Here is a 56,911-nt window from a genome sequence, read left to right as displayed (position 1 = left end):
GCCCTGACCGCCCACCTCCGGGCCGCCGGCCTGATGACGCAGAAGCTGCCGGAGCAACTGGAGCTCACGGACGAGCTGCCGCGCGGCGGGCCGCTCAACAAGGTCCTCAAGACGGCACTGCGGGAACGCTATGCGGGGCCGGGGCGGGAGGTTCCCCCCATGTAGTGAGCAGCGCGAATCTCGACACGACGCCGCCCAGCGGTGTGGCGATGACTTCCGATGGCCGTTGGAGTCTTCACTGGAGGAGGGGATACCCCCCGACAGTTCGAGGACCACAGGACGGCAGTACGGAAGGACCGGGCACATGACCGAGACGATCGACTTCGCGGCGCAGGCCCAGCTGGTGGGGCGGCTGGCCGAGCACACCACCGAGGAGCAGCTGGACGCTCCCACGCCGTGCGAGGAATACGCCGTACGCCATCTGCTGGGCCATCTCGTCGGGCTGACCGGCGCCTTCCGGGACGTGGCGCGCAAGCACCTCGGGCCGGCGACCAGCACGCCGCCGGGTGACGCGGTGCCGGATGTGACGGCCGGCTGGCGCGAGGACCTGGCCCGGAACCTGGACGAGATGGCGGCGGCCTGGCGTGAGCCGGACGCCTGGACCGGCGAGACACAGGCGGGTGGGGTCACCCTGCCCGGCGCCGTCGCGGGGCGGATCGCGCTCAATGAGCTCGTCCTGCACGGCTGGGACCTGGCGCGCGCCACGGGGCAGGACTACGCGCCCGATCCGGCCGGCCTGGGGGTCTCGTACGCGCTGCTCACCTCCTGGACCGAGGAGTCGGGTGGCGCTCCCGGGCCCGCTTTCGCCGCCCCCGCCCCGGTGGCGGCGGACGCTCCGCTGCTCGACCGGGTGGTGGCGCTCAGCGGGCGGCGGCCGGACTGGACGCCCCCGGAGCAGCCCGCCGGGTGACCGAGTCCCTCACCCGGCGGCCACCCCGCCCCCCTCCCCCAGCCGCCGCTTGACCACCTTCCCGCTCGCGTTGCGCGGCAGTTCCGTGACGAACTCGACCTCGCGCGGCACCTTGTAGTTGGCCATCTCGCGGCGGGACCAGGCGATCAGGTCGTCGGCGGTGAGGGACGAGCCGGGGCGGCGGACCGCGTACGCCTTGCCGACCTCGCCCAGGCGGGGATCGGGGATGCCGATGACGGCGATATCGACGATGTCCGGGTGGCGGCCGAGGAGTTGCTCTATTTCGGCGGGGTAGGCGTTGAAGCCGCCGACGATGAACATGTCCTTGATGCGGTCGGTGATCCGGAGGTTGCCGTCGGCGTCGAGGATGCCGACGTCGCCGGTGCGCAGCCAGCCGTCGGGGGTGAGGGCGCGGGCCGTGCCGGCCGGGTCCTCGAAGTAGCCGGACATGATGTGGTAGCCGCGGACCAGGACCTCCCCGGGGTCGCCGGGGGCCGCCGGGCGGCCCGCGGCGTCGACGACCCGGACCTCGGTGCCGGGTATCGCGCGGCCGGAGGTCGCGGCGATGACGTCGGGCGGGTCGCCGCGGCGGCACATGGTGACGATGCCGGAGCTCTCCGAAAGGCCGTATGCCGTCAGGACGGTGGAGATCTTCAGCTCGCTGCGCAGCCGCTCGACCAGCTCCAGCGGGACGACCGCAGCGCCGGTGACGACGAGGCGGAGCGCGGAGAGGTCGTGCAGCGCGCGGGCGGGGTGGTCGAGGATCTGCTGGTGGAGGGTGGGCGGTCCGGGGAGTACGGAGATCCGCTCGGCGGCGATGTTGGCGAGCGCGGTCTCCACGCCGAAGACCGGCTGGGGGATCATCGTGGCGCCGCGGAGCAGGCAGGCGATGATCCCGGCCTTGTAGCCGAAGGTGTGGAAGAAGGGATTGACGATCAGGTAGCGGTCGCCCTGCCGGAGGCCGGCCAGGTCGCTCCAGACGGCGTAGGCGCGCAGGGTCTGGGCGTGGGTGATCACCGCGCCCTTGGGGTGGCCGGTGGTGCCGGAGGTGAAGACGATGTCGGAGGGGGCGTCGGAGCGGATGGTGTCGGCCCGGGTGGCTACCGCTGCGGCGGGGACGGAGGCACCGGCGGCCAGGAAGTCCTTCCAGGTGGTGAAGTCGGCGGGGGCGTCGTCGGACAGGACCACGATCCGTTCCAGGTGCGGCAGCCCGGGGAGCGGGCCGGGGCCGGTGCCGTCCTCGGCGGCGCGGCGGAGCGAGGCGACGTAGGAGGTGCCGAGGAAGGTGCCGGTGACGAAGAGCAGTCTGGCGCGGGTGCGGCGCAGGACGTAGGCGGTCTCGGCGCCCTTGAAGCGGGTGTTGACGGGGACGAGAACGGCGCCGGCGGTCACCGCGCCGAGGGCGGAGACGATCCAGTCGAGGGTGTTGGGCGCCCAGACGGCGACGCGGTCACCGGGCGCGACACCGGAGGCGATACAGGCGGCGGCCGCCCGCGTCACCCGCTCGCCCAGCTCGGCGTAGGAGATCCGGGTACGGCCCTCGACCACGGCCTCATGGGGGCCGTACCGCTCCGCGGCCGCGCGCACCAGGCGGGGAAGGGAGCCGTACTCCAGGTCCGCCCGCAGATCCAGGTCATCGCGCATCGACTGCCTCCCGCGAAAGAGCCGAACGATCGATCCCCGACAGCTGACTGTCCGTCAGATTAGCGGTAGCCTCCACGCCTGTCAGTACTGACGGCCGACCACGGAGGTGGCGATGGGGGCGACCCTCAAGGACGCTACGGCGATAGCCGGCATCGGACAGACTCCCTTTGCCAGACAACTCCCGGAATCAGAACGGACCTTGGCGTGCCGGGCGATCGTCGCGGCGCTGGACGACGCCGGGATCGCGCCGTCGGAGGTGGACGCGTTCGCCTCGTACACCATGGAGGAGACGGACGAGGTCGAGATAGCCAAGGCGATCGGTGCCGGGGACGTCACCCACTTCTCCAAGGTCGGGTACGGCGGCGGGGGATCGTGCGCAACGGTGGCCCACCTGGCCGCCGCCATCGCCACCGGACAGGCGCACGTCGGCGTCGCCTGGCGCTCGCGCAAACGCGGTTCGGGACCGCGGCCCTGGAAGAACACCCGGGTCCAGCTGCCGACCTCGGGGCAGTGGACCCGCCCCTTCGGACTGCTGCGCCCCGCCGACGAGATCGGCATGCTGGCCCGCCGCTATATGCACGAATACGGCGCCACCCGCGACCACTTCTTCAACGTCGCCCTCGCCTGCCGCAACCGGGCCAACCAGAACCCGGCCGCGATCATGTACGACCGCCCGCTGACCCGCGAGATGTATATGACCGCGCGCTGGATCAGCGACCCGCTCTGCCTCTTCGACAACTGCCTGGAGACGGACGGGGCGCTGGCCTGTGTCGTGGTCTCCGCCGAGCGCGCCCGCGACTGCCGGCAGCGGCCCGTCTATGTGCACTCCGCCGCTCAGGGCCTGCCCGCCCAGCACCACGGCATGGTCAACTACTGGAACGACGACCCGCTCACCGGGCCCGCCTGGACCGCCGCCCGCCATCTGTGGAAGGGCGCCGACCTCGGACCGCAGGACGTCGACGTGGCGCAGATCTATGACGCGTTCACCCCCCTGATTCCCCTCTCCCTCGAGGGCTACGGCTTCTGCGGGCGCGGCGAGGGCGCGGCCTTCACGGAGGGCGGCGCGCTGGAGATCGGCGGCCGGCTCCCCCTCAACACCGGCGGCGGGGGCCTGTCCGAGGCGTACGTCCACGGTTTCAACCTGATCACCGAAGGCGTCAGGCAGCTGCGCGGCACCAGCACCGCCCAGGTCCCCGACGCCGCCACCTGTCTGGTCACCGCGGGCGAGGGGGTCCCCACCTCGGCCCTGCTGCTGAGGAGTTGACGGCCGATGAGCTCTCGCGACAATCCCCCCGACACCGCCGCTGACCTGCTGCTTCCCGTGCCCGACGACGACGGCGCACCCTTTTGGGAGTACGCCGCCCGAGGCGAACTCCGCGTCCAGGCCTGCGCCGACTGCGACGAGCCGCGCTTCCCGCCCCGCCCCTGCTGCCCGCACTGCCAGTCCTTCGCCGCCCGCTGGCAGCGGATGAGCGGCCGCGGCCGTATCTGGTCCTATGTGCTGCCCCATCCGCCGCTGCTGCCCGCGTACGCCGCGCAGCCCGGCTACAACGCGATCGTCGTGGAGCTGGCCGAGGCCCCCCGTATCCGCCTCGTCGGCAACCTGGTCAGCGCCGCCGACGCACCCCTGAACTCCGTCGACCCGGCGCGGCTGCGCATCGGCGCCCCGGTGAAGGTCGCCTTCCACGCCATGCCCGGAGGCGTGACCGTACCCCGCTGGATCCTGGAGCGGCCATGACGGTCCGTACGGAGATCACCGACGGGGTCGCGCTGGTCACCCTCGACCGGCCCGAACGGCACAACGCCATCGACCTGGAGACGGCCGCCGCACTGGCCGCCACCTGGCGGGCGATCCGCAGCGACGACGGGGTGCGCGCCGTGGTCCTCACCGGAGCCGGCGGGAGCGCCTTCTGCACCGGCATCGACCGGTCCGTCAGCGTGCCGCAGCCGTCCTCCCCGTACGCGATCGACGACCCGCTGCTGACCGTCGGACCGAAAGCGAACGACCTGTGGAAGCCGGTCATCGCGGCCGTGAACGGTATGGCCTGCGGCGGCGCGTTCTATCTGCTGGGCGAGTGCGAGTTCCTCATCAGCGCCGAGTCCGCCACCTTCTTCGACCCGCATACGACCTATGGCATGGTCAGCGCCTACGAGGCGATCGGGATGGCGCAGCGGATGCCGTTCGGCGAGGTGGCGCGGATGTCGCTGATGGGGACGGCGGAGCGGCTCTCGGCGGCGCGCGCGTACGAGACCGGCCTGGTGTCGGAGGTCGTACCGGACGGCGAGGCGGCCGGGGCGGCGCTGCGGGCGGCCGCGGTGATCGCCGGATACCCGACGGCGGCCGTCCAGGGGACCGTGCGGGCGGTGTGGTCGGCGCGCGAGGCGGTCCGTGCGCAGGCGCTGGCGGGCGCCCCGCAGCTGATCGCGCTCGGCAACGCGGCGCCGGAGCTCCAGGAGCAGCTGTTCGCGGCGCGGAGAACCGGTGACACCGCCAGGAGGGGCCACCGGGTGCGGTGAGCCACTACAGCTTGGTCTTCTCCGCCCGGGTGACCTGGCAGGTGTACCAGAACTGCCCGTAGTTGTTGCCCCAGTTGACGGAGTACTTGGCGGTGTACGTCTCGGTGTCACCGGGACCGACGGTGATGCTGCGCTGGTGCAGGCCCCACGCCTTGCCGTCGGCCGGCTTCGCCTTCATCCAGTTGATCGCGATGTCGTAGCTGAAGGTGCTCTCGCTGGACGGGTTGGTGACCGAGACCGTGTACGTGAACTGGCCCAGCGAGCGCGAGAAGTCACAGTTCCTGCCGGTGACGTCGTTGCGGCCGTCCGGGTCGAAGGTCTCCTCGGTCTCCTGGGGCTCGGGCGAGTAGGTGTCCTCGGACGTCGGGTCCGAGGACGGCGTCGGGTCGTTCGGGTTGTAGCCGGTATCCGTGGGGCTCGGGGAGCCGGTCAGCCTGACCTTGGGGGCGCCGAAGGCGCAGCCGCCGACCGTTGCGAGGGTGGTCAGGGTGAGCGCGGCCGCGACGACCGCCCGAGTGCCCCTGCCTATCTGTGTCCGCGTGCCCTGCTTCATGCCCTTTGCCCATCCCCCGGAAGACGTCTGTGCCGCGCCATGCGTTGCTGACGCGTGCACGGCACCCTAGCAAGCGGGGGTGACACCCCGGGCCGGGCCCGGAAGCCCGGGAGAAATAGCGGGCGCGGGCGGTCAGGCGTAGCGTCGGTGACGGAGGACCTCAGGACGACTCGAAACGAGGCGACGCCAGTGGTGCGCAACGTCATCGGATCCCTGATCGCCCTCATCGGAGCGACGGCCGCCGTCTGGAGCCCCTTCCGTCCCTGGTACGACGGCCGTCACGGTAGCGACTTCCGTATCGAGGACCTCTTCACCCACATCACCGACGGCCGTGCCTCGCTCTACGGCTCCCTCTTTCTGCCGCTGGCCTTCGCGGGCCTGGTCACCCTGATCGGCGTCGCGCTGCGCTCGCGGCTGCTCGTCGCGTGCGCGGGCGTGGTCGTGCTGGGCTTCACCGTCCTGTGGATGGTCCGCCAGGGACAGGCGGCGGGCGAACTCACCGCGGGCGCCCACGGCCTCGGGGCGGGTGTGCCCGCCGCCCTCGGTGGCGGCGTACTGCTGCTGGTCGGCGCACTGGTGATGAGCGGCCGTCGCAGCCGGGTGGGCGGCCGCCACGCCGGGCGGCGGTACGACGAGGGGTACGACGAGGGGTACGACGAAGCGTACGGCCGGTACGACGAGCGCCCGGCCCCTCACCCGGTGGCGTCCGAGCCATGGGACCCCGCGCGCCCGGTGACCCATGACCCGGCGGCCCAGGAGTGGACTCCGGAGCAGTACACGAACGATCAGTACGGCGACGAGTACGGCAATGAGGGGGAGCCGGGCGGTGAGCCGCCCTATGAAGGGCCCGTCACCCGTCCCCTGACCCGGCCCGGATTCGGCCCGGGAGGGCCCGGCCCCGAACGGCGCCCGCCGCACGAGCCGGCCACCGAGCCCTGGCCCCGCCCGACGCCGCCACCGCCTCCCCCGGAGCGTCCGGGGCAGCGGCAGCCGCCCACCCCGCCGGTGGAGTGGGGCAGGGAAGAGCGGCAGCGGGGTGTCCAACGGCCTCCGGAGGAGCGGGAATAGGCAGGGCAGCGCCACACCCCCGGGCCACGGCCGCCGGGGGTGCGCCGGTTACGGCCGCCGGGCCTGTCCCGTTCCCTTCGCCGCGTCCAGCGCGTAGACACAGCGGTCCTTGCTGCACGCGTAGACAACGCCGCCGACGGCCACCGGCGATCCGGTGATCTCGCCGCCGGTCGCCAGCTTCCAGCGCAGCTGTCCGCCCATGGCGTCCAGCGTGTACAGGCAGTGGTCGGCGGAGCCGAAGTGCACCCGGCCCTCGGCGACGACCGGCGCGCCGACCACCTCCGCACCGGCCTGGAACCGCCAGCGCGGGGTGCCGGTGACCGCGTCCAGGGTGTAGAGGGCCTTGCCGCTGCCCAGGTGGACCGCGCCGTGCGCGACCAGCACCGGCTCGGTGGACTGGCGCGCTTCGGTGGCGATCCGCCAGCGGTCGCGGCCGTCGGCCGGGTCCAGGGCGTAGACCGTGCCGAGGTAGTCCGCCAGATAGACCCCGCCGCCGGTGACGGCCGGGCCGGGCGCGAAGGCGGGCGGGCTCAGGAACACCGCGGGCGCCTCGAAGTGCCAGCGCACATCGCCGCGCGCGATGTCGATCGCCATCACGCGCGTACCGGCCACGACGTAGACCACGCCGTCCGGCGCGGGCAGCAGGCGCATCGGCACACCGCCGCAGGACGCCGTGTCGCCCACCGGGTACGACCAGCGTTCGACGCCGGTGCGCGCCTCCAGCGCCTTGAGCCGTGCGTCGTCCCAGACGAACACCGTGCCCTCGTGCGCCACGGGCCCGGCCTCGGCCGTCTCGAAATCGGTCTGGACGCGGTCGATCTCCCACAGCAGCTCGCCGTTGGCGGCCTCCCACGCCTGGACGCCGCCGCCGCGCGTACTGGTGATGACGGTGCCGCGGTCGACGGTGAGGGCGTAGACCCAGCCGTTGGTGTTCAGCCGCCAGCGCTCGGTGCCGTCGTCGGCGTCCAGGGCGTACAGGCTCGGGCCGTCCGAGGCATGGATCCGGCCGTCGGCGACGGCCATCGCCCACGCCACGTCGCGGGTCTTGAACTTCCGCCGCCCGCTGGCCACATCGAGGGCGTGCACCTCGAAGGACGTGACGTAGAGCAGGTCGTCCGCGACGACCGGGGTGCCCCAGACGTCGTTCGACATCCGGAAGCGCCAGGGGCGCCAGCGGCCCGGCTCGGCGGGCGGCTGCTCGGGCGGCGGGGGCGGCGCGGCCTCGGCGGCGTTGGCGTTGGCGTTGGCCTGATGCGGCACTCCGGCGGCCGGCCCGCCGCCGGGCGGCCGCACCCAGTTCGTCGCGGCACCGGCCTGCGCGCGGGGCTGCGGTTCGCGTGCCTCGCCGGCCCGCGGCCCCGGACCTATCGGTGCGGGCGAGCCACCCAGGCGTACGGGGCCGGCCTCCGGGGGCGCGGAGACCGGGGCCACCCGGGCCGTCGAGGCGTCCGGGCCCAGTGCCGCGGGCTGCGGCATCGGGCCGGGGCCGCCGGACCGCGGGTCGCCGCCGCGGTGCGCGCCGGGACCCGCGCCGATCCGGCCGGGCCAGCCGGTCGCGTCGGCGGCGCCGCCCACCGGCGCGCTCTCGGGCCGTGGCGGCGCCGGTACGGGCTGCGGGGCGGGCTCGGGCGGGGGCGGCGGGACGGCGGGCGCCTGCCGGGCGGAACCACGGGCGGAGGAGGCCCGCTGGGAGCTCTTGGGGACGGTGGACCGGCCGCCGCGGCGCTGCTCGATGAGCGCCACCGCGCCCGGCGGCAGCCAGGCCGACGCCGTACCGCTGTCGTCGCTGCCGGAGCCGAACAGATGCGGTGCCAGCTGGGACTGCAGATCGGCGGGGGACGGCCGGTGGACCGCCTCCATCTGCATACAGGACTCCATCAGGGGCCGCAGCTCGTCCGGGAGTCCGGTCAGGTCGGGGCCCTCGCGCAGCAGCATGAAGACGGTCTCGACGGGGTTGGCGCCGTGGAAGGGCGCATGCCCGGTGGCGGCGAAGACCAGCGTCGAGCCGAGGGAGAAGACATCGCTGGCGCCCGTCACGCTGCGGGAGTCACGGGCCTGCTCGGGCGACATGTAGGCCGGGGTGCCGACGGCGACGTTGGTCATCGTCAGCCGGGTGTTGGACACCCCGGAGGCGATACCGAAGTCGATCACCCGGGGGCCGTCCTCGACCACCAGGACGTTCGACGGCTTCAGATCGCGGTGCACCAGGCCCGCGCCGTGGATGGACTGCAGCGCCTCGGCGATGCCGGCCGCCAGCCAGCGCACCGCCTGGGCCGGCAGCGGCCCGCACTCATTGACTATTTCCTCGAGGGAGGGCGCGGGGACATAGGCCGTCGCCAGCCACGGCACCGCCGCCCGCGGATCGGCGTCCACCACCGCCGCGGTGTAGAAGCCGCTGACCGCGCGGGCCGCCTCGACCTCGCGTGTGAAGCGGACCCGGAACAGCTGGTCCTCGGCGAGCTCGGTACGCACGGTCTTGATCGCCACGCGCCGGCCGGACGCCGAACGCGCCAGATAGACCAGTCCCATGCCGCCGGCCCCGAGACGGCCGAGCACCTCGAACGGCCCGATCCGCCGGGGATCGTGCTGCGTCAGCTGCGTCAGCTGCTCCACCACTTGCCTGCCACCTCCCCGTGGGGCGTAAAAGAGACTCTCCAAAGCCACGAGTCGCCGAGAGCCACTGCCCCGTGCAGCGTCTCACCGCCTGGCCGAAACGGCCGTACGCGTGGTGATTCTTCCTGGCCGGGCCGATCGGTGCGAACCCGGGGCCATGCGTCGTGTCACGGATCACGCCCCGTCACATAGGGCTCACCCGTTACCCGACGTCCTTCACGCCCGCGCGACGTGCGCCGATACCTCCGGTGACGGGCGGCCGCCGGGAGGGTTACCGACCGGTCACCCGCACGCCGGTCCCGGGTATCCCGCACCGCAGCGGACCGCCGGCGATGCCCGTCCGCCGCCCGGTGGCCGTTCTCCTGCGCACCCGTGCAGCGCCGCACCCGCGCCGCATATTCCCCCGCGCTCCCACCCTTTTCCACCTCCGTGAAACCTCTGCCGCCGGCGACCGCCGGCCACCGGTGCCCCAATTCTGCGTCCCTGAGGGCTACTTCAGCCCTATGACGCCGAAGGTGGCCCCCTGATTGTCGCTGAAGACCGCGAACGGACCGCCGGGGGTCGGCTGCGGCCGGACGACGACGCTGCCGCCCAGGCCGGTCGCGGTGCGCGCCGCGGCATCCATCCCGTCGACGAGGAAGCAGACGAGGAAATGCGCCGGCTGCTCCGGCGGGAAGGTCGCGTCCATGGCGATCCGGCAGCCGATCTCGCGGGTCTGGCCGGGCAGCCGCCAGGGCAGGAAGCCGGGGCGCGCCATCGGACTGCCGGGGACGCCCTGGAAACCGAAGACCTCGGCGTAGAAGGCGTCGGCCGTCTCGGCGTCCCTCGTGTGCAGGACCGTCCAGATGTATCCGCCGGGCTCCGGGCCGGTCTCGAAGCCCTGGTGCTCCCCGGCCTGCCAGGCACCGAACACGGCGCCGGCCGGGTCGACGGCGGTCAGCATCATGCCGAGCGCGCCGGCCTCCGTGGGCGCCGTGAGGATCCGTCCGCCCGCCTCCCGGATCCGGGCTTCGGTGCGTTTGATGTCGCCGGTCGCGAAGTAGAGCCCCCAGGCCGTGGGGGACGCCTCGTCCTGCCGGGGCATCAGCCCCGCGGCTTTTCTGCCGTTGCGGAAGGCCTGGGTGTACCCGCCGGACCCGGTCGCGCCCTCGGAGAACGTCCAGCCCAGGAGGTCGCCGTAGAAGCGCTTGCCCGCTTCGGGATCGGGCAGCATGACGTCCGCCCAGCAGGGAGCGCCGTCCGCGAGTGCAGTCATGCGTCCACGCTAACGGCGGTACGGGCACCCCGCCCGACGAGTACTCGAACGTGTGGACGATTCATTTCCGGGTTGACGCAGGTCATCCGCACGCCACCTCCGGAGCGCCGCACAACGGACCACCCTCCGGCCGCATTTGCCGGCACCGCGCCGTGCACTTGTCCACCAAAGTTGTCCACAGCCTGTTGATAAGACCATTCACCAGTTTGGATCAAGCGCCGCCGCACGGATTCCGAGCCGTGTACGAGGCCGCAACCAGGGCGCCGGCGGGGGCCAGGCACCCCAAACTCCCGCATCCCCATTTGCAGGCAGCCAAATCGCGCTCCGATCACTGCTCGGTAAGCTGACGGCATGACAGGACAAGTGCGAACCGTCGACGGCAGAGTTGCCGGCCGCCGCGGACAGGCGACGCGGCAGAAGCTGCTCGACTGCCTCAGCGAAATGCTCAGTTCGTCCCCCTACCGGGACGTCAAAGTCATCGATGTGGCCCGAAAAGCGGGGACTTCACCCGCAACGTTCTATCAGTACTTCCCGGACGTAGAGGGCGCCGTCCTCGAAATCGCCGAGGAGATGGCCAAAGAAGGCGCAAGTCTGACCGATCTTGTCGCCGGACGCTCCTGGGTGGGCAAATCCGGCTGGCAGGCGGCGGAGGAGCTGGTCGACGGCTTTCTCTCCTTCTGGCGCAGGAACGACGCGATCCTGCGCGTCGTGGACCTGGGCGCGGCCGAGGGCGACAAGCGGTTCTACAAGATCCGCATGAAGATCCTCAACGCCGTCACCAACTCCCTTACGGACTCCATCCAGGAGCTCCAGAGCAAGAACAAGGTCGACAAGGACGTGAGCGCGGCGGCCATGGCCGGCTCGATCGTCGCCATGCTGGCGGCCGTCGCCGGGCACCAGAAGGGCTTCCAGAGCTGGGGCGTCAAGCAGGCCGAGCTCAAGCCCAACCTGGCGCTGCTGGTGCACTTCGGCATCACCGGCAAGAAGCCGACGAAGTAGCCCATGGCGAAGTAGCCGATGACGTAGTCGGCACTGCCGCCGCCGGACCGGTTCGCGACCGGTCCTGCACCGTCCTGCATCCGTCCTGCCATAACAGTGCAGCTGTACACACGCAGTACAGCTGTACACACAGCGGGTGCCGTCCGAGCCCTGAGGGCCGTACGGCACCCGCTGTGTGTACAGCGCCGTGTCCGCGCTCAGCGCCGCTCGAGCCGGAAGAGCCGGATCTCCCGTTCCACCCGCGCCTGATAGACGGCGTACGGCGGCCAGAAGGCGAGCGCCGCCCGCCAGGCCCGCTCCCGCTCCGCCCCGGCGAGCAGCCGGGCCCGTACGGGGATGTCCCGCCCCCGCCAACTGACCTCCGCATCCGGATGCTTGAGCAAATTCCCCGTCCAGGCGGGGTGTTCAGGGCGTCCGAAGTTGCTGCCGACCAGCAGCCAGCTGCCGCCGTCCTCCGGCATGCACGCCAGCGGGGTGCGCCGCGGCAGCCCGCTTCTCGCCCCGGTCGCGGTGAGGATCACACCGGGCAGCATCCGGGCGCTGAGCAGCACCTTTCCGCGGGTCAGCCGGTGTACGGCGCGGTCCAGCGCGGGGATGACGTGCGGGGCGACACGGGCGAACGTACGGGTCGAGGAGGCCTTCTGCAGCAGTCGCTCACCGGGCGGCATCACGCATCGACCGCCTCGCGCACGCCGGATGCCTCCGGCGCCCCGTTGACGTCCGCGAACAGCCCGGCCTCCTCGGCGGCCCTCGCCCGCAACCGGTGCACCGGCCCCAGCAGCAGCTCGTCACAGGCCGCGCGCTTGAAGTAGAGATGCGCGTCGTGCTCCCAGGTGAAGCCGATCCCACCGTGCAGCTGGATCGCCTCGGCGGCCACCTTCCGCAGCGTCTCCAGCGCCTGCGCGAGCGCCAGCGAGGCCGCCCCCGGTTCGGCCGTGCGGCGGCCCCCGGGGCGGGCGCCGCCCGCCGACCAGGCCGCGTAGTACGCCGCCGAGCGCGCCGCCTGCACCGCCACATACAGATCGGCGAGCCGGTGCTGCACGGCCTGGAAGGCGCCGACGGGCCGCCCGAACTGCTCGCGTGCCTGGACGTACTCGACGGTACGGGCGAGCGCGGCATCGGCCGCACCGACCGCCTCGGCGGCCAGCGCCGCTGCCGCCCCGGCCCCGGTGGCGGCCAGCACACCGGCCACCGCACCGTCCCCCCTCTCCCCCTCGCCCTCCCCCAGCAACTCGGCCGCCACATCCCGCAGTTCGATGCGCGCCTGCGGCCGGGTCTCGTCCATCGCGGTCTGCCGGGTCCGCACCAGGCCCGGGGTGTTGGCCCGTACGAGAAAGACCAGGGTGCGGCTGCGCGCGAAGCCACCGGTGTGCGCGGCCACCAGGAGGACGTCCGCGGTATGCCCGTCGAGGACCTGCGCGGCCTCCCCGTACAGCCGCCAGCCTCCGGCCCGCGCCCCCGCCTGGATGCCGCCCGCACGGCCGCCGCCCGCCCAGTCCCCGGCGTTCGGCCCGGTCAGCGCCAGCGCGGTCGCCAGCTGCCCGCCCGGTACGGCGAGGGTCGCGGTCAGCTCCCCGGTGGCGAGCTTCGGCAGCAGCCCCTCGCGCTGCCCCTGCGTGCCCAGGGCCAGGATCAGCGGCGCGGCGAGCGCGGCGGTGGCGATCAGCGGCGACGGCAGCAGAACGCGGCCGGTCTCCTCACAGGCCAGAGCGAGTTCGGTGGGCCCGCAGCCGGCGCCGCCGTATGCCGCGGGCAGGGCCAGTCCCGGCAGTCCGAGCTGTCCGGCGAGCTGCCGCCACAGCGCCCGGTCGTACCCGGGCGGGGTCCGTACCGCCGCCTTGACCTCGTCCGGCCCGCAGCGCTTGTGCAGCAGTTCGCGCAGGGTTCGGCGGATCTCGTCCTGCTCCTCGGTGAACGCGGCGTCCATCGGCGGGCTCCTCCCGGCCGTACGGCAGCGCCCGGGCGCCCGTCCGTTCCAACGGGCCCCGGCCTCTGATCTGACGGCACGTCATGTTAGGTACGGCATCCCGACTTTCCTAGAGCCGCGCACCGGCGCCCGGGGCCCTGCCCGCGCCCCCGAATCTGATGTACCGTCAGATCCATGACGCCAGGGACACCAGGGACCCCCTCCGGGCACCGCCGCCCGCACCGCCCTCGCAAGGCCGTCGTCGCCGGAGTCGCCCTGTCCGACTGCGGGCGCGTGGACGAGGCCACCCCGTACGCCCTGCACGCCCAGGCCGCCCGCCGGGCGCTCGCCGACAGCGGTCTGGACCGGTCGGTGATCGACGGCTTCGCCTCGGCCGGCCTGGGCACCCTCGCACCCGTGGAGGTCGCCGAATACCTGGGCCTGCGCCCCACCTGGGTCGACTCCACCGCCGTCGGCGGCGCCACCTGGGAAGTCCTGGCCGCGCACGCCGCCGACGCGATCGCCGCGGGCCACGCCAACGCCGTACTCCTGGTCTACGGCTCCACGGCCCGCGCCGACATCAAGGCCGGACGCCGTACGTCCAACCTCTCCTTCGGCGCCCGCGGCCCGCTCCAGTTCGAGGTCCCCTACGGACACACCCTGATCGCCAAATACGCCATGGCCGCCCGCCGCCATATGCATCAATACGGCACCACCCTGGAGCAGTTGGCCGAGGTCGCCGTCCAGGCACGGGCCAACGCGGCGGCCAACCCGGACGCCATGTACCGCACCCCGGTCACCGTCGACGAGGTCCTCGCCGGCCCGATGATCGCCGACCCGTTCACCAAACTGCACTGCTGCATCCGTTCCGACGGCGGCTGCGCGGTCCTGCTCGCCGCCGAGGACTACGTCCCCGACCTGGCCAAACCCCCCGTCTGGGTGCTCGGCTGCGGCACCGCGGTCTCCCACACCACGATGTCCGAGTGGGACGACTTCACCGTCTCGCCGGCCGCGGTCTCCGGCCGTCTCGCCTTCGAACGCGCCGGTGTCCGCCCCGCCGACATCGACCTCGCCGAGATCTACGACGCCTTCACCTATATGACCCTCGTGACGCTGGAGGACCTGGGTTTCTGCGCCAAGGGCGAAGGCGGCGCGTTCGTCGGGAAGGGGCGGCTGCTGCGCGACGGCGAACTGCCGGTCAACACCGACGGCGGCGGCCTGGCCGCCTGCCATCCGGGGATGCGCGGCCTGTTCCTGCTGGTCGAGGCCGTACGCCAACTCCGCGGCGAATACGGTCCCGAGCGCCAGGTCCGCAAGCCCGGCGGCCGGCTCCCGCACCTCGCCGTCGCGTCCGGTACGGGTGGCTGGTTCTGCTCGTCGGGGACGGTGGTCCTGGGGCGGGGATAGGGGTCCCTACGAGCCCTGCAAGCCCTGCAAGACCTACGGGCCTTAGGAGCGCCTGGAGCTCTTGGGGAAAGCGGCGCGCAGTCCGGATCCGTTGGTGAGGAAGGCGGCCGGGGCGAGAACGAGGGCGCCGGCGATCTGCATCGCGACGAACCACGGCGGGAGGGCGCCGGGGATGCTGTCGATGGCGACGATCGCGAGCGGCGCGACGACCGACATGATGCGCACCCGCAGATAGGCCGAGCGCGATCCCCGTGCGGCCAGGCCGGTCAGCCAGTAGGCCACCACGGCGCTCGCGAGCACTCCGCCGGTGCGGCCCCACATGAACGACGAGACCTTGTGGCCCTTGACCGAGAGGATGACGTCCACGAGGAGGACCGCGACGCCGAGCGCGCCGTATCCCGCGACGCATTTCTTCACCGCGCCGAAGGCCCGCTGGGTGTGGGGCTGGTGGAGGTGGCCGGCCGCGGCCGTGGTGTGGTCGATCGTTTCCATGTCTCTTCGTCTCTCTTCGGTCGTGCCGTTGTCGTGGTGTCGACGCTAGGGAGCGCAGGGGTGGTGCGGTATGGGCCTGGACGTACGGGTGGGTGGGGCCAGACCCACTACCGGGCCGATCCGGCGGAGATCGGGCTCCTTGCGGCGCACAGTGGGGGTCATGAAGCGAGAAGGACGAGAGGGAATGGCCATGCGACAGCTGGTGTCGTGGGCGGCACGTGTCGGCGTGGGGTTGGTGCGCGCGTGCCTGGTGGCGGTCGTCAGCATGCTGGTCCCGGCCGTGTGGGCCGCTGCGGTGGCGCTGGGGATCTGGTGGGGGCCGGGGAACCCGTGGTCGTGGGTAGCGCCGTTGGTGCTGGTGTGTGTGGGCACGCTCGCCCTGTCCCGCCCGGTCTGCCGGATGGTCCGCCACCTCGTCGCGAGATGGACCGCCACCGTCATCCCCGCCGGATACCGGCAGGCCGGGCCGGTGACGCAGATGTCCACCGGGTACTGGTGGAACGGCTTCAGCTACGAACGCACCAGCCGCGACGCCCTCATGGACCAGAAGTGGCGGATCCGGTGGAGCGACCCGGCGACCTGGCGCGACCTGCGCTTCACGGCCATCGCCCCGTTCACCGTGGGCGTGATCGCGGCCCTCCCGCCGGCCGGGGTCGCGGGAGCGGTCGTCGGGCTGTCCCGGCCGGCGCTCCCCGCGCGCGCCCTCGGGCTGCTCGGACTGGCCGTGGCCGTCGTCTGCGCCCCGTACGCCTGGCGGTCCGTCGAGCGGGTGGCCGTCCACTTCCTGCGCCCCTCGCCTGCGATGGCGCTGGCGGACCGGGTGGACGAGCTGACGGCCCAGCGCGCGGATGCGACGGTCGCACAGGCCGCCGAGATCCGCCGGATCGAGCGGGACCTGCACGACGGGGCACAGGCACGCCTGGTCGCGCTCGGGCTCGCTCTGGCGACTGCGGAGAAGCTGATGGAGACCGATCCCGAGCAGGCCAAGACGCTGATGCAGGAGGCACGCGCCGGCGCCGCCACGTCACTGACCGAACTCCGCGAACTGGTCAGGGGAATCAACCCGCCGGTGCTGAACGAGCGGGGGCTCGTCGATGCCGTCCGCGCCCTTGCCCTGGACAGCCCGCTCGAGACGGAGGTCAGCGCAGGCCTTCGGCTCCGCCTCGACCCGCCGATCGAGTCCGCCGTGTACTTCGGGATCGCCGAACTGCTGACCAACGCGGTCAAGCACGCCCACGCGACCCGGGCGCGGATCTCCCTCACCCGGGACGACACCGGCCTCGTCGTCGACGTGGAGGACGACGGCCGCGGCGGAGCCGGTGTGCGCGCCGGCGGTGGACTTGCGGGGCTGCACCGCCGCCTCGCGGTCTTCGGCGGCACCCTGGAGATCACCAGCCCGGCGGGCGGCCCGACCTGCGCAAGAATGGTGGTGCCATGCGAATCGTTGTAGCCGAAGACCTCTACCTCCTGCGCGACGGGCTGGTGCGCCTCGTCGAGGCGTACGGACACCAGGTGGTGGCGACGGCAGCCACCGGGCCCGAGACGCTCGACGCGCTGCTGACGTGGCGGCCGGATGTCGCCGTCATCGACGTCCGTATGCCGCCGACCCAGTCGGACGAGGGCCTGCGGGCGGCTCTCGCCGCCCGCCGCGAACTGCCCGGACTGCCGGTCCTGATCCTCTCCCAGCACGTCGAACAGCTCTATGCCCGCGAGCTCCTGGCCGACGGCGCGGGCGGCATCGGCTACTTCCTCAAGGAGAGCGTGTTCCACGCCGATCAGTTCATCGACGCCCTGGAACGCGTCGCCGGCGGCGGGACCGCCATGGACCCGGACGTCATCACCAGACTGCTGTCCGCCGGATCCTCGAACCGACGGCTTGAACAGCTCACCGAACGCGAGCACTCCGTGCTCGGCCTCATGGCCGAAGGGCTGTCCAACCAGGCCATCGGCCAGCGGCTCTTCCTCAGCGAAAGCGCCATCAGCAAGTACACCACCTCCATGTTCGGCAAGCTCGGCATCACCGATGACGACAACAGCAACCGCCGCGTCCTCGCCGTCCTCGCCTACCTGAACACGCCATGACGGGCTGACGTAGCCGTGCGGCACACCCAGTGCCTGTCCGGCCCTAGGCGGCAAGCCTCGTGCCGACGCTGAAGCGGGTGCCGAAGGGGTCGGTGATCTCTGCCATCCGGCCGTACGGGGTGTCGGTCGGGTCGTCCACCGCACCGCCCGCGGCGACCGCACGTTCCGCCAGTTCGTCCGTACCCGCCACCTCGAAGAGGGTCTGCCAGCGGGCCGCCGGGGCGTCCGGGTCGCCGAAGATGCCGCCGATCTCGTGGCCGTCCGGGCGGCGGAGGAAGGTGAAGTCGGCGTCCGGGAGGTCCTGGTTGCCGTCGAGGGTGAAGCCGAAGACCGTGCCGTAGAAGCGGCGGGCCGGGGCGGGGGCCGGGCAGACGAGGTCGTTGCGGAGCAGGGCGCCGGGCTCGTTGACGAGCCGGCAGCCGGGCAGTGAACGCCCCTGCCAGAGGCCGAAGCGGCCGCCGGCGGGGTCCTCGACGGCGGCCGTCCGGGCCAGTCCGGCGGCCTCCGCCGGCGGCGCGAGCAGGGTGCCGCCGGCGGCGGTGATCCGCTCGGCCGTGGCATCGCAGTCGTCCGTCGCGAGGTAGACGTGCCACCAGGACTCGCCGTCGAGGTCCGCGACGGAGCGGGGGCGCAGCGCAGCCACCGGGAGCCCGCGCAGCAGACACAGGGTGAAGGGGCCGGTGGCCGCCGACCGCTCCTCGTACTCCCAGCCGAACAGCGCGCGGTAGAAGGCCCGGGCGCGGCCGAGACCCTCGCCGTCCGGGACCCCGAGGTCGATCCAAGTGGGCGTGCCGATCGGCTGGTTGATCGTGACGTGACTCATTGCGGATCCCTGTCCTTCGTCATGGCCGGTTGCGTCATGCCCGGTTGCGTCGTCGCGCTGCGGGCGGGCAGGCGCGGCCAACGCTAGGGAGGGTGCAGGACAGAGGGTGTCCTACACAGCCCCTTCCCCCTCGCCTATACAAACGTCATAGACAATTGTTTAAGACGTTCGTATAGTCGAGGGCGTGAGCGCACAACGCGCCGATCGCCCCACCCCGCACCACAGCCCGAAGGGACCCGCCATGTCCGCCCTGCCCGCCACCGCACCCGCCGCCGGACCGCACCCCCGCCCCGCCCGATCCGTTCTGATCTCCGGCGCGAGCATCGCCGGCCCGGCGCTCGCCCACTGGCTGCACCGCTACGGATTCACCGTGACCGTCGTGGAGCGCGCGCCCGAACTCCGTACCGGCGGCTACAAGGTGGACATCCGGGGCGCCGCGGTCGACGTCGCCGAGCGGATGGGGATCCTGGAAGACATCCAGCGCGCCAGTACGGACATGCAGACCGGCGCCTACGTCAACGGCGAGGGCAAGCGGATCGCCACGCTCCCCGCCGACATCTTCGGCGCCCGGATCGGCCGCGACGACGAGATCATGCGCGGCGACCTGGCGCGCATCCTCTACGACCGCACCCGGTCGGACGTCGAGTACCTCTTCGGCGACTCGATCACCGCCATCGGCCCCGCCACCGCCGAGGGCGTCGAGGTGGCCTTCGAGCGAGGAGCCCCGCGCCGTTTCGACCTCGTCGTCGGCGCCGACGGGGTCCACTCGAACGTACGGCGGCTGGCGTTCGGCCCGGAGGAGCGTTTCGCGCGCCACCTCGGCAGCTATATCTCGGTCTTCTCCCTGCCCAACGAACTCGGCCTGGACCGCGAGGAGTTGTACCACGCCCTACCCAACAGGCTGATCTGTGAGTACAGCTCGGCGGGGGACCCGACGGCCAAGGGCATGATGACGTTCCGCGCCCCCCGGATGACCTACGACCACCGGGACCGGGCACAGCAACTGGACCTGATGGAAGCCGCATTCGAAGGCAGCGGCGGCTGGAACGTACCGCGGCTGCTCCAGGCGGCCCGCCAGGCCCCCGACTTCTACTTCGACGGACTGCAGCTGATCGAGATGGACCGGTGGTCGAGCGGCCGGGTGGTACTGCTCGGCGATGCCGCGCACTGCGCGTCGCCGGCGTCGGGACAGGGCACGGGGATGGCGCTGGTCGGCGCGTACGTCCTGGCCGGGGAGCTGGCGGCCGCGGGCGGCGATCCGGCGGTGGCCTTCGACCGCTACGAGACGGAGATGCGCGGCTATGTCACGGCCAACCACCGGCTGGCGGAGAAGTTCGTGACGGAGATGAACGTGGCGACGCGGGGCCGGATCCGGCTCCGCCATCTGATGCTGCGGATCCTGCCGCACATGCCGTGGAAGAAGCTGGTCGCGAAGAAGATCGCCGAGGATGTGCAGCGGGGCGCGAACGCGATCACGCTCAAGGACTACGCCGAGGCCCCCGGCCGGGGCTCCGCCCGGGACCACGCCGCGGCCCGCCCGGCGCCGGAGGCGGTGCGGTCCGGACCGCACGGGGCCCGGACCTCCGCGGTCGCCTCCCCTCCCCCGTACGCTGCCTGACATGGCCGAATCCGCTGACCACCGGGACACCCCGGGCGCCCCCGGCACCGGGGCCGCCACCGGGGGCGCCCGCCGCCGCACTTCCGACGAGTCCGACGACGCCGCTTCCCGCGCGTTCCGCGAGCTGCTGCGCGGGCTGCGGGTCTGGGACACCGAGCTGCCGACCTTCGATCCCGCACAGGCCCCGGCCGCACCGCTGCCGCTGTTCCGGCAGTGGCTGCGCGAGGCCGCCGAGGCCGGTGTGCCCGAACCGCACACCATGACGCTCGCCACGGCGGACGCGGCCGGCGACCCCTCCGTACGGACCCTGATGCTGCACGACGCCGATGAGCGCGGCTGGCACTTCGCCACGCACCGCGGCAGCCGCAAGGGCCGCGAGCTGGCGGCCCGGCCGCGGGCCGCGCTCGGCTTCTACTGGGCGGCGGTCGGCCGTCAGATCCGTATCCGGGGGTCGGTGACCGCGGCGAGCGCCGAGGAGAGCGCGGCCGATCTGCACCGCCGCTCGCCGGGCGCGCTGGCCGCGGCGCTGGTCGGCCGCCAGAGCGAGGTCCTCGGCTCCACCGACGAACTGGCCCGCGCCTCGGACGCCGCCTGGGAACGGGCCCGGCGCGAGCCGGACGCCCCCGTCCCCAGCTGGACGCTGTACGTCCTGCGGGCCGAGGAGGTCGAGTTCTTCCAAGGGGATGCGAGGCGGCGGCACGTACGGCTCAACTACCGCTTGACGGGCGGCGGTTGGGAGCAGGAGCTGCTCTGGCCGTAACGGTGTTACAGGCCGTCGGGGCGCCCGATCGGTCGGGCGGTCGCGCGGTCGGTCATGCCGCCGGACAGTCAGGCCGCCGGGAGCCGGGCCCCGGGACTCACAACCTCCGGTACATGATGTGGAAGCCCACGAAACCCTTGGCGGGGTGCCGGAAACCCTCGGGAATCGTGGTCATGATCTCGAAGCCGAGGGACTGCCAGAGGGCGACGGCGGCGGTATTGGTCTCGATGACCGAGTTGAACTGGATCCCGCGGTACCCCTCGGCGCGGGCCCAGGCCAGGACGTGTTCACCCAGCGCCCGGCCGACACCGCGCCGGGCGTACCGCGGATCGACCATGAAACTGGCGCTGGCGATATGCGAGCCGCCGCCCGTGGAGTTGGGGTTCATCTTCGCCGAGCCCAGCACCGTACCGTCCGGATCGACGGCGACGACCGTACGGCCCGGTGGCGGCAGCATCCACATCTGCCGGCCGGCCGGTTCCCCGAGGTCGCGCGGATACGGGTAGGTCTCCCCGGCCGCGACGATGACATGGAAGAACGGCCAGATGGCGGGCCAGTCGGCCGCGGTCGCTTCTCGGATCAGCACGGGGCCAGGATGACTCTTAGGAAACGGGCCCGCCACCGGGTTTCGCACGGGAGCCACCGGTCGCGGCGGGGGCCGAGACCAGGTTCCGTACGGAAGTCGCCACCGGTCACGCGGGCCGGAAGACGGGAACAGCGTTCGCTCCCCCGGCCTCACCGCCGTCTCCCTTGCCGCCCCCGGAGGCCGCCGCCTCCCGGAACTCCACCATCAGCGGCATCCCGATCCTCAGCTCCCCCTCCCCGCACCCGACGACCTCGGTCATCATCCGCGGCCCCTCGGCGAGCTCGACCACCGCCGCGACATACGGCGTCCGGCCACCGAACGGCGGGAGGTCATTACGGTGCACGACGGACCAGGTGTACAGAGTGGCGCGCCCGCCGGCCGGCTCCCACACGACGCCCTCACCCCAGCAGTACGGGCAGAACTCCCGCGGATAGTGATGGGCCGCCCCGCACCCGCCGCCTTCGGCCCGGCAGCGCCGCAGCAGCAGCCGCCCCTCCGCGGCCGCCTCCCAGTACGGCCGCGTGAACGCATCCACAGCCGGCACATCAGCACGCCCCGTCGTCACCGGAACACCCCCAGCGCATCGTCAAGCCACCACGTCCGCCATCTGACGGTACGTCAGTTCACCGGGTGAGGGGCGCGCGGCGCAAGAGGCTCCGCCGAAAACACCCGCGAATCTCCACGAGGTCCCACGGGGCCCCGCAAGACCCCGTGGGACCCCGTGAAGCTTTACCAAGCACCCCCATTCCTGACATGCCGTCAGTTCAGTAATCTGACTATGCGTCAGCTGAACGGAACGATGCGCAGGTAATGAGAGCCGTCACACAGGAGCGGGCGTCTGCGATGCTTGGATCGACTCACGGGACCCTCACCACTCACTCCCGGCCGGCCCGCGTCGTGGCCTGCGGGGAGCAACCACCACCCACCGTCCACGGCGTACCCGAGGCCCGCGGGGGCGGTGGCGGGCAGCGTTCCGGCGGGTCGGCCGACCGGGACGTCAGCGGGCGGCCGCTGTACGCACCGGTGCCCGACCTGGACCGCTTCTTCCGGCCCGGGTCGGTGGCCGTGATCGGCGCCTCCGACAGCGAGGGCCGGCCGAACACCGGCATCACCCGTCAGCTGATCGGCTGGGCGGAACGGGTCGGCGCCCGGCTCCATCCCGTCAACCCGGGGCGTGAGCAGGTCTTCGGCCTGCCCTGCCACACCTCCGTCGCCGACCTCCCCGAACCCGTGGATCTCGCCGTCCTCCTGGTCGCCGACCCCGTCCCGGTCATCGAGCAACTGGGTGACGCCAAGGCGAAGTTCGCCGTGGCCTTCGCCTCCGGCTTCGCGGAGACCGGGGCGGACGGCGCGGCGGCGCAGGCCCGGCTGGCCGAGGCCGCCGAACGCTCCGGGCTGCGGCTGCTCGGCCCGAACACCAACCTCAACGCCTTCGAGACGTTCCGCGAGGACCTCGACGGCCCGGCCATCGCCCTCATCACACAGTCGGGTCACCAGGGCCGCCCCGTCTTCACCCTTCAGGAACTCGGCATCCGTCTCTCGCACTGGGCCCCCACCGGCAACGAGGCCGATCTGGAGACCGCCGACTTCCTCTCGTACTTCGCCTCCCGCCCCGAGGTCGGCGCGATCGCGGCGTATGTGGAGGGCCTCAAGGACGGCCGCAGTTTTCTGCTCGCGGCCGACCATGCGGCCCGCAACAAGGTGCCGGTCGTCGCCGTCAAGGTCGGGCGTACCGAGACCGGCGCCCGGATGGCCGCCTCGCACACCGGCAAGCTCACCGGTGCGGACGGGGTCGTGGACGCCGCGATGCGGCAGTTCGGTGTGATCCGGGTGGACGGGCTCGACGAGCTGCAGGACACCGCGGCGCTGCTGGCCCGCGCCAGGAAGCCCGTCGCCGAGGGCATCGCCGTCTATTCGATCTCCGGCGGCACCGGCGCCCACTTCTCCGACCTGGCGACCGCGGCCGGCCTGCAGCTGCCCACCCTCGACGCCGCAAAGCAGGCCGAACTGCACCAGTGGATACCGGAATACCTGAACGTCGCGAACCCCATCGACAACGGCGGGCACCCGGTCGGCGACTGGCGCGGCCCCAAGATCATCGACGCGATCCTCGCCGACCCGTCGGTAGGCGTTCTCATCTGCCCGATCACCGGCCCCTTCCCGCCCATGAGCGACAAGCTCGCCCAGGACCTGGTCGACGCGGCGGAACGGACGGACAAACCGGTGTGCGTGGTGTGGGGCTCCCCACTCGGCACCGAGACCGCCTACCGCCACACCCTCCTCGGCTCCTCACGAGTGGCCACCTTCCGCACCTTCGCCAACTGCATCACCGCCGTACGCGCCTACCTCGACCACCACCGCTTCACCGCCGCCTACCGCTCCCCCTTCGACGACGCCCCGCGCGTGCTCTCCCCCTCCGCCCGCAAGGCGCAGGCCCTGATGCGTCCGGGCCAGCAGCTCAGCGAACACGCGGCCAAACAGCTGCTGCGCGCCTACGGCATCCGCGTACCGCGCGAACAGCTGGTGACCAGCGCCGCGGCGGCCGTACGGGCGGCGAGCCAGGTCGGCTACCCCGTGGTCATGAAGGCCTCCGGGCCCCAGCTGGCCCACAAGACCGAACTCGGCCTGGTGAAGGTCGGGTTGACCTCCGCCAGCCAGGTGCGCGACGCCTACCGCGAACTCACCGACATCGCCCGCTACGAGGACGTCCCGCTGGACGGTGTGCTGGTCTGCCAGATGATCGAACGGGGCGTGGAGATGGTCGTCGGGGTCACCCACGACAGCCTCTTCGGGCCGACGGTGACGGTCGGGCTGGGCGGGGTCCTCGTGGAGGTGCTGCGGGATGTCGCCGTGGGGGTGCCGCCCTTCGGGGAGGACCAGGCGCGCGCGATGCTCGGCGAGCTGCGGGGCCACGCCCTCCTGCACGGCGTACGGGGCGCGCCGCCGGCGGATGTCGATGCGCTGGTGGAGGTGGTCCTGCGGGTGCAGCGGATGGCGCTCGAACTCGGGGACGACCTGGCGGAGTTGGACATCAACCCGCTGGTGGTCCTGCCGCGGGGGGAGGGGGCGGTGGCCCTTGACGCGCTCGCGGTGTGCCATGGGCCCGGCGGGGCGGGGTGAGTCGGCTTCACCGTCACCCGTCAGCCCTCCGCCATCCGTCCCCGATTCCGTCATCCGTCCTCCGTTGGAGCCGCCCCGCATGGCAACCTCCCCTGATTCCCTGGTACTCCACACCACTGACAACGGCGTCTCATGGATCACCCTCAACCGGCCCGCGGCGATGAATGCCCTCACCTGGGACCAGCGCGAACGCATCATCGATCTGCTGGCGGGGGCCTCGGCCGACCCGGGCGTACGGGCCGTGGTGATCACCGCGACCGGCAAGGGGTTCTGTGCGGGGGCCGATCTGCGTGGGGCGCCCTCAGCGGGCGGCGAGCGGGTTGCGGGCGATGTCGCGCGGATGATCCGGCAGGGGGCGCAGCGGTTCATCGGTGCCGTGCTGGACTGCGAGAAGCCGGTGATCGCCGCCGTCAACGGCACGGCCGCCGGGATCGGTGCGCATCTCGCGCTCGCCTGTGATCTGGTGCTGGCCGGTGAATCGGCCCGTTTCATCGAGGTGTTCGTGCGGCGCGGTCTGGTCCCGGACGGCGGCGGCGCGTACCTCCTGCCGCGGCTGATCGGCCCGCAGCGCGCCAAGGAGCTGGTGTTCTTCGGCGACGCCGTGTCGGCCGCCGAGGCCGAGCGGCTGGGACTGGTCAACCGAGTCGTGCCGGACGGCGAGTTGGCCAAGACGGCGCGGGAGTGGGCCGAGCGCCTGGCGGCCGGCCCGACCCGCGCGCTGGCCCTCACCAAACAGCTGGTCAACGCCTCGCTCGACAGCGACCGGGCCGCGGCCTTCGCCGCCGAGGCCACCGCCCAGGAGATCAACATGACCACGGCCGACGCCCAGGAGGGCGTCGCGTCGTTCGTGGAGCGCCGCAGCCCTACGTACCGGGGGCGGTAGCGGGACGGGAGCGGGTACGGGGGCCGCCTTCCGCCGCACCGGCTGGGGGTGGTCGTCCGCGCTGACGTCCGGATCCCGCCCCGCCGCGACGCCCGCCGCGCCCCCGTCACGCCCGGCTCCCGCCGGACCGCCCGTGGCCGTACCCGCCGCGCACAGCAGCCCGGCCGCGAGCAGCCCGGCCCCTACGGCACCGCCGAACCTGCCGAGTCCGCCGAATGCGCCGGGCCCGCCGAGTCTGCTCAGTCCGCCGAGCCGGTCACCTGCCGTGGTCATCGCCGTTGCCACCCGTCGTTGCACGTCATCGCTGTCATCGCTGTCATCGCTGCTGCCTCCGTCATCGCCGGCATTCGACATGTCCCGCTCCGCAGCCCACCGGCACCGGCTCCCCCCTGCCCGTACGGGCGACCGCCACCACACGCGCGGCGGTCCCACAGGCCGGCACGGCGCGAGCGGCCTAGGCCACGTCCCGCGAACACACCGGCACCTCATGCGTGTTACGGGTCCGCACCCCCGGCAGCCACCCCGTCACGCCCCTCTTGCCGGTCACCAGATACCAGCGGGTGGACGTCACGCCCTCTTCGTCGCGGACCAGCTGCCCGTCGGGGACCACACAGTGGGCGGCCAGGACGTCGCCGTGCCAGACACGGCCCGCGAAGTTGTGCCGCGCGGCGTATCTGACGTGCGGGTCCTTGGCCAGGCTCAGCGCGCACTCCAGGGAGCGGAGCCTGCGGCAGGGCGCCTCGCTGTTGTAGACGGTGAGCGGGACCGCCCGGACGCCGGCGGCCGGCGGTGGCCCGCTGCCGCCCGGACGTACCAGCCACCAGGCCCCCCACGTCACGGCGGCCACGGCGGCCGCGACCGCAAGCACGATGGCGTACGCCTTCCGGCGGGAGGCGACGCGCGGTACGCGCACCACGGGCGTTACGGAGGGCGCCCCGGCAGCGGACTCCTTGATGCGGGCCCACAGTCCGGCCGGGACCTCGATCTGCTCGTCCGCGCGCTGCAGCCGCTCGTACGGCAGGGCGTTCAGCGCGCGGGCGCGGTGGCGGGCGGCCGCGCTCCGGTGCGCCTTAATGATCTCGGCGGCCTGGTCGAGGGTGTAGCCGTCGAGGTCGACGAGGAGGACGACACCGGCCTGGCGGGGCGACAACCGCCCCAGCAGGCACACCGCCCCGGTCTCCTCGATGCCCTCCACCCCATCGGCCGGCACCTGCCGCCGGTCCTTGCGGTGTGCGTCGCGGGCGGCGTCGAGCACCGCGGTGAAGGCGTGGGCGTACGGATCCGGATGCGCGAGGAAGCGCTTCGGGCGGGCGGCGAGTGTGCGGTACGCCGCCTGCACCCATTCCTCCGCGGACCGTCGGGGTCCGGCCAGCATCGACGCCCGCCGGTAGAGCCGCGGCAACAGCCCGCGGAAGACCTCGTCGAAGGCGGGTGGCGCGGCGGACGAGGGTGATGACGGCGTGGCATCGGCCATGTGGTGGAACTCCCCCGTGCTGAGATACGGGCGGCGGCCGAGGCGGAAGCCACCCGTGCAGTCCATCGCCGGCCTGTGCGGTCCACAGCCAGTCAGGCGGCACCCCCGGCCTCCCCGGAATACCCCCTGCATCAACCCTGAGCCGCCGCAAATCACCTTTGTGGGTGGTGGCCCCGGGGCTTCCCATCTGACGAGGCATCAGATTCAATGAAGGCATGATGGGACATGCGGGAATGGCGGCGACGGCGGTGCGCTATCTGCGCTCGGTCGGCGCGCCGACCACGGCCTCTCCGGCAATCACAGGCACCGCTGACACCACAGACCCCACAGGCACCGCAGCCCCGGCTCCCGCCCCGCTCCCGCGCCCCGCGCTGCGGGCCGTACGGGAGGACGAGCGCGCTCCTCTGGACCCGGCCGAATTCCGGTCCGTCCTGGGGCACTTCGCCAGCGGCGTCACGGTCGTCACGGCACCTGGCGACGAGGGCCCGGCAGGTTTCGCCTGCCAGTCGTTCGCGTCGCTCTCCCTCGACCCGCCGCTGGTGACCTTCATGGTGGCGCGCACGTCGTCGACCTGGCCGCGGATCGCCCGCGCCGGGGTCTTCTGCGTCAACATCCTCGGCGCCGGACAGGGCGAGCTGTGCCGCAGGTTCGCGGTCAGCGGCGGCGACAAGTTCGCGGGTGATGCGGGCGTTGCAGGTGATGCGGGTGTTGCGGGCGTTTCCTATACGGCGGCTCCGGCAACTGGTTCGCCGCGGCTGGCGGACGTGCCCGCCTGGATCGACTGCACCATCCAGGCCGTGCACACCGGTGGCGACCATCTCATCGTGGTCGGCCGGGTGGAGGCCCTCGCCGCCGATCCGGCCGCCGCCGAGGCCGGCCCGCTGCTGTTCCACCGGGGCGCCTTCGGCCGCTTCAGCGGCTGAGCGCGGCCGGCCGCGACACCTCCGGCCCCTCAGCGCCGGGTCAGCTCGTACCGGATCCCCGTGTCCGGATCGTCCAGGTCGTAGGAGAGCACCGGCTGGTCCTGCGTACCGCCGATGTTCCACTGCCCCGCGCAGTCACCGCTCACCCGCACGGTCTGGCCACTGTCCGGCAGGGGCTCCTGAAGGCTCCAGTGACCGGTGCCGTCACAGCGCTCCCCCGGCTCGCCCACCCGCGACGCACTCGCCGTCCCGTCGCCGCGCAGCCGCAGCGTGCCGCCGGAGCCGTCCTCCCAGACGCCGACGACCGCGGAACGCGTCAGGTTCGGCGGCTCCGCCTCCCCCAGCAGCCCGGTGGCGACGGCGCCCACGACCAGCAGGGCCGCCCCGACGGCGGCCGCGACTCCGCCGCCCACGACGGTGACGGTCAGCAACGCGGAACGCCGGGCACCGGAACCCCGCGCGGCGTGCCCGGCGAGCAGCGCGGCGGGTACGGCGACCGCCGTCAGCGCCAGCCACAGCACGAGGTACGCCATCGGCGGCGCCAATCCGCGGTCGAGGAGCGCGAGGATCGCGCCGTACACAAGGGTCGCGCCGGCCGCCGAGAAGGGCGTGGCGCACACCGTCCACCACCAGGCGTACCGCCCCGGCAGGCCGCCCGCCCTGATGGCCCACCGCGCCAGCCAGAGGGTGGGCAGCACCAGGGTGACCGTCACCACGAACCCGGGTACGACACCCAGCAGAAGCGCGAGGGGCAGCACGACCGCCATCAGGAGGGGGCTGCCGTCCGCCCCCTCCTGCGTGAAGCCGTACATCGTCACCGCGGCCCCCGCGACCAGCGCCTCGCCCAGCAGCGCGGCCATGGAGACCGCCACGGCCGGCCAGCTCCAGAACACACCGCCGGCGGTCCCGCTCCTGGTCATGCTCATCTCGCATCACCCCTCCGACCGGATCATGCACCCGGTGGGAGACCGACCCGACGCCGGGTCCCCTCAAGCGGCGGCGCGCGGGCGGCGGATGACGAGCGCCATCAGCGCCGCGACCGCGCACAGCGCCCCGGACGCGCACCAGACCGGGTCATACGTACCGAAGGCGTCCCGCGCCAGGCCGCCCAGGAAGGCGATCAGTGCGGCGCCCACCTGGTGGGCGGCGAGCACCCAGCCGAAGACGATCGCGCCGTCCTCGCCGTAGTGCTCGCGGCACAGGGCGATGGTGGGCGGGACGGTGGCGACCCAGTCCAGGCCGTAGAAGACGATGAAGAAGACCATCGGCGGGTGGACGGAGTCGGCCAGCAGCAGCGGCAGGAACATCAGGGACACGCCGCGCAGGCCGTAGTAGACGCCGAGCAGGCGGCGGGTGTCGAAGCGGTCGGTGAACCAGCCGGAGGCGATGGTCCCGGCGACGTCGAAGACGCCGATCACCGCGAGGAGCGAAGCGGCGGCGGTCATCGGCATTCCATGATCGTGCGCGGCGGGCACGAAGTGCGTCTTGACCAGGCCGTTCGTCGTGGCGCCGCAGATCGCGAAGGTACCGGAGAGCAGCCAGAACGGACCGGTGCCGGCCGCCGAGCGCAGGGCCCGCAGCGCGCGCCGGGCCGCGCCGCGCTGCGGCGGCGGCTTGGGGACGAACTCCGTTGCCCCGTACGGCGCGAGGCCCACGTCCGCCGGGTGGTCGCGCAGCAGCAGCCACACCAGGGGGACGACGGCGAGCGCGGCAAGTGCCACCGTGACGGCCGCGGGCCGCCATGTGTACCGCTCCACGATCCAGGAGAGCAGCGGCAGGAAGACCAGCTGCCCGGAGGCCCCGGCCGCCGTGAGGATCCCGGTGACCAGCCCGCGCCGGGCGACGAACCAGCGGTTGGTGACCGTGGCGGCGAAGGCCAGCGCCATCGAGCCGCTGCCCAGCCCGACCAGCACGCCCCACAGCAGGACGAGTTGCCAGGCCGCGGTCATGAAGACGGTCAGGCCGGCGCCGACCGCGATCAGGGTGAGGGCGGCCGCCACCACCCGCCGTATCCCGAACCGGTCCATCAGGGCGGCGGCGAACGGAGCCGTCAGCCCGTACAGCGCGAGGTTCACGGACACCGCGAAGCCGATGGTGCCGCGCGACCAGTGGAACGCGGCATGCAGCGGGTCGATGAGCAGACCGGGCAGCGAGGCGAAGCCGGCCGCACCGATGAGGGTGAGGAAGGTGACGGCGGCGACGGACCAGGCCCGGTGGGGGCGCCGCCCACGAGCGGGGGCGGGGGCGGTTCCCCGCGCGGACAGTTCGGTTATCTGACTCACCGGAGCAGCATCGTCGCCCGCCCCTGGCAGGACGAGTGGCCGAAGGGTCAGCAATCGCCAGGATCGGGCCACCCGCGCCGCCGCGCACGCGGTACGCGCCCTCTTCGCCCAACGCACCTGGGCGCCTAGGCGAAGGTCAGAACCCCCCGGGCCACCCGCCCGTGATGGGCGTCATCCGCAGCCTTGGCGAAATCCTCCACCGGATAGGCCCTGCTCACCAATTCGTCCAGCAGCAGCCGCCCTTCGCGATACATCCGCGCGTACCGTGCGATATCCCGCTGCGGCCGGGACGACCCATAACGGCACCCCAGAATCGACTTGTCCAAATACATCGACGACACCAGGAACGACGCCTCCGCACCGGCCGGCGGCACCCCGAGAAGCACCGCCTGACCGTGCCGGTCCAGCAGATCGACCGCCTGCCGGATCAGCCGCGTACTGCCCACACATTCAAAGGCGTGATCGGCCCCGGCCGGCAACACCTCCTTCACCGCCTTGACGCCGTCCGCCACCGCCGACGCGGCAACGAAATGCGTGGCCCCGAACCGCCGCGCCACCGCTTCCTTGGCCGGATTGGCGTCCACCGCGACAATCACCGAGGCACCCGCTATCCGCGCCCCCTGCAGCACATTGAGCCCGATACCGCCGGCCCCGATCACCACCACCGAATCCCCGAAATCCACCTTCGCGCGATTCAGTACGGCACCGACCCCGGTCAGCACCCCGCACCCGATCAATGCGGCCGACGTCATCGGAATGTCCTCGGGAATCTTCACGGCCTGCACCGCTTTGACAACCGTGCGCTCCGCAAAGGCAGAATTCGACGCGAAGTTGAACAGCTCCGTATTCCCCCGCCGGAACGGTTTGCCCGGCATCCCTATCGCCTTACGGCACATCGTCGGCCGCCCCCGGTCGCACTCGGCGCAGGCGCCGCAGTTGGCCAGCGTCGACAGCGCCACATGGTCACCGGGCGCCACATGCTGCACCCCCGCCCCCACGGCCTCGACCACGCCCGCCCCCTCGTGCCCCAGCACCACCGGCACCGGGAACGGAATGGTCCCGTCGACCACCGACAGATCGCTGTGGCACAGCCCGGCGGCCCGGATCCCCACCAGGACCTCGCCCGGCCCCGGGTCCCGCACCTCCAGATCGTCCACGACCCGGGTCTGCTCGCCGTCGAAAATGACGCCTTTCATCGACGCTCCACTCTGGGCAGGCCGAGCACCCGCTCGGCGATGATGTTGCGCTGGATCTCGTCCGAACCGCCGTAGATGGTGTCGGCCCGGGTGAACAGGAACAGCCGCTGCAGCGCGTCGAGTTCGTACGGCGCGTCCGGGGACCAGCCGGCGGGCCCCACCGCGGCCACGGCACCCCGCACCCGCACGGCCAGCTCTCCCAGCCGCTGATGCCACCCGCCCCACAGCAGCTTCGCCACGCTGGGGGCGCCCACGTCCCCCGCCGCCCCCAGGGTCCGCAGCGCGTTCCATCGCATGACCTGCAACTCGGCCCACTGCTGGATGAGTTGATCGCGCAGCACCGGATCACGCACCGTCCCGCAGCGGACCGCGGCCGCGACCACCTCGGCCAGCTCGGCCGCGAACCCGATCTGCTGGACGAGCGTGGACACCCCGCGCTCCCGCGCCAGCAGCCCCATCGCCACCCGCCAGCCGGCGCCTTCACCGCCCACCACATGCCCGGCCCGCGCCACGGCCCCGTCGAAGAACACCTCGTTGAACTCCGCCGTCCCCGACATCTGCCGGATCGGCCGCACCTCGATCCGCCCCGGCTGGTCCATCGGCACCAGCAGAAACGACAGCCCCCGGTGCCGGCGCTCGTCCGGATCGGTCCGGACGAGCGCGAAGCACCAGTCGGCCTCCCGGGCCAGCGAGGTCCAGATCTTCTGCCCGCTGATCCGGTACGTGTCACCGTCCCGGACCGCGGTGGTACGCAGCGCCGCCAGGTCCGACCCCGCCTCCGGTTCGCTGTAGCCCTGGCACCACAGCTCCTCGCCCCGCGCGATGGGCGGCAGAAACCGGGTGCGCTGCGCGTCGTCCCCGTACGCGAGCAGCGTGGGCGCGAGCAGGTTCTCGCCGATGTGCCGCGCGCAGTGGGAGTGGGACGCTCGCCCCCACCGAGCCCCCTCACCCCCACCGTCGGGAGGGGACGGACCGCAGGACGAAGTCCGGAGGGCCGGCACCGCGGCCGACAACCAACCCCCGCCCACCGCCAGGCGCAACGGCGAACAACCCCCACGGCGGGACAGCCGACAACGTACGGCCCAGGCAAAGCGCAGCGGACAGGCCGACAACGTGGGCCTAACCGGCCGCCGCCTTGGCCGCTTCGGCCATAGCCGACAGCTGCGCCAGCATCGGCATAGGGTCGACGCCGACAACCCCCGGCACCACCTCGGCCACCTTCTCCGGCGTCCACCCCCCGTCGGCGTACACGGAGCGAAGCTCCCCCGGCTGGGCCCACACCGCGATCTTCGGGCCGGCCACCGTATAGACCTGCCCCGTGACGTCCCTGGCCCGGTCGCTCAGCAGGTAGACGACGAACGCGGCCACGTCCTCCGGCTCCCCGATTTCCTTGAGTTCCATCGGGACCTTGGCCGACATCCGCGTCCGCGCGACGGGTGCCACCGCGTTGGCGGTCACCCCGTATTTGTGCAGCCCCAGTGCCGCGCTCCGGACCAGCGAAATGACGCCGCCCTTCGCGGACGCGTAATTGGCCTGCGAAACGGAGCCCTGATGATTGCCGCTGGTGAAGCCCACAAGGGTGCCCGTCCCCTGCCGCCGCATCACGGCCGCCGCCGCCCTGAATACGGTGAACGTGCCCTTCAGATGAGTGGCGACCACCGGATCCCACTCCTCCTCGGACATGTTGAAGAGCATCCGCTCGCGCAGGATTCCGGCCACGCAGACGACCCCGTCGATCCGTCCGTAGTGGGCCAGCGCGGTGTCCACGATCCGCTGGCCGCCGGCCATGGTGGACACATCGTCGGCGACCGCGGTGGCGACGCCGCCCGCGGCCTCGATCTCCTTCACCACCGCCTCGGCGACCTCGCTGCTCGGCTCGCCGCCGTCGATCGCCACGCCATAGTCGTTGACCACGACCCGCGCACCGTGCGCGGCGCAGGCGAGCGCGACGGCGCGCCCGATGCCGCGTCCCGCGCCCGTGACGGCCACCACCTTGCCGGCCAAGAACTTCTCCGCGTTCGCCATGCCGCACCCCTTCCCGCATTTTCTGACGGACCGTTAGATTTTTGGGCAGGCGCGAGTCAAACACAAGACCCCGGAGGCCGCCATGCCCCTGCCGCAGGAGTTCCACGACATCGCCAAACGCGTCAACAACTGGGGCCGGTGGGGGGCCGACGACGAGATCGGCACCCTCAACCTGATCACCGACGAGGTGGTGCGGGCGGCCGCCGCCGGCATCCGTACCGGCCGGCGCATTCCCCTGGCCCTCCCGCTCCGGCAGGACGGCGTACAGACCGGCATGATCCCCGGGCGGATCAACCCGCTGCACACGATGACCGCGATCAACCAGGAGATCTTCGGCCCCGGTACGGTCGCCACCTCCGACGACGCGGTGACCATGGGGCTCCAGGCCTCCACCCACTGGGACGGCCTCACCCATGTCTCCCACTCCGGGCGGCTCTACAACAACCGCCCCGCCGACTCCGTCACCGCCCACGGCGGCGCCGCCTTCCTCGGCATCGAGAAGGCCACCCCGGTCGTCTCCCGCGGCGTCCTCCTGGACGTCGCCCGCGCACACGGCACCGGCCGGCTGCCCGGAGGGCACGCCGTCACGCCCGAAGACCTCGACGCCGCCGAGGAGTTGGCGGGGACGAGGGTGCGGCCCGGCGACATCGTCCTCATCCGGACCGGCCAGATCCAGCACTATCTCGCGGGCGACCGCCAGGCGTACGCGTTCCCCTCCCCCGGGCTGTCGCTGCGCACCCCCGAGTGGTTCCACGCCCGCGATGTGGCCGCGGTCGCCAACGACACCCTCACGTTTGAGATCTTCCCGCCGGAGGTCGAGAACCTCTGGCTGCCGGTGCACGCCCTCGACCTGGTGGAGATGGGCATGCTGCAGGGCCAGAACTGGAACCTGGAGGAGCTGGGCGAGGCCTGTGCGGCGGAGGGCCGTCACACGTTCCTGCTGTCGGCGATGGCCGAGCCGTTCGTCGGCGGCAGCGGGACCCCCGTGGCGCCGGTGGCCGTCCTGTGAGGACCGGCCGGCCAGGTGGCGGTGCGCCCATGCGCGCCCCGAGCGCGGCACCGCGGACCGCCACCTTCCCCCGGCTCCCGCCGGAGGCACCCCCAACCGGCCGCGACCCGCACTCGCCAAGGCCCCGGACCGTATGACCGGCTCCCCCACGGCCTCGGCGTCCCCTCGCGGCGAATCGCCCCACCCAAGGGTGATCAACTCGGCACGCCACGTCAACACCTGGTCTGGACTAATTCAGTTGCACCCGACTTACTCGGATCTGATTTACTCGGGTGCGATTTACTGACGCGTGGTGTGCCGGTGCGCGGTTCACCGGCGCGCGGTTCACCGGCGCGCGGTTTACCGGCGTGCGGTTCGGTCAGATGCAGCTCAGTGACGCGCGGTTCGGTCACGTGCAGCTCAGTGACACGCGGTTCAGTGACGCGCAGTTCGGTCACACGCGGTTCAGTGCTACGCGGTTCAGTGCTACGCAGCTCAGCGGTGAGGTCGCGTGGCGGGCGATGCACCTACATCCGGTGCGTGGTCACGGCGCGGCGGGGCTCGTACGCCCCCAGTTCGCCCCCCGCCGCCATCAACAGCGACTGGCCGCGGTCCACCTCGCACCAGATCCGCTTGCCGGCGCCCTCCTGCTGCCAGCCCCAGCGGTCCGCCAGGCCGTCCACCAGCTCCAGGCCGCGGCCGTTGGTGTCCTCGCCGTCGGCGTGCCGCTGGCGCGGCGGGCGGGCGCTGGCGTCCACCACTTCGACCCGTACGGTCCCCACCACCGCACCGGCGCCCGAGAAGCACATCCGCAGCTTGGCGGCCGAGCCGGTGTGCACCACGGCATTGGTGACGAGCTCGGAGATCAACAAGATCAGCGTCTCCGCCAGCGGCTCATCGGCCCCTATACCGGACCCCATCAGCCTCGACCGGGCCCACCGCCTGGCCCGCCCCACTTCTGCGGGGTCGGGCCGTACCTCCAACTGAACCTGAAGCACCTGCACCGCTCACACCATCCGAACCGGCGGAAACATCGCCTCGCGCCTCCACAGAGTCACGGTCCGTGACCCCGGTGAAGCACAGCATGGTTGACGTTCAGTCACCCCAACAAGCGCTTCGGGCATATTCCAGCGCAAGGGAGTATGCGTGCTGCATACTGTGCGACGCACTTTGCGGGGAGTCGAACAAGGGGAATTCTCGGGCCCCCGCCCGAGGCGAGCGGCGCGCAGTCCGTACCCCGGAGCCGTCATTTCGACGGCACCGCGAACGCTGCGCCACAAAACCACTCGCACCCAAGGGAGCGTACCCGAGCGGAACGCCGACTCCCGCCTGTGACGAGTCACGCCTAGGACACAACCCGATATCGACCCTCCGTGACCGCTTGTGCGTGCGGTATCCGACATTTCACACAGGGGGTGCCGGAATCCGGTTTCCCGGTCCGCGGAACGCCTCATCGTCTCCACTCCCGTCAGGCGATCAAGCCCTCGGCCAGCGCTTCCTCCGCCGCACCGGCCCCACCCCAGAACTCGGCACGCAACCAGGCCCGCTTGAGATGCAGATGCACATCGGCCTCCCAGGTGAACCCCATGCCGCCATGAACCTGCAGGCAGTCCCGGGCGTTACGCACCGCAGCCTCGTCGGCGAGCAGTTTCGCGGCCGTCGCATCGAGAACACCCTCCGTGACCGCCGCCGCATACACCGCACTTCGGGCGATTTCGGCTCGTACGAGCATCTGCGCGCACAGGTGCTTGACCGCCTGGAAGGAGCCGATGGGCGCGCCGAACTGCTCCCGTTCGCGCGCATACGTCACCGCCATGTCGACCGTACGGGCCGCACCGCCCAGCTGCTGGGCGGCGGTGAGCAGGGCCGCTTCGCGGCGCACCCGGGCCACGTCGAGAGGGAGGGGTATTTTGCGAGGGATGTCTGTTACGCGGGCGAGCGGGGTCAGGGGGTCGACCGAGGCGAAAGGGGTGCGGACGACATCGGCGGCTGCGCTTCGGTACGCCCCGGCTTCGCGCCCCTCGTGCACCGGATCCGCCCCCTGTGCACCCCCCAGCAAGATCAACGTGTCGCAGTCGGCCGGGTGTTCCCACAGGACGGGGGCGGAGGTGACGGCCGGGTGCGGTGGGCCGTCCGCCGGGGCGGCCGGCGCGTCGGCCAGGGCGACGATCCGCTCGCCGGTGGCGACGCCGTCCACGATTCCGGCCAGCAGCTGGCAGGCGACCAGCGGTCCCGGCAGCAGGGCCCGGCCCGCCTCCTCCAGGACCAGCACCGCCTCCGGAAGGCCGAGGCCCACCCCGCCGTCCGCCTCCGGCAGCCGCAGCGCGAAGAACCCGGCCGCGGCCAGCTCCCGCCACAGCTCCCGGTCCAGCACGGGGCCGTCGACCGCCGCCCGCAGCCGTTCCCGGCCGAACCGCCCCGCCAGCAGCTCCCGCGTTCCGTCCCGCAACGCCCGCTGGTCGTCGGTGAGTTGGAAGTCCACCGCGCCCCTCACCGCCCCTTCGGCAGGCCGAGGATGCGCTCGGCGATGACGTTCTGCTGGATCTGGGAGGTGCCCGCGGCGATGGTGTACGAGAGGGAGGAGAGCCGGTCCGCCACCCACTCCTGGTCCGCGTCCAGCGACCCGGCGCCCAGCACCTCCGCCGCCGCGTCGTACAGCTCCTGGCGGGCATGGGAATAGCGCAGCTTGAAGACCGAGCCGCCGGCCCCCGGGACGCCCCCGCCGCTCTGTGCCTCGCTGACGTTCCACTGGGTCAGCCGCCACAGCGCCGTGAACTCCGCGCTCAGCCGCCCGAGTCTGCGGCGCAGCACGGCGTCGTCCCAGCGGCCGTTGGCGCGGGCCGTCCGGGCGAGCGCGCCGAGGACCCGGCGGCAGGCCACCACCTCGCCGACGAAGGCGGTGCCGCGCTCGAAGGCGAGGGTCACCATGGTCACCCGCCAGCCGTCGTTCTGAGCCCCGACGCGGTTGCCGGCCGGCACCCGTACCTCGTCGAGGAACATCTCGGCGAACTCCGCCGAGCCGGCGAGCGTCCGCAGCGGCCGTACGGTGACGCCCGGCGCGTCCATCGGCAGGGCGAGCCAGCTGATCCCGCGGTGCCTGGGCGCTTCCGGGTCGGTCCGGACGAGCAGCTCGCACCAGTCGGCGACCTCGGCGTGCGAGGTCCAGATCTTGCTGCCGGTGACGACGTACGAGTCGCCGTCGCGTACGGCCTTGGTGCGCAGCGCCGCCAGGTCCGATCCGGCGCCGGGTTCGCTGAAGCCCTGGCACCAGATCTCGTCGCCGCGCAGGATCGGCGGCAGCCAGCGGGCGCGCTGCCCGGGGGTGCCCTCGGCGGCGATGGTGGGCCCGGCGTGCAGCAGCCCGACGAAGTTCGCGCCGACGTAGGGCGCGCCGGCCAGCTCCGTCTCCTCCAGGAAGATCAGGTGCTGGGTGGGCGTGGCGCCCTGTCCGCCGGCGTCCCGCGGCCAGTGCAGTCCCGCGTATCCGGCGTCGTACAGCATCCGCTGCCAGGCCGCGTCGTACGCCCGGCGCGCGGGCCAGTCGGCCGCGGCGGGCTTGGCGGGGAGCCCCGGCAGCACCTTGGCGAGCCACTCGCGCAGCCGCGCCCGGAACGCTTCCTCTTCTTCCGTGTAGGTGAGGTCCACTACCGGCCCCGGCCCTGGTTCGCCTTCGGGTTCCCCATCGCTTCCCCTCGCCGCGCGTCCGGCCGGGCCCCGGTGTCCGACGACCCGATCCGATCCGATCTGATGGTCCGTCAGATAAAGGCTAGCTCCGGACCTCTGGACCGACAAGGCGCAGGCCTCTACCCTCGGCTTTTGATCTGACGGAACGTCAGTAATGGAGATGCCGCATGCCCGAGGACGGCGCCACCCTCTGGGACCTGGTGGCCCGGCGCGCCGCGCGGACGCCCGATGCACCCGCGCTCATCCAGGGCGCCGAGTCCGCGCGGGACGAGCGGCGGATCACCTTCGGGGCGCTGCGGCGGCGGGCGGAACGGGTGGCCGCCGGACTGTACGAGCGGGGTGTGCGGCCCGGCAGCCGGGTCGTCTGGCAGCTGCCGACCCGTATCGAAACCGTGCTGTTCAGCCTGGCGCTGGCCCGGCTCGGCGCCGTCCAGAGCCCGGTCGTCCCGCTCTACCGCGACCACGAGGCCGGCCAGGTGCTGCGCCGCACCCGCGCCGAGTTCTTCGCCGTACCCGGCACGTGGCGCGGCTTCGACCACACCGCGATGGCCCGCCGCCTGGCCGCCGGGCTGCCCGGCCCGCTCGCGGTCCTCGAGGCGTACGACACCCTCCCGGAGGCCGACCCGCGCCTCCTCCCGCCCCCGCCCGCCGACGGGGACGCACCGCGCTGGATCTACTGGACGTCCGGCACCACCGCGGCCCCCAAGGGCGTCCTGCACACCGACGGCAGCCTGCTGGCGGCGGGCCGCTGTCTGGCCGACGCGCTGCGCATCGGGCCGTCCGACATCGGCTCGATGGCCTTCCCTTACACCCATGTCGCCGGCCCCGACTACACCGTCCTGCTCCTGCGGCACGGGATCCCCGCCGTCCTCCTGGAGCACTTCGCCCTCCCCGGCTCGCTGGCCGCCTACCGCCGCCACCGGGTCACCCTCGCGGGCGGCTCCACCGCCTTCTACACCCTCTTCCTCGCCGAACAGCGCAAGCTGCCTCCGGGCAGCCGCCTCCTGCCCTCCCTCCGCCTGCTGGCGGGCGGAGGCGCCCCCAAACCCCCCTCCCTCCACCACGAGGTCGTCGCCGAACTCGGCTGCGGCCTCACCCATGGCTACGCCCTGACCGAGGCCCCGATGGTCACCATGAACGACCCGTACGACACCCCCGAGCACCTCGCCACCACCGACGGCCGGCCGCCCGCCGGGATGGAGATCCGCATCGCGCCCGGCAGCGGGGAGATACGGCTGCGCGGCCCGGCCGTCTGCCGCGGCTATCTGGACGAGCCGTCCCCCTTCGACGCGGACGGCTTCCTCCCCACCGGCGACCTCGGCCATCTCACCCCCACCGGACATCTCGTCGTCACCGGCCGCCTCAAGGACATCATCATCCGCAAGGGCGAGAACATCTCCGCCCAGGAGATCGAGGCCCTGCTGTACCGCCACCCGGCCGTGACCGATGCGGCCGTCATCGGCCTGCCGGACCGGGAGCGGGGCGAGCGGGTCTGCGCCGTCGTCGAACAGCCGCCGGGGACACGGGAGTTGACCCTCGCCGAGGTCGTCGCCCAGCTCCGGTCCCAGGGCCTGGCGCCGCACAAGCTGCCCGAACAGCTGGAGGTGGTGGACGCCCTGCCGCGCGGGGTGACGCTGGGGAAGGTGCTGAAGGGGAAGCTGCGGGAGCGGTTCGGGGGCCGTCCGGGGATCAGTACGTAGGCCACCGCGGTGCAGGTCCCCGTCGTGTAGGCCACCGCGTGTAGGTCACGGTCTGTCCTACAGCCCCCGTACGGTCGCCCCATGAACCGTCCTCTCCCCCCTACGGTCGCCTCATGAGCCACTCCCGACCCCGTATCGACACCGAAGGCCGCCGGGCGCGTCTCGGGCGGCGGCATCTGCTGGCGCCCGCGTGCCGGGCGGCCCGTGCCGAAGACGTTGCCGATGCGGTGGTGGGGCTGCATGCCACCGACGCGGCCACCGTGCACCTGGCGGCCTGCGCGCGGCTGGCCGTGCCCGACCCGGAGGAGGTGGAGCGGGCGCTCTACGACGACCGTTCGCTGGTCCGGCTGCTGTGCATGCGGCGGACGCTCTTCGCGGTCGGCGGCGCGCTGGCGCCGGTCGTCGCCTCGTCCACAGCAGGGGCCGTCGCCGCCAAGGAGCGGCGCGAGATGACCAGGTGGGTGACGGGTGGCGCCCCGGGATGGGACGAGCGGCGACTGGCGGAGGCGGAGGCGAAGACGCTCGCCGTGCTCGCCGCGCGCGGTGCGGCGACCGCGGCCGATCTCGCCGCCGAGGTCCCCGAGCTGCGCGACACCATCGTGGTCTCCCCCGGCAAGCCGTACGAGGCCACGGTCGCCGTCTCCAGCCGGATCCTGCGGGTACTGGCCGCGGAGGGGAAGATCCGGCGCGGCCGGCCGCGCGGCGGCTGGACCAGCAGCTCCTTCCGCTGGGTACCCGGCACCGCATTCGCCGACCTGCCCGCGCCGCCGCCCGCCGAGGCCCGTGCCGGTCTCGCCCGCCACTGGCTCGCCTCGTACGGCCCGTCCACCGTCGAGGACCTCAAGTGGTGGACGGGCTGGACGCTGACCGATACGCGGCGGGCGCTGGCCGCGACGGATGCGGTGGAGGTGGAACTGGAGGGCGGGGCGGCCGGAGTGGCGCTGCCGGACGATCTCGAGGGTGTCGCCGCGCCCGGACCGTGGGCCGCGCTGCTGCCCGGCCTCGACCCGACCGCGATGGGGTGGAAGGTCCGCGACTGGTACCTCGACCCGGACCATGTACCGCACCTCTTCGACCGCAGCGGCAACATCGGGCCGACGGTGTGGTGGAACGGCCGGATCGTCGGCGGCTGGGCCCAGCGGGCGGACGGCGAGATCGTCTGGCGGCTGCTGTCGGACGAGGGCGGAAGGGAGGCCGCCGCGCTGGTGGAGACCGAGGCGGCGAGGCTGGCGGAATGGGTGGGCGCGGTACGGATCACACCGCGCTTCCGGACGCCCTTGGAGCGGGAGCTGAGCGCGTAGCCCGTGCCGGCGGGTGTCCCTGACGCCGGTAGTGCCAGGCCGCGACGGCCCAGCAGGTACCGAAGAGCAGCCAGTACGGCGACCACAGCAGGAGGTCCCAACGGGCCTGGAAGCGGGCCAGATCCACGTATGCGGGAGGGACGGCGTCCAGGCCGGTCAGCAGCCGCAGGTCGTTGATGAATCCGTAGCCGAGGAGCCCGGCCGCGCGCGCCGTCATGAACGCGCACCCCGCCCAGGAGCCGATGAGCAGCATCCGGCGGCGGGCCTTTCCGTGCGGCCGGAAGCGGCCGGACAGATGCAGCGCGGCCGCCATGCCCACCAGGGCCAGCGCCACGGAGCCCCAGTGCTGGACGACCGAGCCCGCGGTGTGGGCCAGCAACGCGTCCCGGGCGTCGGGGGGCAGAGGGGTCTGCCGCATCAGGAACGCGCCGCCCAGCGCCCAGTCGAGCTTCATCGCGCCGTAGGCGAGTGCGCAGACGAGGGCCGTCCGGGCCGCTGCCGTCTGCGCGCGATGCCCGGCCGTCACCGGAGCGGTTCCGTTGCCGGGTGCAGGCGGGGACGGCGCGTGCGCTGGCCGTAGGACACCACCGTCACACACCACGCCACGATCTGGACGCCTCCCGACAGCACCTCCCATGCGGCGCTCCAGCCCGGGTGCGCCAGGTCGAGGCCCGCCCGCTGGATGGTGATCACGGCCCCCAGCGACTGCATCACCAGGGCGAGCGTCAGGGCGCAGAGCAGCATCCATCGCGGGATGCGGGCTCCCCAGCGGGTGACGGTCGCCAGCGCCACCAGCGACGCGATCACACCGAGCGAGGCGTTGCCCGCCTGGGCAAGCGCGGGGTGCTCGAACTGTGCCTGCACGGAGGCGGGGGCGGGGTGTCCGGGCATGCCGACCTCGCCTCGCGCCGTCATGTACACCTTCTGCGCGGTGTACACCAGCATCTCGGCGACCGACAGGCCGACCGCCAGCCGGACGAAGGGCCCCGCGGGTGCCGGCCGGGCGGGCCGGAGCAGCTTGCGGCGGATCAGGGCGACGCAGGTATCGACGGTCATGGACTTCATGCTGGCCGGGGCCGGTGGCGCCCGCTTCCGGCCGGAGAACCATTGCCCTCCGTCATCCGGGCGAGGAGCGGCTCCGTCTGGAGAGCGAGGGGCCGGCCGTTGCGTCGGCGGCTCCGCGGTTGACGGCCGGCTGTCGCGGTGCCGGTTGCCGGTGGTCCCGCTACTTGGGGCTGTAGGTGCTCGTCGCCTGCCCGTACAGGCGGTCCACCTCGCGGCGGCCGTAGGAGGGGCCTATGACCTGGACCAGGTGGTAGCGGCCGTTGTGGATCATGGCGAGGTTACGGACGTAGACCTCGCGGCCGCTGCTGTCCTTCCAGGTGAACGTGCCCTCGGCCATGGCCGTCCGGCCGACGTCTATCCGCCGCAGGCCCGAGGACGAGGACCAGCCGGAGGCGCGGGACGGGGCCAGCTCGCCCTCCTTGTCCAGCTGGTAGGCCATGGGGTCGGTGCCGAAGCGGGCGGTGGTGTCGCGGCCGGGCACGATCAGCAGCTCGTAGTCGCCGCCGAGGTAACGGACCTGGCCCTGGCCGTTCTTGCCGCGACGCTGCCAGCCCTTGTGGACCGCCACCCGGAAGCCCTCGGGGTCACTGCGGAGCGCGAAGCCCTCGGGGAGGTGCGCGGGCGGGGTGGGCTGCGGGGCCGGGGTGCCGCCCGGACCGCCGTCCTGGCCCGCGCTCGCGCCCTGGCCCTGGCCGCCGTCCCGGCCGCCGGTGGGCGAAGGGCTGCCGCCGGACGCCGCGCCCGATACGCCCGTACTCCCCGCGCCGCCCGAGCCGTCCCCGGCCTCCTCGCCGGACTTCGGCAGGAACACCATGGCGTAGGCGACCGCGGCCACGAGGAGCAGCAGTATCAGGGCGAGGAGGAGGCGGCCCAGGTGGCGGGCGCCGCGCGGTGCCCGTGTGCCGTCATGGTCCCGTACCGAGCGCGCACGCCGCGGCGCCGCATCCAGGCCGACCTCGACCAGCAGCTGCTGGTCGTCGTACAGCTCACCGGCCGACAGCGCCGAACCCCGGGCGGGCCTGGGGGGCTTGGGCTGCCGGAGCGGCTTCGGCGGCTTCGGGTGGCGTGCGGGGCGGGGCACGGGTGCGACCGGCGGCGCGGAGCCGGACGGGCGCGGTGCGGCGGGCGCCGGCCGCTCGCGGCGCGCCCGGTCCTGCCGGCGCCGGCCCTTGCGGACCAGCTCGCCGCGCCGCCGCAGGATCGGCAGCCGCCGGGGGTCGGCACCCCGCTCCAGCGCCGGAACCGTGACCAGCCGGCGGCCGATCTCCGGTTCCGGTGCCGTGCGGATCAGCGCGCGCAGCCGGCCGCGCAGCTCCTCGAAGCCGGGGCGGCGGGCGGGGTCCTGGCGGAGGAGGGAGGCGAGGAAGGGGGCCAGGTCCTCGCCGCAGGCGTCGGCGGGGGCGGGGGGCTGCGTGCGGACCAGCCGCGTCAGCTCGGCGGCGCTCTCCTCGGGGAAGGGGGCATGGCCCTGGACGGTACGGAAGAGCAGGGCACCGACCGCCCAGAGGTCGGTTGCCGGGCCGAGGGCCGCCGTCGGCCTCAACTGCCGGTCTTCTTCAGGGAGTTCGCCGTCGGAAACATGAGTCTGCTCGGGCGCCCAGCGCTCCGTGACCGGGCCGACGATCTGGAGCCGCGCCTGCCACGCGCGCTCGGCGGCAAGACCGGTGGGCGTCCCCCGCGTCTTGGAGAGCCGCACCCCGGGCCCGGCCTCCGCGGCGGACTCGCGGCGTGGTCCGGGCAGATCGCCCGGCTCGCCGACCGGGTCACCACCCGGCGCGAGGTGATCGCCGTACGGGCCGAACCGCACCCCGGCGGCGCCCTCATGACGGCCCTCGGCCACCCCGACCGGCTCGGGGCGCGCCGCGGCCGGGCCCTCCGGCGCCGGCGCGTCCTCCTCCGGCGCCGCGTCGTCCCCGGGCACGACGTCGTATCCGCACAGCGCCTCCTGGGCCGCGCCCACCGCCAGGCCCGTCAGGATGGCCCGGCCGTCGTCGCAGACCAGGACCGTGCGGGCGGTGATGTTGCGGTGGAGCCAGCCGTGGACGTGCAGGGCGCGCAGGGCGGTGAGGACATCTGCGGCGATCTCCGCGGCGCGGTGCGGGCTCAGCGGCCCCTGGGCGAGCAGCGCGGACAGCGGGCGGGCGGGGATGAGTTCGCCGACGATCCACAGGCTGCCGTCCTGGGCGAAGACGTCGAAGACCTGGTCGAGGAGGGGGTGGTCGGGCAGTTGCGCGGCCGCCGTCGCGGCGTCCAGTGCGCGGCGTACGGCGGGGTCCCGGGGGCTGCGGTCGGCCGTCCCCGTAGCCGTGCGCGGTGCTCCGCCGCCCGGGAGGAAGCCCGGATCGCCGACGACCTCGGCCTCCACGACCTCCGGCAGCGGCACCTGACGGAGCAGCACCTCCTGCCCGCTGTAGGTGTCGAACGCGCGGGTTTCGGTGAAGTCGTCCTCGGGAGAGTGCCGCAGCGGCAGGCGGTAGCGCTCGGCTAGCACCCTCCCCGCGTACTCGTCCACGACGCCTCCCCAACAGCGCGTTCAGGCGTCCGGCGTTCATGCGTACGGACCGTCCTGCTGTGTCTCACGATACGGGGCGGGACCGACACCCGCCCCGTACCGTGCCGGTCCGTCACCGTCCGGCCCCTGCCCGGCCGCCGGCCGGTGCCCGCTCAGCCGCCGGCCGGTCCCGGCTCAGTCCTTCACCGCGAAGGTTCAGTCCTTCACCGCGAAGGTCCGGAACGCCGTCTCGCGCAGCTGGGTGCACTCCTTGTCGGACCAGGCGTCGGCCTTGCACGTGATCATGATCGCGTAGCCGTGGTTGTCGTCGGCCTTGAATCCGCGGTCGAGGACCCGTACCTTCTCGCCGTTCTGCGTACGCGTGAACTGCCAGTCCGCGACGGTCGGATAGTCCCGCCACTCGATGGTCTTGATGGCGATGCGGTGGTAGTCGGGGGTGGAGGAGCGGATCTGCGACTCGAGCTGCCGCCAGGCGGCCGCCGCGTCGTTGCCCGGCTTGGCGCCGTAGTCGATCTGGATGCGCGGGAACCCGCCGGAGGCGCTGTATATGGCGCCGGAGCCGTCGCCCGAGGTGCTGGTCTGCCGGAAGCCCTTGGGCATGGCGACGGTGAAGTGGAACCGGCCGTTGGAGACCGGCGCGTAGCCGCCCGGCAGGCCCTTGTCGCCGTCCTTGCCCTTCCCGTCCTTGCCGCCCTTGGCGTCGTCGTCACCGCCGGCCGGGCCGGCTCCGGGTGACTGCGGCCCGGACGTGCCGGACTGCCCGTTCTCCGGACTGCCGGTGGCCCCGTCGGGCTTGTTCTTGCCGTCCTTGGGGTGTGCGGCGTGCCCGGGGGAGGTCTTGCCGTTCTTGCCGCCGGAGGCGCCGTTGCCGGTGTCGCCCCCGCTGAGCGCGAGGGCCAGGATCGTGCCGAGGACCAGCAGTGCCACGACGACGGCCGCGATGATCAGCGTGCGGCGCGGTACGACATCGGTCACCGAGGCGCGGGGGACGGGGCGGCCCCCGTCGCCGGGTCTGGACTCGCTGCGGGCCGCGGCGGCGGCGTTGCGTACGGACTGCAGCGCGCCGCGCACCCGCTCCTTGGCGGCGTCGCCGTCGAAGGCGGGGCGGTCGGCGGCCGGGGTACTGGAGCCGGAGCCCGAGCCCGAGCCGGTCGCCTTGCCGGCCTTGGCCGTGTCCGTACGGCCGGATCCGGAGGGCTTACGGGCGCGGTCGGCGGCCTTCTGCGGCGCGCTTGCCGACGCCGGGACGGCGGCGGCCGCCGGCTTCCCGTCCGTCTCCGCGGCGGCGGCCCCGGCCGCGGCCTTCGGCTTGGGCTTCCGCGGCTCCTTCGGCTTCGGTGCGGCCTTGGACTTGGCCGCCGTCTTCGGCTTGGCCGCCTTGGGCTTCGCCGCCCGCTCCTCCGGAACCGTCGGCAGCACCATCGCCCGCGTCTCGTCCGCCGGTGGCTCGGGCTCGGTCTCCTTGGGGCCGTGGAGGACGTCCAGCAGCAGCGCCCGTGCTCCCGCGTCGTCCAGGCGACCCGCCGGGTCCTTCACCAGCAGGCCGTAGATGACCTCTTCCAGCACACCGGCGCTCTTCGGCGGCTCGACCGGCTCGGTCATCACCGCGGTCAGGGTGGCGATCGCCGAGCCCTTGTCGTACGGCGGGTGGCCCTCGACGCAGGCGTACAGCAGACCGCCCAGCGACCACATGTCGGCCGGCGGGCCCGGCTTCTGGCCGCGGGCGCGCTCCGGGGAGATGTAGGAGGGGGCGCCGACGAGCATGCCGGTCGAGGTGACGGAGGGGTCGCCCTCCACCTGGGCGATGCCGAAGTCGGTGAGCACGACGCGGCCGTCGTCGGACATCAGGACGTTGGACGGCTTCACATCGCGGTGCAGGATGCCCTCGCTGTGCGCGGCGCGCAGCACATCGAGCACGGCCAGGCCGACCTCGGCGGCGCGGCGCGGGGTGAGCGCGCCGTCGTCGCGGACGACCTCGGCGAGCGAGCGGCCCTCGACCAGCTCCATCACGATCCACGGCCGGTCGTCCTCGTCGACCACGTCGTAGACCGTCACCGCGCCGTTGTTGCGGATCCGGGCGATCGCCTTGGCCTCACGCAGCGTACGGGTGATCAGCCGGCGCTTCTCGTCCTCCTCGACCCCGCCGGGGAAGCGCAGTTCCTTGACGGCGACCGTACGGCCCAGGACCTCGTCGCGTGCCCGCCAGACCGTGCCCATGCCGCCCCGGCCGAGAACATCGGCGAGCCGGTACCGGCCGGCGAGCAGCCTGCCCTCCTTGCCGTCCTCCATCTCGACCTCGTCGCCCACGGAATCCCCTCTGCAATCCAGCCGAGTTGGCAGCGCGATCCCGGCCCGGCCGCACGCCGGACCCGCACCGATCGCCAAACTGACCCAACTCGGACAACCCACCCTGGCGGAGCCTTCATTCTCTCTCATCCGCGGCCATGGGGAAGGCCCGGGTGGGTGCCCGGACCGGTGCCCGGCCCGGTTACCGGATCTGTTCCCGGATCGTTGACGGATCGGTTGACGGATCGGTTTTCGGACGGCGCCGCACTCGCGCCATGATGACACCGACGAACGGGAGTGCCGATGGCGACATGGCAGCGGCGAACGGGAGTACCGACGGCGACGCGCTCGTCACGCCGCGCCGCGCTGACCGCTCTGCTCGTCCTGATCGCCGTGACCGTGCCGGTTCTGACGGGGTGTGGCGGCCGGACGCACACCGCCCCGGTCCCGCCCGCGCCGGCCAGAAGGCCGCCGGCCACGACGGTGCCCGCGCTGCGCGTCCTGGTGGCCGACGGGGCCCCGGGCGCCGCCTCCCTCGTCACCCGCAACGGCAGGTTCTCGGGCTCGCGGTTCTCCACGGCCGGCGTCGCCGACCTGCGGACCGGCCGGAGGATGGATCAGTACGACCATTTCCGGGCCGGCAGTCTCACCAAGAGTCTGGTGGCGACGGTGATCCTGCAACTCGTCGCCGAGCGGAAACTGACCCTGCACGACACCGCAGCGGCGCACCTCCCGCCGGGGATTCCGGACAGGGGAGGGGGCACCGGCAGCGATCTGCGCAAGGTGACCATCCGCCAGCTGCTGAACCATACGAGTGGTTTGTTCAACTACACCGACGACCCGCGGCTCGCCCGGCAGCTGTACAGCCCGGCCTTCAGGGCCCTGCGCTACGAGACCCACACCCCCGCGCAGCTCCTGCGGATCGCCCTCGGCCACCCCCCGGTGGCGGCGCCGGGCGCCCGTTACTCGTACGCCAACACCAACTACCTGGTGCTCGGGCTGATCATCAAAGGGGTCACCGGTCGCTCGTACGCCACGGAGATCCGCCACCGCATCATCGCTCCCGCCCGGCTCGGCAACACCTCCTTCCCCGGCACCGACCCGGAACTGCCGAGGCCGCACGGCCGCGCGTATTCGCGCTTCGGCCGCCGGCTGGTGGACAGCACCTCCCTCGACCCCAGCCTGGCCGGCGCCGCGGGCGAGATGATCACCACCCTCGGCGATCTGAACCGCTTCTTCTCCGCGCTGCTCAGCGGCAGGTTCCTGGCGCCGCGCCAGATGGCCGAGCTGCGCAGCGAGAAGGGCACCGGCGGCACGTACGGCCTCGGCCTGTACGCGACCGAGCTGCCCTGCGGCGTCACGGTCTGGGGTCACGACGGCGACATCAACGGCTCGTTCGCGGAGACCGCGGGCACGGCCGACGGGCGGCACCTCGTCAGCTACCGCGTCAACACGGACAGACCGGCCCGGCCGGCGCACGGGGAGGCGCTGCTGGCGGCGGAGTTCTGCCCGCACACGGCGTAGCGGGCAGCCGGCCCCGGGCCCGTACATCAGCCAACCCCTGCCCTTACAGCGGCACGATGTCCGGTGCCCCCAGCCTCGCCGCATCCGCCGTCAGATCGTCCGGCTGCCGCTGGGATTCGCGCTCCGCCTCGACCCGCTTCTCGTAGTGCGCGATCTCCTTCTCGATCTGGGCGCTGTCCCAGCCCAGCGCGGGCGCGATCAGCTCGGCGACCTCGCGGGCGCTGCGGGTCCCGCGGTCGAAGGTCTCGATGGAGATCCGGGTGCGGCGGGTCAGGACGTCGTCGAGGTGCCGGGCGCCCTCATGCGTACAGGCGTAGACGGCCTCGGCGCGCAGATAGTCGTCCGCGGCGGCGAGCGGTTCGCCCAGTGAAGGATCGGCCACCACGAGTTCCAGCAGCTCCTCGGTGAGCGAGCCGTAGCGGTTCAGGAGGTGCTCGATGCGGGCGACATGGAGGCCGGTGCGCGCCGCGATCCGGGCCCGTGCGTTCCACAGCGCCTTGTAGCCCTCGGCGCCGACCAGCGGAACATCCTCCGTGACACACTCCGCGACCCGCTGGTCCAGGCCGTGCACCGCCTCGTCCACGGCGTCCTTGGCCATCACCCGGTACGTCGTGTACTTGCCGCCTGCCACCACGACCAGGCCCGGTACCGGGTGCGCGACGGTGTGCTCGCGCGACAGCTTGCTGGTCGCATCCGACTCCCCGGCCAGCAACGGCCGCAGACCGGCATACACACCCTCCACATCGTCCCTGGTCAGCGGTATGGCGAGGACAGAGTTCACATGCTCCAGCAGATAGTCGATATCGGCGCTGGAGGCGGCGGGATGCGCCTTGTCGAGGTCCCAGTCGGTGTCCGTCGTCCCGATGATCCAGTGGCGTCCCCAGGGGATGACGAACAGCACGCTCTTTTCCGTACGGAGGATGAGCCCGGTCGTGGAATGGATCCGGTCCTTTGGGACAACCAGGTGAATTCCTTTCGAGGCGCGGACGTGGAACTGCCCGCGCTCGCCGATCAGCGCCTGGGTGTCATCGGTCCACACCCCGGTGGCGTTGACGATCTGCCGGGCGCGGACGTCGTACTCGCCGCCCGCCTCGACGTCCTGCACCCGCGCGCCGACCACCCGTTCGCCCTCGCGCAGAAAACCCACCACGCGCGCCCGGTTGGCGCACTGCGCGCCGTACGCGGCGGCGGTGCGCACCATCGTCGCCACATAGCGCGCGTCGTCCATCTGGGCGTCGTAGTACTGCAGCGCGCCGACCAGCGCGTCGCTCTTCAGGCAGGGGGCCACCCGCAGGGCCCGCTTGTGGGAGAGGTGCCGGTGCACGGGCAGCCCCCGGCCGTGGCCCGACGACACCGACATCCCGTCGTACAGCGCCACGCCCGACCCCGCGTACCAGCGCTCCCACCCCCGGTGCTGCAACGGATACAGGAACGGCACGGGCTTGACCAGATGCGGCGCCAGCCGCTGCAGCAGCAGCCCCCGCTCCTTCAGTGCCTCCCTGACCAGCGCGAAGTCGAGCATCTCCAGATACCGCAGGCCGCCGTGGATGAGCTTGCTCGAGCGGCTGGAGGTGCCCGAGGCCCAGTCGCGCGCCTCGACCAGCCCGGTGGCGAGCCCGCGGGTCGCCGCGTCCAGCGCCGTACCGGCGCCGACGACCCCACCGCCGACGACCAGAATGTCCAGCTCGCGCTCCGCCATTCGAGCGAGCGCCTCGGCACGCTGCCCCGGTCCCAGTGTCGCTGTCTTCACCACTGCCTCCCGCTGTGATCGGTGCGATGCCAACCGCCTGTCGCCAACCGTCCGTTGTTCCGGCCGCGCTGCGGACACGCGCTACATGCCGGTATCCCCGCTCAGCCCGTTACGGCAACACCCCGCCACCTTGATCCACCAATCCCTATTCTGGGTCAAATGTCCGCTTAGTCTACTTATGCGTTACTACTTATGCGTTATCGCAGTCGCTCGGGAAGGACGGCAGACATGCCCGCGGACCTCGCCGTCATCGGACTCGGCCACCTCGGCCTACCCCTCGCCCAGGCCGCCACCGCCGCCGGCCTCACCACCATCGGTTACGCCCCCGACCCACGCGCCGCCACCCTCTCCGGCGCCGCCGACGGGCCCCTGTCCGCGACCGAGATCCGCCGCCTGCTCGCCGCCGGATTCCGCACCACCGCCGATCCCGCCGCCCTCGGCAAGGTCCGTACGGCCGTCATCTGCGCGGCCACCCCGCTCGGCGCGGACCGCGCCCTGGACCTCTCCGGCATCGCCGACGCCGCCCGCACGCTCGCCGCGCGGCTGCGCCCGCACACCACCGTCATCCTCGAATCGGCCGCCTACCCGGGCACCACCGAGGAGTTCCTGCGCCCCCTCCTCGAAGAGGGCTCGGGGCTGACCGCCGGCCGCGACTTCCACCTCGCCTGTTCCCCCAGCCGCCACGACCCCGGCAACCGCACCCACCGCTACCGCAACACCCCCAAGGTCATCGGCGGCCTCACCCCCGCCTGCACCGAGGCCGCCGCGGCGTTCTACGGCCGGATCACCGACAAGGTCGTACGGGCCCGGGGCCCCCGCGAGGCCGAAACGGCCAAACTCCTGGAAACCAACTACCGTCACATCAACATCGCCCTCATGAACGAAATGGCGGTCTTCTGCCACGACATCGGCGTCGACCTCTGGGACGTCATCCGCTGCGCCGAGACCAAACCGTTCGGCTTCCAGACCTTCCGCCCCGGCCCCGGCGTCGGCGGCCACGCCACCCCCGTCGACCCCAACTACCTCTCCTACAAGGGCCGTTCACTGGGCTACCCGCTCCGCATGGTCGAACTCGCCCAAGAGGTCAACGGCCGGATGCCCCGCTATGTCATCCAGCGCTGCGCCACCCTCCTCAACGAACACGGCAAATCCGCCCGCGGCGCCCGCGTACTCCTCCTCGGCGTCACCTACAAACCGGACATCGGCGACCAGGAGGCCTCCCCCGCCCGCGAAATCGCCTCCCGCCTCATGGAACTGGGCGCCCACCTCACGTACCACGACCCCTATGTCCCCCACTGGACCGTCCTCGACCGCCCGGTCCCCCGCGCCGACTCCCTCTACGAGGCCGCAGCCGCCGCCGACCTGACCCTGCTGCTCCAGGCCCACCGGACGTACGACCTCCAGGGGCTGGCAGTGAAGGCCCAGCTGCTGCTGGACACGCGGGGGGCTACGCCTACGGGGGCGGCGCACCGGCTCTGACCGGCGGGGGCGCCCAGGCATCGAACTGGTCACGGTCCCCAAAGTCGCTGTGAGCATGCCAGGGTGCGCTGTTACTTTGTCCCCCGAATTCGCGCTTTACTTCGCGCTTACTTCTCGATGACTTCTACGGGGGATCACCACCATGAGCCAGTCCTACCCGCCGCCACAGCAGCCGCAGCAGCCCCAGCAGCCGTACGGTGCCCCGCTGCCCCAGTACGGCGCACCCACCGCTGCCCCGGCCTCGACCGGAAACCCGGGACTCGGGATTCTGGCGGGTGTCGTCGTCATGCTGGTCGTGGCGGGCATCTACGGCGCCATCCTCAAGGCCACCGACGGCGCCACGATCGGCTACGCGGCCCTGATCATCGGCGCCCTGATCGGCGCCGCCATGGGCAAGGTCGGCGGACGCAGCGCCGCCCTTCCCGTAATCGCCGCGATCCTCGGCCTGGCCGGTCTCTACCTCGGTTCCATATTCGGCTACGCCCTCCTGATCAGTGCCTCCCCCGAGGGGCCGCACCTCTCCGTCGTAGATGTGCTCTTCAAGAACTTCGACCTCGTCAACACGGTCTGGAAGAAGCTGCTCGAGCCGGTCGACGCCCTCTTCTTCGTCCTGGCCGCCGCCGGCGGTTTCAGCGCCGCCAAGAAGACGGCCGACTGACCTGCCCGTACGTATCCGAAGGGCCCGGACCGCGAGCACGGTCCGGGCCCTTCGGGCGTCTGTGCGCTCCGGCCCAGAATGGGCCGCACGATGCGGCAGCGGGAGCCACTGGGCGTGTCGGGCTGAGGGCCGGGGCGTCGGGAACCAGCTCGTTTCGTTCGCTGCACGATCGCGCCCCGGCCGTCCTCGGCTACATCCGCTCAGAGGCGTCCAGGTCTGCTGGGTGCCCGTGTCTGCGGCCGTACCAGGCAGCGATGGCTTGTGTGTAGCCGTCGGGCATGTTCAGCCCGGGCACCTCGTCGGCGGCGAACATGCCGAGCTGCTTGTGCTCTTGGCTGACGACCGGCGGACGGTCGGGGGTCAGCCCGGCGCAGCCGTAGGTGATGATGAGCACTCTCCGCCCGGGGATCGGCTGGTAGATCCACGTCCCGCCGTCGATGAGCGGCTCGGCCTTGGCCTCCCAGCCGGTCTCCTCCTGAATCTCCCGTTCCAGCGCAGCCTCGGGACTGGCGTCCGCCGGCACGGCACCGTCCGCGCTGCCGACCTCCAGTCGGCCGCCGGGCAGCTCCCATTCGTCGCGCTCGTTCTTCAGCAGCAGTACGCGGTCCCGGCGCATCGAGCGCAACGCCCTTCACGGAGACGGGCCAGAGCGGCGGCGTGTACGTCATGTCGCTCCTCGTGCCCTGCGGTATGCGACGACCCGGGCTTTGGGAACGTAGCAAGCATCACCCAACCCGCTTCCGTCACGAGCGATTTGCCGGAGTCAACAAACAGGCGCTTTACCCCGACAGCCCCGGATCTCCACCCTGATCACACCTGCCTCGGTGGAACTCTGTGCCAAGGATCCGTAGCCGCAGCGCACACCAACAGCCGACGGCTAGGCTCGCCGTATGGCTGACTTCCTCCACGTTTCCACAGCGACGGAGACGCGCGAGCAGGCAGTAGAGCTGGCGCGTTCCGTAGTGACAAGTCGTCTTGCGGCCGGCGCCCAGATCGTTGGCCCCGTGGTCTCCGCCTTCTGGCATGAGGGCGAGTTCGGTACGGGCGAAGAGCCGCAACTCCTGCTCAAGAGCCGGGCCGACGGATACGCCGCACTGGAGGCGCACCTCCTGGAACACCACCCGTGGAAGAACCCCGAGGTGTCAGCCGTGCCCCTCGTGGCCGGGTCGGAAACGTACCTCCGGTGGATCACCACGACCGTCGCGCAGGCTTCCGGCAAGTAAGTTTTCAGGGACGAGCCTTATCCAAGACCTCGGCGACGGCGGGCACGGTCCGGTGCTCGCCGAGCCGCCGCAGAACCGGAGCAAGCCGTTCCCGGGGACGTACCGAAGCCACCCCGGCGCAGAGGTCCAGCGCTCGGCCGGTGACGGTCGCGGCCTGCTCGACCTCCCCGGCTGTCAGGTAGGAGTCGGCCAGCCACGACAGGTACAGGCTCTTGTCCCGTGCGTGGGGCGTCGTCGTAGGTGGCAAGCACTGATTCCAGAACCGGAACGGCACGCCGCGGGCGCCGCAACTCCGTCCAGCACCGGCCGCTCATGATCTGCAACTCGCTGCGGTCGACCCACGCCGCCCAGTCCGGTTGCGGAGCGTCGTCGGGGCCTGGGCACTCCCTTCACGGATGCCGCGCCCCCGGGGCTCGGCGAGGGAAACAGGTCCGCCCGGCCGAGCACCAGCTGCTCGGCCGGGCGGACCGCCAACCACAACTGCCACGGCGCTACTCGTCGAAGTAGTTGGGGTAGTAGGCGTGCTGCATCGAGGCCTTTCCCTATCACCCGCTGACTCCCGGCAGCACCGAGACGCCATCTGCCAGAAGCTTCCCCACTGGACGCCCGCCGTCAGCAGGCCGACATACGCACATGCATGTTGCGTCAGACCGGCTTGTACTCCTCGTGCGGAATGGCTCGGCCCCACACCGCTTCGAACGCCGAACTGACCATGCTCACTACGGCCGGCTCAGTCCGCCACTCTCGATCAACTACCTTGCCGACGCCGGAGAAATAGGTGAACAGCACGGACGATCCGTCGAACATCCACAGGTCGGTACCGGGCAGCGGAATGTCAGCGGCCTTGCGTCGGGGAAGCCAGCGGATCAACTCACCCGCTGCCACGTGGGGGAATGTCACGTCGTACTCATACTTGATGTAGTCCGTCACCGGTTCCGACACGATCCGGGCGCGTCGCATGACGACTCCGCGCGCTGTCGTCTCGGTCACGACGTCCAGGAATGGACGCCACCACGACGACCGATCAGCGGCGGGGTCAAAACGCTTCCCGGTCTGCCACGCGATGAACTCGGGGTCACTGGGCTGATAAGCGTCGCGGATCTCCAGATGAACAGCGGAGTGCCGGGCCCTTGCCAGGCCATCAAGTACGGGGTTCGTCACCGGCGCTGTCCTCCAGCGCTGCCGATTCGATTGCGCCTGGTCGCACGACCATCCCCCCTGCTGGTCAAGGCCGTCCAGGGTGCATAGGTACACACCGGTGGGGCTCGCCTGCGGGCGGTGGGGGTGGGTGGTGTCGCCGCTCACGGGCTACACCACACCTGTCGGGCCTTGCCCGGATCCCGCTCGGCCCCTCCGGCCGTATCGGCATCGGCACGCCCCCGAATTGGCAATGGAATTGACGTTCGGTCAGATCCATTGGCTCGATTACAGTGCTCGATTAAGGTCCGGTCGCCGGCCTGCGGAAAGGACTCCCCCCATGCCAAAAATCAGCATAATCACCCCTGTACACAACGGCGGCCATCATTACCTCGACGAGACCTACCAATCCCTGCAGGAGCAGAAGCTGCCAGGCGACTGGGAATGGCAATGGTGCATCCAGGAGGACGGTCATGCCGGGATCACCGCCGGCATCATTCCCGAGGATCCCAGGATCTCGATCGAATCCGGACTGCCGGCGCGCGCCGCGGTGGCACGAATGCACGGCCTCACACGTGCGACGGGTGAATTGATCCGGAATCTGGACGCCGACGACGTATTGCTGCCGGGAGCCCTCGAGCGCGACATCGAGACGTTGGAACGCGTTCCGTGGTGCGTATCCGCGTGCCTTGACCTCCACCAAGACGGCAGCACATCGCCGGGGCCGTACGACCCTCTGGGCGGCCCGGTCGAGCCCGGCAGGTTCTTCGACGAGGTGGTGGAACGTCGCCTGTCCGTGCAGACGACCACGTTCGCCGCGCACCGTCCCCTGGTGCTCGCACTCGGCGGTTGGCATGCGCTGACCGGCGCCGAAGGGATAGCCCTGCTGCTTGCCGCGGAGGTTGTCGCACCCGGTGAGTTCATCGCGGAACCGAGCATCCTCTACCGGAAGCACCCCGATCAGACCACCGCGACGGATTACTACTGGAACCCGACAGAGACAGCCACTCGAATAGAAGCGGGAATACAGCGCGCCCGGGCATTGCGGGAGACCGGTTGGACATGGTCGTGGGATCCCCTGCTCTCACGGGCCGCCGGAGCAGCGCGCCACACCTGAGCCGTAACCGAGAGGAATTCACGACACGCGTGACCGGCAGCCACGGTGGCACACCGTGGGTCACGCCAAAGGGCCCGGACCGCTCCCCGCGGTCCGGGCCCTTCAGCCATCAAAAACCGGCTCAGCGAAAACCGCCTCAGCGATTGTCGTGCTGCGAAGGCGCCACCGTGACCTCCACCCGCTGGAACTCCTTCAGCTCGGAGTACCCGGTGGTGGCCATCGCGCGGCGCAGCGCGCCGAAGAAGTTCATCGAGCCGTCCGGCGTGGTCGAGGGACCGCACAGGATCTCCTCGGTGGTGCCGACCGCGCCCAGGTCCATGCGCTTGCCGCGCGGGACGTCCTCGTGGACGGCCTCCATGCCCCAGTGGTGGCCGCGGCCGGGGGCGTCGGTGGCGCGGGCGAGGGGGGAGCCCATCATCACGGCGTCCGCGCCGCAGGCGATCGCCTTGGGGAGGTCGCCGGACCAGCCCACGCCGCCGTCGGCGATGACGTGGACGTAGCGGCCGCCGGACTCGTCCATGTAGTCGCGGCGGGCGGCGGCCACGTCCGCGACGGCCGTGGCCATCGGAACCTGGATGCCCAGGACGTTACGGGTGGTGTGCGCGGCGCCGCCGCCGAAGCCGACCAGCACACCGGCCGCGCCGGTGCGCATCAGGTGCAGGGCCGCGGTGTAGGTGGCGCAGCCGCCGACGATGACCGGGACGTCCAGCTCGTAGATGAACTGCTTGAGGTTCAGCGGTTCGGCGGCGGACGAGACGTGCTCGGCCGAGACCGTCGTGCCGCGGATGACGAAGATGTCGACGCCCGCGTCCACGACCGCCTTGGAGAACTGGGCGGTGCGCTGCGGGGAGAGCGCGGCGGCGGTGACGACGCCCGAGTCGCGCACCTCCTTGATGCGCTGCCCGATCAGCTCTTCCTTGATCGGTGCGGCGTAGATCTCCTGCAGCCGCTTGGTGGCCGCCTCGGGGTCGAGCTCCGCGATCTCCGCGAGCAGCGGCTCCGGGTCCTCGTACCGGGTCCACAGGCCCTCGAGGTTGAGGACGCCCAGGCCGCCCAGTTCGCCGATGCGGATGGCGGTCTGCGGTGAGACCACCGAGTCCATGGGAGCCGCCAGGAACGGCAGCTCGAAGCGGTAGGCGTCGATCTGCCAGGCGATCGAGACCTCCTTCGGGTCGCGGGTGCGGCGACTCGGTACGACGGCAATGTCGTCGAAGGCATACGCCCGGCGGCCGCGCTTGCCGCGTCCGATCTCGATCTCAGTCACTGTGATTGGCCCTTCCTACGGAATACGCCCCCCAGTATCCCTGACACGACGGGACCCGCGACCTCCCGGTCGCGGGTCCCTGAATTC

General features: G+C 72.2%; 51 protein-coding genes and 1 pseudogene (1 of these 52 cut by a window edge). 24 read left to right on the top strand and 28 right to left on the bottom strand.

Going from position 1 to position 56,911, the window contains the following annotated elements; all coding sequences use genetic code 11:
* A protein-coding gene (locus ADL29_RS21140; protein WP_053925157.1) for a class I adenylate-forming enzyme family protein crosses the window boundary here: on the top strand, positions 1–165 show its 3' portion. 1,413 nt of this gene lie to the left of the window's left edge; the window shows 165 of its 1,578 coding nt (coding positions 1,414–1,578); its start codon lies beyond the left edge, outside the window; the stop codon is at positions 163–165.
* A 139-nt stretch (positions 166–304) separates the two neighbouring features.
* Positions 305–910 carry a TIGR03086 family metal-binding protein gene (locus ADL29_RS21135; protein ID WP_053925156.1) on the top strand — a complete coding sequence of 202 codons (606 nt, stop codon included), beginning with the start codon at positions 305–307 and terminating at the stop codon, positions 908–910.
* Positions 911–919: 9 nt separating this feature from the next.
* Here ADL29_RS21135 and ADL29_RS21130 read toward each other — a convergent pair whose 3' ends face one another.
* On the bottom strand, positions 920–2,554 hold the full coding sequence (locus tag ADL29_RS21130; protein WP_053925155.1) for a FadD3 family acyl-CoA ligase: 1,635 nt from the start codon (positions 2,552–2,554) through the stop codon (positions 920–922).
* 112 nt (positions 2,555–2,666) lie between these two features.
* Here ADL29_RS21130 and ADL29_RS21125 point away from each other — a divergent pair, with 112 nt between their 5' ends.
* From ADL29_RS21125 to ADL29_RS21115, 3 genes are read left to right on the top strand one after another with little or no spacing between them, the layout of a single operon-like run.
* A complete protein-coding gene (locus tag ADL29_RS21125; protein ID WP_053925154.1) occupies positions 2,667–3,818 on the top strand; it encodes a lipid-transfer protein in 1,152 nt (383 codons plus the stop codon).
* Positions 3,819–3,824: 6 nt separating this feature from the next.
* Positions 3,825–4,292 carry a Zn-ribbon domain-containing OB-fold protein gene (locus tag ADL29_RS21120; RefSeq protein ID WP_053925153.1) on the top strand — a complete coding sequence of 156 codons (468 nt, stop codon included), beginning with the start codon at positions 3,825–3,827 and terminating at the stop codon, positions 4,290–4,292.
* On the top strand, positions 4,289–5,071 hold the full coding sequence (locus ADL29_RS21115) for an enoyl-CoA hydratase/isomerase family protein (RefSeq protein WP_053925152.1): 783 nt from the start codon (positions 4,289–4,291) through the stop codon (positions 5,069–5,071). Before ADL29_RS21120 ends, ADL29_RS21115 begins: the two co-directional genes overlap by 4 nt.
* Before the next feature lie 4 nt (positions 5,072–5,075).
* Here ADL29_RS21115 and ADL29_RS21110 read toward each other — a convergent pair whose 3' ends face one another.
* Positions 5,076–5,624, bottom strand: a complete 549-nt coding sequence (locus ADL29_RS21110) for a hypothetical protein (protein ID WP_053925151.1) — start codon at positions 5,622–5,624, stop codon at positions 5,076–5,078.
* A 189-nt stretch (positions 5,625–5,813) separates the two neighbouring features.
* Between ADL29_RS21110 and ADL29_RS21105 the strand changes: the two genes are divergently transcribed.
* On the top strand, positions 5,814–6,692 hold the full coding sequence (locus ADL29_RS21105) for a hypothetical protein (RefSeq protein ID WP_053925150.1): 879 nt from the start codon (positions 5,814–5,816) through the stop codon (positions 6,690–6,692).
* A 48-nt stretch (positions 6,693–6,740) separates the two neighbouring features.
* Here the strand turns inward: ADL29_RS21105 and afsK are convergent, their stop codons facing one another.
* Together afsK and ADL29_RS21095 are read right to left on the bottom strand one after the other, a co-directional pair.
* The gene (afsK, locus tag ADL29_RS21100) at positions 6,741–9,308 is read right to left on the bottom strand and encodes a protein serine/threonine kinase AfsK (protein WP_245689551.1); all 2,568 of its coding nucleotides are present in this window, start codon (positions 9,306–9,308) and stop codon (positions 6,741–6,743) included.
* Positions 9,309–9,795: 487 nt separating this feature from the next.
* On the bottom strand, positions 9,796–10,560 hold the full coding sequence (locus ADL29_RS21095) for a VOC family protein (protein WP_053925149.1): 765 nt from the start codon (positions 10,558–10,560) through the stop codon (positions 9,796–9,798).
* Positions 10,561–10,911: 351 nt separating this feature from the next.
* Between ADL29_RS21095 and ADL29_RS21090 the strand changes: the two genes are divergently transcribed.
* On the top strand, positions 10,912–11,559 hold the full coding sequence (locus ADL29_RS21090; RefSeq protein WP_046927519.1) for a TetR family transcriptional regulator: 648 nt from the start codon (positions 10,912–10,914) through the stop codon (positions 11,557–11,559).
* Between the two features lie 197 nt (positions 11,560–11,756).
* Here the strand turns inward: ADL29_RS21090 and ADL29_RS21085 are convergent, their stop codons facing one another.
* A complete protein-coding gene (locus ADL29_RS21085) occupies positions 11,757–12,227 on the bottom strand; it encodes a nitroreductase/quinone reductase family protein (protein ID WP_053925148.1) in 471 nt (156 codons plus the stop codon).
* On the bottom strand, positions 12,227–13,486 hold the full coding sequence (locus tag ADL29_RS21080; protein WP_053925147.1) for an acyl-CoA dehydrogenase family protein: 1,260 nt from the start codon (positions 13,484–13,486) through the stop codon (positions 12,227–12,229). The genes ADL29_RS21085 and ADL29_RS21080 overlap by 1 nt, the downstream gene beginning before the upstream one ends.
* A gap of 174 nt (positions 13,487–13,660) precedes the next feature.
* On the opposite strand from ADL29_RS21080, the gene ADL29_RS21075 reads away from it, so the two are divergent.
* Positions 13,661–14,872: a thiolase C-terminal domain-containing protein gene (locus ADL29_RS21075; protein WP_053925146.1), complete on the top strand. Its 1,212-nt coding sequence runs from the start codon at positions 13,661–13,663 to the stop codon at positions 14,870–14,872.
* Between the two features lie 42 nt (positions 14,873–14,914).
* Here ADL29_RS21075 and ADL29_RS21070 read toward each other — a convergent pair whose 3' ends face one another.
* A complete protein-coding gene (locus ADL29_RS21070) occupies positions 14,915–15,364 on the bottom strand; it encodes a hypothetical protein (protein WP_053925145.1) in 450 nt (149 codons plus the stop codon).
* 190 nt (positions 15,365–15,554) lie between these two features.
* Here ADL29_RS21070 and ADL29_RS21065 point away from each other — a divergent pair, with 190 nt between their 5' ends.
* Together ADL29_RS21065 and ADL29_RS21060 are read left to right on the top strand one after the other, a co-directional pair.
* Positions 15,555–16,814 (top strand): sensor histidine kinase, encoded by a 1,260-nt coding sequence (locus ADL29_RS21065; RefSeq protein WP_211274359.1) that lies wholly within the window; start codon positions 15,555–15,557, stop codon positions 16,812–16,814.
* Positions 16,799–17,446: a response regulator transcription factor gene (locus ADL29_RS21060; RefSeq protein ID WP_053925143.1), complete on the top strand. Its 648-nt coding sequence runs from the start codon at positions 16,799–16,801 to the stop codon at positions 17,444–17,446. The genes ADL29_RS21065 and ADL29_RS21060 overlap by 16 nt, the downstream gene beginning before the upstream one ends.
* Positions 17,447–17,489: 43 nt before the next feature.
* Here the strand turns inward: ADL29_RS21060 and ADL29_RS21055 are convergent, their stop codons facing one another.
* The gene (locus ADL29_RS21055; RefSeq protein WP_053925142.1) at positions 17,490–18,269 is read right to left on the bottom strand and encodes a VOC family protein; all 780 of its coding nucleotides are present in this window, start codon (positions 18,267–18,269) and stop codon (positions 17,490–17,492) included.
* Between the two features lie 184 nt (positions 18,270–18,453).
* On the opposite strand from ADL29_RS21055, the gene ADL29_RS21050 reads away from it, so the two are divergent.
* Together ADL29_RS21050 and ADL29_RS21045 are read left to right on the top strand one after the other, a co-directional pair.
* On the top strand, positions 18,454–19,887 hold the full coding sequence (locus tag ADL29_RS21050) for an FAD-dependent monooxygenase (RefSeq protein WP_245689549.1): 1,434 nt from the start codon (positions 18,454–18,456) through the stop codon (positions 19,885–19,887).
* A 1-nt stretch (position 19,888) separates the two neighbouring features.
* Positions 19,889–20,647: a pyridoxine/pyridoxamine 5'-phosphate oxidase gene (locus tag ADL29_RS21045; protein ID WP_078971165.1), complete on the top strand. Its 759-nt coding sequence runs from the start codon at positions 19,889–19,891 to the stop codon at positions 20,645–20,647.
* A 97-nt stretch (positions 20,648–20,744) separates the two neighbouring features.
* On the opposite strand, the gene ADL29_RS21040 is transcribed toward ADL29_RS21045, so the two are convergent.
* Entirely contained in the window at positions 20,745–21,233 is a 489-nt protein-coding gene (locus ADL29_RS21040; RefSeq protein ID WP_053925141.1) for a GNAT family N-acetyltransferase, read from the bottom strand.
* Between the two features lie 106 nt (positions 21,234–21,339).
* Complete coding sequence (locus ADL29_RS21035; protein ID WP_053925140.1) at positions 21,340–21,798, bottom strand: Zn-ribbon domain-containing OB-fold protein; 459 nt, start codon at positions 21,796–21,798, stop codon at positions 21,340–21,342.
* Between the two features lie 278 nt (positions 21,799–22,076).
* On the opposite strand from ADL29_RS21035, the gene ADL29_RS21030 reads away from it, so the two are divergent.
* On the top strand, positions 22,077–24,353 hold the full coding sequence (locus tag ADL29_RS21030; RefSeq protein WP_053925139.1) for an acetate--CoA ligase family protein: 2,277 nt from the start codon (positions 22,077–22,079) through the stop codon (positions 24,351–24,353).
* Positions 24,354–24,432: 79 nt separating this feature from the next.
* Entirely contained in the window at positions 24,433–25,236 is an 804-nt protein-coding gene (locus tag ADL29_RS21025) for an enoyl-CoA hydratase/isomerase family protein (protein ID WP_053925138.1), read from the top strand.
* A gap of 454 nt (positions 25,237–25,690) precedes the next feature.
* On the opposite strand, the gene ADL29_RS45380 is transcribed toward ADL29_RS21025, so the two are convergent.
* The gene (locus ADL29_RS45380) at positions 25,691–26,776 is read right to left on the bottom strand and encodes an RNA polymerase sigma factor (protein ID WP_245689547.1); all 1,086 of its coding nucleotides are present in this window, start codon (positions 26,774–26,776) and stop codon (positions 25,691–25,693) included.
* A gap of 167 nt (positions 26,777–26,943) precedes the next feature.
* Between ADL29_RS45380 and ADL29_RS21010 the strand changes: the two genes are divergently transcribed.
* Positions 26,944–27,633, top strand: a complete 690-nt coding sequence (locus tag ADL29_RS21010; protein WP_053925137.1) for a flavin reductase family protein — start codon at positions 26,944–26,946, stop codon at positions 27,631–27,633.
* 29 nt (positions 27,634–27,662) lie between these two features.
* Here ADL29_RS21010 and ADL29_RS21005 read toward each other — a convergent pair whose 3' ends face one another.
* From ADL29_RS21005 to ADL29_RS20985, 5 genes are all read right to left on the bottom strand, one after another.
* On the bottom strand, positions 27,663–28,559 hold the full coding sequence (locus ADL29_RS21005; RefSeq protein WP_053925136.1) for a hypothetical protein: 897 nt from the start codon (positions 28,557–28,559) through the stop codon (positions 27,663–27,665).
* 63 nt (positions 28,560–28,622) lie between these two features.
* A complete protein-coding gene (locus ADL29_RS21000; RefSeq protein WP_053925135.1) occupies positions 28,623–29,915 on the bottom strand; it encodes an MFS transporter in 1,293 nt (430 codons plus the stop codon).
* 125 nt (positions 29,916–30,040) lie between these two features.
* Positions 30,041–31,111, bottom strand: a complete 1,071-nt coding sequence (locus ADL29_RS20995; RefSeq protein WP_053925134.1) for a Zn-dependent alcohol dehydrogenase — start codon at positions 31,109–31,111, stop codon at positions 30,041–30,043.
* Positions 31,108–32,223 (bottom strand): acyl-CoA dehydrogenase family protein, encoded by a 1,116-nt coding sequence (locus ADL29_RS20990; protein WP_425424261.1) that lies wholly within the window; start codon positions 32,221–32,223, stop codon positions 31,108–31,110. Before ADL29_RS20990 ends, ADL29_RS20995 begins: the two co-directional genes overlap by 4 nt.
* A 7-nt stretch (positions 32,224–32,230) precedes the next feature.
* Positions 32,231–33,136 carry an SDR family oxidoreductase gene (locus ADL29_RS20985; protein ID WP_053925133.1) on the bottom strand — a complete coding sequence of 302 codons (906 nt, stop codon included), beginning with the start codon at positions 33,134–33,136 and terminating at the stop codon, positions 32,231–32,233.
* Positions 33,137–33,218: 82 nt separating this feature from the next.
* Between ADL29_RS20985 and ADL29_RS20980 the strand changes: the two genes are divergently transcribed.
* Both ADL29_RS20980 and ADL29_RS46640 read left to right on the top strand, forming a co-directional pair.
* The gene (locus tag ADL29_RS20980; RefSeq protein ID WP_053925132.1) at positions 33,219–34,145 is read left to right on the top strand and encodes a cyclase family protein; all 927 of its coding nucleotides are present in this window, start codon (positions 33,219–33,221) and stop codon (positions 34,143–34,145) included.
* 272 nt (positions 34,146–34,417) lie between these two features.
* Positions 34,418–34,600, top strand: a pseudogene (locus tag ADL29_RS46640) (pentapeptide repeat-containing protein); the annotation flags it as partial.
* Between the two features lie 51 nt (positions 34,601–34,651).
* Here the strand turns inward: ADL29_RS46640 and ADL29_RS20975 are convergent.
* The 3 genes from ADL29_RS20975 to ADL29_RS20965 all read right to left on the bottom strand — a co-directional run bounded on the left by ADL29_RS20975 (position 34,652) and on the right by ADL29_RS20965 (position 37,769).
* The gene (locus ADL29_RS20975; RefSeq protein WP_053925131.1) at positions 34,652–35,128 is read right to left on the bottom strand and encodes an ATP-binding protein; all 477 of its coding nucleotides are present in this window, start codon (positions 35,126–35,128) and stop codon (positions 34,652–34,654) included.
* A gap of 464 nt (positions 35,129–35,592) precedes the next feature.
* On the bottom strand, positions 35,593–36,606 hold the full coding sequence (locus ADL29_RS20970; protein ID WP_053925130.1) for an acyl-CoA dehydrogenase family protein: 1,014 nt from the start codon (positions 36,604–36,606) through the stop codon (positions 35,593–35,595).
* Between the two features lie 8 nt (positions 36,607–36,614).
* A complete protein-coding gene (locus tag ADL29_RS20965) occupies positions 36,615–37,769 on the bottom strand; it encodes an acyl-CoA dehydrogenase family protein (protein WP_053925129.1) in 1,155 nt (384 codons plus the stop codon).
* A 206-nt stretch (positions 37,770–37,975) separates the two neighbouring features.
* On the opposite strand from ADL29_RS20965, the gene ADL29_RS20960 reads away from it, so the two are divergent.
* Together ADL29_RS20960 and ADL29_RS20955 are read left to right on the top strand one after the other, a co-directional pair.
* Positions 37,976–39,508, top strand: a complete 1,533-nt coding sequence (locus ADL29_RS20960; protein ID WP_053925128.1) for a class I adenylate-forming enzyme family protein — start codon at positions 37,976–37,978, stop codon at positions 39,506–39,508.
* Between the two features lie 113 nt (positions 39,509–39,621).
* Complete coding sequence (locus tag ADL29_RS20955) at positions 39,622–40,809, top strand: winged helix DNA-binding domain-containing protein (protein ID WP_053925127.1); 1,188 nt, start codon at positions 39,622–39,624, stop codon at positions 40,807–40,809.
* Here the strand turns inward: ADL29_RS20955 and ADL29_RS43575 are convergent.
* The 4 genes from ADL29_RS43575 to ADL29_RS20935 all read right to left on the bottom strand — a co-directional run bounded on the left by ADL29_RS43575 (position 40,763) and on the right by ADL29_RS20935 (position 46,675).
* A complete protein-coding gene (locus ADL29_RS43575; RefSeq protein WP_053925126.1) occupies positions 40,763–41,335 on the bottom strand; it encodes a DUF3995 domain-containing protein in 573 nt (190 codons plus the stop codon). The genes ADL29_RS20955 and ADL29_RS43575 overlap by 47 nt on opposite strands.
* Entirely contained in the window at positions 41,332–41,865 is a 534-nt protein-coding gene (locus tag ADL29_RS43570) for a hypothetical protein (RefSeq protein ID WP_053925125.1), read from the bottom strand. Before ADL29_RS43570 ends, ADL29_RS43575 begins: the two co-directional genes overlap by 4 nt.
* A 169-nt stretch (positions 41,866–42,034) precedes the next feature.
* Positions 42,035–44,386, bottom strand: a complete 2,352-nt coding sequence (locus ADL29_RS20940; RefSeq protein ID WP_053925124.1) for a protein kinase — start codon at positions 44,384–44,386, stop codon at positions 42,035–42,037.
* A 195-nt stretch (positions 44,387–44,581) separates the two neighbouring features.
* Positions 44,582–46,675, bottom strand: a complete 2,094-nt coding sequence (locus tag ADL29_RS20935) for a serine/threonine-protein kinase (protein WP_053925187.1) — start codon at positions 46,673–46,675, stop codon at positions 44,582–44,584.
* Between the two features lie 300 nt (positions 46,676–46,975).
* On the opposite strand from ADL29_RS20935, the gene ADL29_RS20930 reads away from it, so the two are divergent.
* Complete coding sequence (locus ADL29_RS20930; protein WP_078971163.1) at positions 46,976–48,196, top strand: serine hydrolase domain-containing protein; 1,221 nt, start codon at positions 46,976–46,978, stop codon at positions 48,194–48,196.
* 43 nt (positions 48,197–48,239) lie between these two features.
* On the opposite strand, the gene ADL29_RS20925 is transcribed toward ADL29_RS20930, so the two are convergent.
* Complete coding sequence (locus ADL29_RS20925; RefSeq protein ID WP_053925123.1) at positions 48,240–49,946, bottom strand: glycerol-3-phosphate dehydrogenase/oxidase; 1,707 nt, start codon at positions 49,944–49,946, stop codon at positions 48,240–48,242.
* Between the two features lie 228 nt (positions 49,947–50,174).
* Between ADL29_RS20925 and ADL29_RS20920 the strand changes: the two genes are divergently transcribed.
* Positions 50,175–51,425 (top strand): nucleotide sugar dehydrogenase, encoded by a 1,251-nt coding sequence (locus tag ADL29_RS20920; RefSeq protein ID WP_053925122.1) that lies wholly within the window; start codon positions 50,175–50,177, stop codon positions 51,423–51,425.
* A 142-nt stretch (positions 51,426–51,567) separates the two neighbouring features.
* Entirely contained in the window at positions 51,568–52,083 is a 516-nt protein-coding gene (locus tag ADL29_RS20915; protein WP_053925121.1) for a hypothetical protein, read from the top strand.
* 190 nt (positions 52,084–52,273) lie between these two features.
* On the opposite strand, the gene ADL29_RS20910 is transcribed toward ADL29_RS20915, so the two are convergent.
* Positions 52,274–52,699: an NUDIX domain-containing protein gene (locus ADL29_RS20910; RefSeq protein ID WP_245689543.1), complete on the bottom strand. Its 426-nt coding sequence runs from the start codon at positions 52,697–52,699 to the stop codon at positions 52,274–52,276.
* A 274-nt stretch (positions 52,700–52,973) separates the two neighbouring features.
* Here ADL29_RS20910 and cutA point away from each other — a divergent pair, with 274 nt between their 5' ends.
* The gene (gene cutA, locus ADL29_RS20905) at positions 52,974–53,306 is read left to right on the top strand and encodes a divalent-cation tolerance protein CutA (RefSeq protein WP_053925120.1); all 333 of its coding nucleotides are present in this window, start codon (positions 52,974–52,976) and stop codon (positions 53,304–53,306) included.
* A gap of 4 nt (positions 53,307–53,310) precedes the next feature.
* Here cutA and ADL29_RS20900 read toward each other — a convergent pair whose 3' ends face one another.
* The gene (locus tag ADL29_RS20900) at positions 53,311–53,553 is read right to left on the bottom strand and encodes a hypothetical protein (RefSeq protein WP_211274356.1); all 243 of its coding nucleotides are present in this window, start codon (positions 53,551–53,553) and stop codon (positions 53,311–53,313) included.
* A 398-nt stretch (positions 53,554–53,951) separates the two neighbouring features.
* Entirely contained in the window at positions 53,952–54,467 is a 516-nt protein-coding gene (locus tag ADL29_RS20895; protein ID WP_053925185.1) for a DUF6879 family protein, read from the bottom strand.
* Between the two features lie 316 nt (positions 54,468–54,783).
* Between ADL29_RS20895 and ADL29_RS20890 the strand changes: the two genes are divergently transcribed.
* The gene (locus tag ADL29_RS20890) at positions 54,784–55,560 is read left to right on the top strand and encodes a glycosyltransferase family 2 protein (protein ID WP_053925118.1); all 777 of its coding nucleotides are present in this window, start codon (positions 54,784–54,786) and stop codon (positions 55,558–55,560) included.
* Positions 55,561–55,696: 136 nt separating this feature from the next.
* Here ADL29_RS20890 and ADL29_RS20885 read toward each other — a convergent pair whose 3' ends face one another.
* Positions 55,697–56,824: a GuaB3 family IMP dehydrogenase-related protein gene (locus ADL29_RS20885; RefSeq protein ID WP_053925117.1), complete on the bottom strand. Its 1,128-nt coding sequence runs from the start codon at positions 56,822–56,824 to the stop codon at positions 55,697–55,699.
* Between the last annotated feature and the right edge of the window lie 87 nt (positions 56,825–56,911).

The organism is Streptomyces chattanoogensis, assembly GCF_001294335.1.
GTDB lineage: Bacteria > Actinomycetota > Actinomycetes > Streptomycetales > Streptomycetaceae > Streptomyces > Streptomyces chattanoogensis.
The sequence above is the reverse complement of the archived record's forward strand: the minus strand, read 5'-3'. Positions and strand labels throughout refer to the sequence as shown.

Bases quoted from the DNA above. Each gene is read 5' to 3' on its own strand.
- ADL29_RS21135 (WP_053925156.1), top strand. From the start codon at position 305: ATGACCGAGACGATCGACTTCGCGGCGCAGGCCCAGCTGGTGGGGCGG.
- ADL29_RS21130 (WP_053925155.1), bottom strand. From the start codon at position 2,554: ATGCGCGATGACCTGGATCTGCGGGCGGACCTGGAGTACGGCTCCCTT.
- ADL29_RS21125 (WP_053925154.1), top strand. From the start codon at position 2,667: ATGGGGGCGACCCTCAAGGACGCTACGGCGATAGCCGGCATCGGACAG.
- ADL29_RS21120 (WP_053925153.1), top strand. From the start codon at position 3,825: ATGAGCTCTCGCGACAATCCCCCCGACACCGCCGCTGACCTGCTGCTT.
- ADL29_RS21115 (WP_053925152.1), top strand. From the start codon at position 4,289: ATGACGGTCCGTACGGAGATCACCGACGGGGTCGCGCTGGTCACCCTC.
- ADL29_RS21110 (WP_053925151.1), bottom strand. From the start codon at position 5,624: ATGAAGCAGGGCACGCGGACACAGATAGGCAGGGGCACTCGGGCGGTC.
- ADL29_RS21095 (WP_053925149.1), bottom strand. From the start codon at position 10,560: ATGACTGCACTCGCGGACGGCGCTCCCTGCTGGGCGGACGTCATGCTG.
- ADL29_RS21090 (WP_046927519.1), top strand. From the start codon at position 10,912: ATGACAGGACAAGTGCGAACCGTCGACGGCAGAGTTGCCGGCCGCCGC.
- ADL29_RS21085 (WP_053925148.1), bottom strand. From the start codon at position 12,227: ATGCCGCCCGGTGAGCGACTGCTGCAGAAGGCCTCCTCGACCCGTACG.
- ADL29_RS21080 (WP_053925147.1), bottom strand. From the start codon at position 13,486: ATGGACGCCGCGTTCACCGAGGAGCAGGACGAGATCCGCCGAACCCTG.
- ADL29_RS21075 (WP_053925146.1), top strand. From the start codon at position 13,661: ATGACGCCAGGGACACCAGGGACCCCCTCCGGGCACCGCCGCCCGCAC.
- ADL29_RS21070 (WP_053925145.1), bottom strand. From the start codon at position 15,364: ATGGAAACGATCGACCACACCACGGCCGCGGCCGGCCACCTCCACCAG.
- ADL29_RS21065 (WP_211274359.1), top strand. From the start codon at position 15,555: ATGCGACAGCTGGTGTCGTGGGCGGCACGTGTCGGCGTGGGGTTGGTG.
- ADL29_RS21060 (WP_053925143.1), top strand. From the start codon at position 16,799: ATGCGAATCGTTGTAGCCGAAGACCTCTACCTCCTGCGCGACGGGCTG.
- ADL29_RS21055 (WP_053925142.1), bottom strand. From the start codon at position 18,269: ATGAGTCACGTCACGATCAACCAGCCGATCGGCACGCCCACTTGGATC.
- ADL29_RS21045 (WP_078971165.1), top strand. From the start codon at position 19,889: ATGGCCGAATCCGCTGACCACCGGGACACCCCGGGCGCCCCCGGCACC.
- ADL29_RS21030 (WP_053925139.1), top strand. From the start codon at position 22,077: ATGCTTGGATCGACTCACGGGACCCTCACCACTCACTCCCGGCCGGCC.
- ADL29_RS21025 (WP_053925138.1), top strand. From the start codon at position 24,433: ATGGCAACCTCCCCTGATTCCCTGGTACTCCACACCACTGACAACGGC.
- ADL29_RS45380 (WP_245689547.1), bottom strand. From the start codon at position 26,776: ATGGACTGCACGGGTGGCTTCCGCCTCGGCCGCCGCCCGTATCTCAGC.
- ADL29_RS21010 (WP_053925137.1), top strand. From the start codon at position 26,944: ATGGCGGCGACGGCGGTGCGCTATCTGCGCTCGGTCGGCGCGCCGACC.
- ADL29_RS21005 (WP_053925136.1), bottom strand. From the start codon at position 28,559: ATGAGCATGACCAGGAGCGGGACCGCCGGCGGTGTGTTCTGGAGCTGG.
- ADL29_RS20995 (WP_053925134.1), bottom strand. From the start codon at position 31,111: ATGAAAGGCGTCATTTTCGACGGCGAGCAGACCCGGGTCGTGGACGAT.
- ADL29_RS20985 (WP_053925133.1), bottom strand. From the start codon at position 33,136: ATGGCGAACGCGGAGAAGTTCTTGGCCGGCAAGGTGGTGGCCGTCACG.
- ADL29_RS20980 (WP_053925132.1), top strand. From the start codon at position 33,219: ATGCCCCTGCCGCAGGAGTTCCACGACATCGCCAAACGCGTCAACAAC.
- ADL29_RS20960 (WP_053925128.1), top strand. From the start codon at position 37,976: ATGCCCGAGGACGGCGCCACCCTCTGGGACCTGGTGGCCCGGCGCGCC.
- ADL29_RS20955 (WP_053925127.1), top strand. From the start codon at position 39,622: ATGAGCCACTCCCGACCCCGTATCGACACCGAAGGCCGCCGGGCGCGT.
- ADL29_RS43570 (WP_053925125.1), bottom strand. From the start codon at position 41,865: ATGACCGTCGATACCTGCGTCGCCCTGATCCGCCGCAAGCTGCTCCGG.
- ADL29_RS20935 (WP_053925187.1), bottom strand. From the start codon at position 46,675: ATGGAGGACGGCAAGGAGGGCAGGCTGCTCGCCGGCCGGTACCGGCTC.
- ADL29_RS20930 (WP_078971163.1), top strand. From the start codon at position 46,976: ATGGCGACATGGCAGCGGCGAACGGGAGTACCGACGGCGACGCGCTCG.
- ADL29_RS20920 (WP_053925122.1), top strand. From the start codon at position 50,175: ATGCCCGCGGACCTCGCCGTCATCGGACTCGGCCACCTCGGCCTACCC.
- ADL29_RS20915 (WP_053925121.1), top strand. From the start codon at position 51,568: ATGAGCCAGTCCTACCCGCCGCCACAGCAGCCGCAGCAGCCCCAGCAG.
- ADL29_RS20910 (WP_245689543.1), bottom strand. From the start codon at position 52,699: ATGCGCCGGGACCGCGTACTGCTGCTGAAGAACGAGCGCGACGAATGG.
- cutA (WP_053925120.1), top strand. From the start codon at position 52,974: ATGGCTGACTTCCTCCACGTTTCCACAGCGACGGAGACGCGCGAGCAG.
- ADL29_RS20890 (WP_053925118.1), top strand. From the start codon at position 54,784: ATGCCAAAAATCAGCATAATCACCCCTGTACACAACGGCGGCCATCAT.